The 55,680-nt window shown below is 71.4% G+C and carries 52 protein-coding genes and 2 pseudogenes (2 of these 54 only partly in view); 28 read left to right on the top strand and 26 right to left on the bottom strand.

Features of this window, described 5'->3' with window-relative positions; translation table 11 throughout:
- The 5 genes in view from MOV08_RS07495 to MOV08_RS07475 are tightly spaced (at most 13 nt apart) and all read left to right on the top strand, a layout consistent with a single transcriptional unit that may run on beyond the window.
- Positions 1-1,691: the 3' portion of an ABC transporter substrate-binding protein gene (locus MOV08_RS07495; RefSeq protein ID WP_275306781.1), read on the top strand. Its footprint begins 52 nt before the window's first position; only the last 1,691 of its 1,743 coding nucleotides appear in the window; its start codon lies off the left edge, out of view; its stop codon occupies positions 1,689-1,691.
- 13 nt (positions 1,692-1,704) lie between these two features.
- Complete coding sequence (locus MOV08_RS07490; protein WP_275306780.1) at positions 1,705-2,631, top strand: ABC transporter permease; 927 nt, start codon at positions 1,705-1,707, stop codon at positions 2,629-2,631.
- Complete coding sequence (locus MOV08_RS07485) at positions 2,628-3,614, top strand: ABC transporter permease (protein ID WP_275306779.1); 987 nt, start codon at positions 2,628-2,630, stop codon at positions 3,612-3,614. The genes MOV08_RS07490 and MOV08_RS07485 overlap by 4 nt, the downstream gene beginning before the upstream one ends.
- Positions 3,614-4,618 carry an ABC transporter ATP-binding protein gene (locus MOV08_RS07480; protein ID WP_275306778.1) on the top strand — a complete coding sequence of 335 codons (1,005 nt, stop codon included), beginning with the start codon at positions 3,614-3,616 and terminating at the stop codon, positions 4,616-4,618. Before MOV08_RS07485 ends, MOV08_RS07480 begins: the two co-directional genes overlap by 1 nt.
- Positions 4,615-5,631 carry an ABC transporter ATP-binding protein gene (locus MOV08_RS07475; protein WP_275306777.1) on the top strand — a complete coding sequence of 339 codons (1,017 nt, stop codon included), beginning with the start codon at positions 4,615-4,617 and terminating at the stop codon, positions 5,629-5,631. The genes MOV08_RS07480 and MOV08_RS07475 overlap by 4 nt, the downstream gene beginning before the upstream one ends.
- Before the next feature lie 65 nt (positions 5,632-5,696).
- Here MOV08_RS07475 and MOV08_RS07470 read toward each other — a convergent pair whose 3' ends face one another.
- Positions 5,697-5,858, bottom strand: a complete 162-nt coding sequence (locus MOV08_RS07470) for a hypothetical protein (RefSeq protein ID WP_275306776.1) — start codon at positions 5,856-5,858, stop codon at positions 5,697-5,699.
- Positions 5,859-6,129: 271 nt separating this feature from the next.
- Between MOV08_RS07470 and MOV08_RS07465 the strand changes: the two genes are divergently transcribed.
- Positions 6,130-6,780 carry a LysR substrate-binding domain-containing protein gene (locus tag MOV08_RS07465; RefSeq protein ID WP_338057382.1) on the top strand — a complete coding sequence of 217 codons (651 nt, stop codon included), beginning with the start codon at positions 6,130-6,132 and terminating at the stop codon, positions 6,778-6,780.
- A 72-nt stretch (positions 6,781-6,852) separates the two neighbouring features.
- On the opposite strand, the gene MOV08_RS07460 is transcribed toward MOV08_RS07465, so the two are convergent.
- From MOV08_RS07460 to MOV08_RS07450, 3 genes are all read right to left on the bottom strand, one after another.
- Entirely contained in the window at positions 6,853-7,491 is a 639-nt protein-coding gene (locus MOV08_RS07460) for a hypothetical protein (protein ID WP_275306775.1), read from the bottom strand.
- 78 nt (positions 7,492-7,569) lie between these two features.
- On the bottom strand, positions 7,570-9,165 hold the full coding sequence (locus MOV08_RS07455) for an NADH-quinone oxidoreductase subunit NuoF family protein (RefSeq protein WP_275306774.1): 1,596 nt from the start codon (positions 9,163-9,165) through the stop codon (positions 7,570-7,572).
- Positions 9,162-9,812: a hypothetical protein gene (locus MOV08_RS07450; RefSeq protein ID WP_275306773.1), complete on the bottom strand. Its 651-nt coding sequence runs from the start codon at positions 9,810-9,812 to the stop codon at positions 9,162-9,164. The genes MOV08_RS07455 and MOV08_RS07450 overlap by 4 nt, the downstream gene beginning before the upstream one ends.
- A 373-nt stretch (positions 9,813-10,185) precedes the next feature.
- Between MOV08_RS07450 and MOV08_RS07445 the strand changes: the two genes are divergently transcribed.
- Positions 10,186-11,241 carry a PucR family transcriptional regulator gene (locus MOV08_RS07445; protein ID WP_275306772.1) on the top strand — a complete coding sequence of 352 codons (1,056 nt, stop codon included), beginning with the start codon at positions 10,186-10,188 and terminating at the stop codon, positions 11,239-11,241.
- Positions 11,242-11,318: 77 nt separating this feature from the next.
- Here the strand turns inward: MOV08_RS07445 and MOV08_RS07440 are convergent, their stop codons facing one another.
- Positions 11,319-12,743, bottom strand: a complete 1,425-nt coding sequence (locus MOV08_RS07440) for a DUF1996 domain-containing protein (RefSeq protein ID WP_275311715.1) — start codon at positions 12,741-12,743, stop codon at positions 11,319-11,321.
- Between the two features lie 248 nt (positions 12,744-12,991).
- The gene (locus MOV08_RS07435) at positions 12,992-13,645 is read right to left on the bottom strand and encodes a DUF4142 domain-containing protein (RefSeq protein WP_275306771.1); all 654 of its coding nucleotides are present in this window, start codon (positions 13,643-13,645) and stop codon (positions 12,992-12,994) included.
- A gap of 134 nt (positions 13,646-13,779) precedes the next feature.
- On the opposite strand from MOV08_RS07435, the pseudogene MOV08_RS07430 reads away from it, so the two are divergent.
- The 3 genes and pseudogenes from MOV08_RS07430 to MOV08_RS07420 all read left to right on the top strand — a co-directional run.
- Positions 13,780-13,950: pseudogene (locus MOV08_RS07430) on the top strand (DUF6412 domain-containing protein); the annotation flags it as partial.
- Positions 13,951-14,928: 978 nt separating this feature from the next.
- The gene (locus MOV08_RS07425) at positions 14,929-16,266 is read left to right on the top strand and encodes a helix-turn-helix domain-containing protein (protein ID WP_275306770.1); all 1,338 of its coding nucleotides are present in this window, start codon (positions 14,929-14,931) and stop codon (positions 16,264-16,266) included.
- A 122-nt stretch (positions 16,267-16,388) separates the two neighbouring features.
- Positions 16,389-16,934, top strand: coding sequence for a PadR family transcriptional regulator (locus MOV08_RS07420; RefSeq protein ID WP_039630497.1), 546 nt, complete (start codon positions 16,389-16,391; stop codon positions 16,932-16,934).
- Positions 16,935-17,014: 80 nt separating this feature from the next.
- Here the strand turns inward: MOV08_RS07420 and carB are convergent.
- Together carB and MOV08_RS44150 are read right to left on the bottom strand one after the other, a co-directional pair.
- Positions 17,015-19,244 (bottom strand): annotated as a pseudogene (gene carB, locus MOV08_RS07415) (carbamoyl-phosphate synthase large subunit); the annotation flags it as partial.
- Positions 19,184-19,609 carry a hypothetical protein gene (locus MOV08_RS44150; protein ID WP_420834136.1) on the bottom strand — a complete coding sequence of 142 codons (426 nt, stop codon included), beginning with the start codon at positions 19,607-19,609 and terminating at the stop codon, positions 19,184-19,186. The pseudogene carB and the gene MOV08_RS44150, both read right to left, overlap by 61 nt.
- Here MOV08_RS44150 and MOV08_RS07410 point away from each other — a divergent pair.
- The 3 genes from MOV08_RS07410 (at position 19,521) to MOV08_RS07400 (ending at position 23,696) form a co-directional block, all read left to right on the top strand.
- Positions 19,521-20,561, top strand: a complete 1,041-nt coding sequence (locus tag MOV08_RS07410; protein WP_420834135.1) for an LLM class flavin-dependent oxidoreductase — start codon at positions 19,521-19,523, stop codon at positions 20,559-20,561. The genes MOV08_RS44150 and MOV08_RS07410 overlap by 89 nt on opposite strands.
- A 320-nt stretch (positions 20,562-20,881) precedes the next feature.
- Complete coding sequence (locus MOV08_RS07405) at positions 20,882-22,360, top strand: MFS transporter (protein ID WP_275306768.1); 1,479 nt, start codon at positions 20,882-20,884, stop codon at positions 22,358-22,360.
- 544 nt (positions 22,361-22,904) lie between these two features.
- Positions 22,905-23,696, top strand: a complete 792-nt coding sequence (locus tag MOV08_RS07400; RefSeq protein ID WP_039630493.1) for a Pr6Pr family membrane protein — start codon at positions 22,905-22,907, stop codon at positions 23,694-23,696.
- A gap of 232 nt (positions 23,697-23,928) precedes the next feature.
- On the opposite strand, the gene MOV08_RS07395 is transcribed toward MOV08_RS07400, so the two are convergent.
- The 7 genes from MOV08_RS07395 to MOV08_RS07365 all read right to left on the bottom strand — a co-directional run bounded on the left by MOV08_RS07395 (position 23,929) and on the right by MOV08_RS07365 (position 27,821).
- Entirely contained in the window at positions 23,929-24,648 is a 720-nt protein-coding gene (locus tag MOV08_RS07395; protein WP_275306767.1) for a VWA domain-containing protein, read from the bottom strand.
- Positions 24,649-24,847: 199 nt separating this feature from the next.
- The gene (locus MOV08_RS07390) at positions 24,848-24,997 is read right to left on the bottom strand and encodes a hypothetical protein (protein WP_275306766.1); all 150 of its coding nucleotides are present in this window, start codon (positions 24,995-24,997) and stop codon (positions 24,848-24,850) included.
- Between the two features lie 11 nt (positions 24,998-25,008).
- On the bottom strand, positions 25,009-25,335 hold the full coding sequence (locus MOV08_RS07385; protein WP_275306765.1) for a hypothetical protein: 327 nt from the start codon (positions 25,333-25,335) through the stop codon (positions 25,009-25,011).
- A 94-nt stretch (positions 25,336-25,429) separates the two neighbouring features.
- Positions 25,430-26,143, bottom strand: a complete 714-nt coding sequence (locus tag MOV08_RS07380) for a hypothetical protein (protein WP_052286581.1) — start codon at positions 26,141-26,143, stop codon at positions 25,430-25,432.
- A 209-nt stretch (positions 26,144-26,352) separates the two neighbouring features.
- Positions 26,353-26,784, bottom strand: a complete 432-nt coding sequence (locus tag MOV08_RS07375) for a PPOX class F420-dependent oxidoreductase (protein ID WP_039630487.1) — start codon at positions 26,782-26,784, stop codon at positions 26,353-26,355.
- 82 nt (positions 26,785-26,866) lie between these two features.
- Complete coding sequence (locus MOV08_RS07370; RefSeq protein ID WP_039630485.1) at positions 26,867-27,271, bottom strand: thiol-disulfide oxidoreductase DCC family protein; 405 nt, start codon at positions 27,269-27,271, stop codon at positions 26,867-26,869.
- Positions 27,272-27,434: 163 nt separating this feature from the next.
- On the bottom strand, positions 27,435-27,821 hold the full coding sequence (locus MOV08_RS07365) for a DUF5997 family protein (protein ID WP_275306764.1): 387 nt from the start codon (positions 27,819-27,821) through the stop codon (positions 27,435-27,437).
- Positions 27,822-27,878: 57 nt separating this feature from the next.
- Between MOV08_RS07365 and MOV08_RS07360 the strand changes: the two genes are divergently transcribed.
- On the top strand, positions 27,879-28,676 hold the full coding sequence (locus MOV08_RS07360) for a LysR family substrate-binding domain-containing protein (RefSeq protein ID WP_275306763.1): 798 nt from the start codon (positions 27,879-27,881) through the stop codon (positions 28,674-28,676).
- A gap of 241 nt (positions 28,677-28,917) precedes the next feature.
- On the opposite strand, the gene MOV08_RS07355 is transcribed toward MOV08_RS07360, so the two are convergent.
- From MOV08_RS07355 to MOV08_RS07340, 4 genes are all read right to left on the bottom strand, one after another.
- Positions 28,918-29,916 (bottom strand): chitinase, encoded by a 999-nt coding sequence (locus MOV08_RS07355; RefSeq protein ID WP_275311714.1) that lies wholly within the window; start codon positions 29,914-29,916, stop codon positions 28,918-28,920.
- Positions 29,917-30,117: 201 nt separating this feature from the next.
- Positions 30,118-30,747, bottom strand: coding sequence for a TetR/AcrR family transcriptional regulator (locus MOV08_RS07350; RefSeq protein WP_275306762.1), 630 nt, complete (start codon positions 30,745-30,747; stop codon positions 30,118-30,120).
- Between the two features lie 302 nt (positions 30,748-31,049).
- Positions 31,050-31,595, bottom strand: a complete 546-nt coding sequence (locus MOV08_RS07345) for a GNAT family N-acetyltransferase (RefSeq protein WP_275306761.1) — start codon at positions 31,593-31,595, stop codon at positions 31,050-31,052.
- A 41-nt stretch (positions 31,596-31,636) separates the two neighbouring features.
- On the bottom strand, positions 31,637-31,780 hold the full coding sequence (locus tag MOV08_RS07340; protein WP_275306760.1) for a hypothetical protein: 144 nt from the start codon (positions 31,778-31,780) through the stop codon (positions 31,637-31,639).
- Between the two features lie 39 nt (positions 31,781-31,819).
- On the opposite strand from MOV08_RS07340, the gene MOV08_RS07335 reads away from it, so the two are divergent.
- The 3 genes from MOV08_RS07335 to MOV08_RS07325 all read left to right on the top strand — a co-directional run bounded on the left by MOV08_RS07335 (position 31,820) and on the right by MOV08_RS07325 (position 36,682).
- Positions 31,820-32,428 (top strand): nitroreductase family deazaflavin-dependent oxidoreductase, encoded by a 609-nt coding sequence (locus MOV08_RS07335; RefSeq protein ID WP_275306759.1) that lies wholly within the window; start codon positions 31,820-31,822, stop codon positions 32,426-32,428.
- A 61-nt stretch (positions 32,429-32,489) separates the two neighbouring features.
- Complete coding sequence (locus MOV08_RS07330; RefSeq protein WP_275306758.1) at positions 32,490-32,975, top strand: MerR family transcriptional regulator; 486 nt, start codon at positions 32,490-32,492, stop codon at positions 32,973-32,975.
- 440 nt (positions 32,976-33,415) lie between these two features.
- On the top strand, positions 33,416-36,682 hold the full coding sequence (locus MOV08_RS07325; protein WP_275306757.1) for a CHAT domain-containing protein: 3,267 nt from the start codon (positions 33,416-33,418) through the stop codon (positions 36,680-36,682).
- Positions 36,683-36,790: 108 nt separating this feature from the next.
- Here MOV08_RS07325 and MOV08_RS07320 read toward each other — a convergent pair whose 3' ends face one another.
- Positions 36,791-38,077 (bottom strand): cytochrome P450 family protein, encoded by a 1,287-nt coding sequence (locus tag MOV08_RS07320; protein WP_275306756.1) that lies wholly within the window; start codon positions 38,075-38,077, stop codon positions 36,791-36,793.
- Between the two features lie 84 nt (positions 38,078-38,161).
- Complete coding sequence (locus MOV08_RS07315; RefSeq protein ID WP_275306755.1) at positions 38,162-38,920, bottom strand: TetR/AcrR family transcriptional regulator; 759 nt, start codon at positions 38,918-38,920, stop codon at positions 38,162-38,164.
- 229 nt (positions 38,921-39,149) lie between these two features.
- Between MOV08_RS07315 and MOV08_RS07310 the strand changes: the two genes are divergently transcribed.
- The 3 genes from MOV08_RS07310 to MOV08_RS07300 all read left to right on the top strand — a co-directional run bounded on the left by MOV08_RS07310 (position 39,150) and on the right by MOV08_RS07300 (position 42,068).
- The gene (locus tag MOV08_RS07310) at positions 39,150-39,842 is read left to right on the top strand and encodes an RraA family protein (RefSeq protein WP_275306754.1); all 693 of its coding nucleotides are present in this window, start codon (positions 39,150-39,152) and stop codon (positions 39,840-39,842) included.
- Between the two features lie 472 nt (positions 39,843-40,314).
- The gene (locus tag MOV08_RS07305; RefSeq protein ID WP_078875546.1) at positions 40,315-41,478 is read left to right on the top strand and encodes a PP2C family protein-serine/threonine phosphatase; all 1,164 of its coding nucleotides are present in this window, start codon (positions 40,315-40,317) and stop codon (positions 41,476-41,478) included.
- A gap of 149 nt (positions 41,479-41,627) precedes the next feature.
- Positions 41,628-42,068 carry an SRPBCC family protein gene (locus MOV08_RS07300; RefSeq protein WP_039630468.1) on the top strand — a complete coding sequence of 147 codons (441 nt, stop codon included), beginning with the start codon at positions 41,628-41,630 and terminating at the stop codon, positions 42,066-42,068.
- Positions 42,069-42,316: 248 nt separating this feature from the next.
- Here MOV08_RS07300 and MOV08_RS07295 read toward each other — a convergent pair whose 3' ends face one another.
- Complete coding sequence (locus MOV08_RS07295) at positions 42,317-42,604, bottom strand: hypothetical protein (protein WP_039630467.1); 288 nt, start codon at positions 42,602-42,604, stop codon at positions 42,317-42,319.
- A gap of 252 nt (positions 42,605-42,856) precedes the next feature.
- On the opposite strand from MOV08_RS07295, the gene MOV08_RS07290 reads away from it, so the two are divergent.
- Both MOV08_RS07290 and MOV08_RS07285 read left to right on the top strand, forming a co-directional pair.
- Positions 42,857-43,990, top strand: coding sequence for a site-2 protease family protein (locus MOV08_RS07290; protein WP_275306753.1), 1,134 nt, complete (start codon positions 42,857-42,859; stop codon positions 43,988-43,990).
- A 196-nt stretch (positions 43,991-44,186) separates the two neighbouring features.
- Entirely contained in the window at positions 44,187-44,954 is a 768-nt protein-coding gene (locus tag MOV08_RS07285) for a PP2C family protein-serine/threonine phosphatase (protein WP_275306752.1), read from the top strand.
- Positions 44,955-45,089: 135 nt separating this feature from the next.
- Here MOV08_RS07285 and MOV08_RS07280 read toward each other — a convergent pair whose 3' ends face one another.
- Together MOV08_RS07280 and MOV08_RS07275 are read right to left on the bottom strand one after the other, a co-directional pair.
- A complete protein-coding gene (locus MOV08_RS07280; RefSeq protein ID WP_275306751.1) occupies positions 45,090-46,619 on the bottom strand; it encodes an ABC transporter ATP-binding protein in 1,530 nt (509 codons plus the stop codon).
- 96 nt (positions 46,620-46,715) lie between these two features.
- On the bottom strand, positions 46,716-47,594 hold the full coding sequence (locus MOV08_RS07275; protein WP_275306750.1) for an ABC transporter permease: 879 nt from the start codon (positions 47,592-47,594) through the stop codon (positions 46,716-46,718).
- 239 nt (positions 47,595-47,833) lie between these two features.
- Between MOV08_RS07275 and MOV08_RS07270 the strand changes: the two genes are divergently transcribed.
- On the top strand, positions 47,834-49,054 hold the full coding sequence (locus tag MOV08_RS07270) for an IS110 family RNA-guided transposase (RefSeq protein WP_052286520.1): 1,221 nt from the start codon (positions 47,834-47,836) through the stop codon (positions 49,052-49,054).
- Between the two features lie 17 nt (positions 49,055-49,071).
- Here the strand turns inward: MOV08_RS07270 and MOV08_RS07265 are convergent, their stop codons facing one another.
- Entirely contained in the window at positions 49,072-49,800 is a 729-nt protein-coding gene (locus tag MOV08_RS07265; RefSeq protein WP_275306749.1) for an ABC transporter permease, read from the bottom strand.
- A gap of 261 nt (positions 49,801-50,061) precedes the next feature.
- On the bottom strand, positions 50,062-51,582 hold the full coding sequence (locus MOV08_RS07260; protein ID WP_275306748.1) for an ABC transporter substrate-binding protein: 1,521 nt from the start codon (positions 51,580-51,582) through the stop codon (positions 50,062-50,064).
- A gap of 300 nt (positions 51,583-51,882) precedes the next feature.
- Here MOV08_RS07260 and MOV08_RS07255 point away from each other — a divergent pair, with 300 nt between their 5' ends.
- The 5 genes in view from MOV08_RS07255 to MOV08_RS07240 are tightly spaced (at most 33 nt apart) and all read left to right on the top strand, a layout consistent with a single transcriptional unit that may run on beyond the window.
- On the top strand, positions 51,883-52,875 hold the full coding sequence (locus tag MOV08_RS07255) for a TauD/TfdA family dioxygenase (protein ID WP_275306747.1): 993 nt from the start codon (positions 51,883-51,885) through the stop codon (positions 52,873-52,875).
- Complete coding sequence (locus tag MOV08_RS07250; RefSeq protein ID WP_275306746.1) at positions 52,872-53,918, top strand: ornithine cyclodeaminase family protein; 1,047 nt, start codon at positions 52,872-52,874, stop codon at positions 53,916-53,918. Before MOV08_RS07255 ends, MOV08_RS07250 begins: the two co-directional genes overlap by 4 nt.
- Entirely contained in the window at positions 53,915-54,442 is a 528-nt protein-coding gene (locus MOV08_RS43810; protein ID WP_338057143.1) for a type III PLP-dependent enzyme domain-containing protein, read from the top strand. The genes MOV08_RS07250 and MOV08_RS43810 overlap by 4 nt, the downstream gene beginning before the upstream one ends.
- Positions 54,439-55,305, top strand: coding sequence for a type III PLP-dependent enzyme domain-containing protein (locus MOV08_RS43805; protein WP_338057142.1), 867 nt, complete (start codon positions 54,439-54,441; stop codon positions 55,303-55,305). Before MOV08_RS43810 ends, MOV08_RS43805 begins: the two co-directional genes overlap by 4 nt.
- A gap of 33 nt (positions 55,306-55,338) precedes the next feature.
- Positions 55,339-55,680, top strand: partial view of a pyridoxal-phosphate dependent enzyme gene (locus MOV08_RS07240; RefSeq protein ID WP_275306745.1) — the 5' end (the start) only. 438 nt of this gene lie beyond the right edge of the window; the window shows 342 of its 780 coding nt (coding positions 1-342); it begins with the start codon at positions 55,339-55,341; its stop codon lies beyond the right edge, outside the window.

The raw sequence follows: 55,680 nt of genomic DNA, 5'->3' as shown, positions 1-55,680 counted from the left end.
TCCTCGGCACGGCCGGCTGCTCCGGCGGCCGGCAGACGGACGGAGGTCACGGAAAGAACCTCGCAACGGCCAACAACGGCCGGGTAGTTGGCGGGACGCCACAGAAGGGCGGGACCCTCACCATCCTGTCCGACCAGGACTTCGCCCACCTCGACCCGGCCCGCAACTGGGTGGTCAGCGAGATGGATTTCGGAACCCGGCTGCTCTACCGCACCCTGGTGTCGTACAAGGCGTCCCCCGGAACCGCCGGCAGCCAGCTGGTCCCCGACCTCGCGACCGACCTCGGCACGTCCTCGGACGGCGCCAGGACGTGGACCTTCCACCTCAAAGCAGGGATCAGGTACGAGGACGGGACACCGGTCACCGCCCAGGACATCAAGTACAACGTGGAGCGGTCCTTCTCCCCGGACCTGCCCGGCGGCGCCGACTACGCGGCCCGCTACCTCAAGGACGCCGAGGGCTATCAGGGCCCGGCCAACGGCAAGCACCTGGACTCCATCAGGACGCCGGACGACAGGACCATCGTCTTCGAACTGCGCAAACCCTTCGCCGAGTTCCCCAACGCGACGGTGATGCCCACCTTCGCCCCGGTCCCCAAGGCACAGGACACCGGGCCCCGGTACGACAACCGGCCGTTCTCCTCGGGCCCGTACAAGATCGAGACGTACCAGCGCAACAAGAAGCTGGTCCTGGTCCGCAATCCCCACTGGGATCCCGGGACGGACGCGATACGCAAGGCGTACCCGGACAAGCTGGTCATGGTCATGGGGCTCAGAGCCAACCAGATCGACGACCGGATGGTCGCCAGCCAGGGCGCGGACGCCTCCACCGTGCCGTGGTTCGCGCTCCGACCGGAGAGCGCGGGCAAGGTCCTGCCCAGAGCCGATGTGCGCGAGCGGCTGCTGGCCGAGTCGATGAACTGCACCGACATGGTGCAGATGCACACCGGGCGGGCCCCTTTCAACGACGTGAAGGTCCGTCAGGCCGTGCAGTACGCCCTCGACAAGGAGGCTGTGGTCACCGCCTCCGGCGGTCCCGCCTTCAACGACGCGTCCACCGCGTACATGCCCGCCGCGCTCTTCGGCGGCAAACAGCCCGACACCCTGAGGATCCCCACCACCGGGGACGCGGACAAGGCCAGGCAGTTGCTGAAAGAGGCCGGCAGGGCGAACGGTTTCACCACCACGATGACGGTCTCCAACGGTGACAAGGGGCGGGCCGAGGCGATCCAACAGGCGCTCGCCAAGGCCGGCATCAAGGTCACCATAGAGACGGTCGACCCGTCCGCGTTCTACGCCACCATCGGCGACACCACCCACCGCACCGACATGGTCTACACCGGCTGGTGTCCCGACTACCCGTCCGGCTCCACCTTCCTGCCCTTCGTCTTCGACGGCCGCTACATCAAGGACAAGGGCAACTCGGGCAACCACTCCCTCTTCCGTGACGCTCCGACCATGAGGCGGATGGACGAGATCGCCGCCATGACCGACGCCGGGAAGGCGACCGCGGCCTGGCGGAAGCTGGACGGCGAGATCCTCGCCAAGGCCCCGGCGGTACCCGTCCTGGTACGGCGCTGGCCGCTGGTGGTGGGGACCAACGTCGCGGGCGCATACGGGCAGACCTCCTTCGGCGGCCAGCTCGACTACGCCTCGGTCGGCCTCAAGGACCCCGCCAAGAGCGAAGGCTGAAGGAGGCACCGTCATGGCCCTCACCTCCACCGTCGCCCCGGCGGGCAGCGGCCCCTGGCAGCGCGCCCGGCAGCAGCTGGGCCGACGCGCCTCCGTGAAGATCTCCCTCGTCGTGATCGCACTCTTCGCGATCATGGCGGTGGCCGCCCCGCTGCTGAGCACGCTGGGCGGCTGGTCGCCCGAGGAGTTCGACAAGACCGCGGTCGACCCCTACCTGGGCGGGCAGCCCATCGGCCCGCTCGGCGGAATCTCCGCCGACCACTGGCTCGGGGTCGAACCCGTCACCGGACGCGACCTGTTCGCCCGGGTCGTGCACGGCGCCCAGGTCTCCCTGCTCATCGCCTTCACCGCCACCGCGATCGTCGTCGTCGCCGGCACGGCGGCCGGTATCGCGGCCGGCTACTTCGGCGGCCGCACCGACGCGGTGCTCTCCCGGCTGATGGACCTCACCATGTCCTTCCCGTCCCTCATCTTCATGATCGCGATGATGTCGGTGGCACGGGACGTCAACCGGATCGCGCTGATGACCGCCGTGATCGGACTCTTCGGCTGGCCCGGTATCGCCCGTGTGGTACGCGGCCAGACGCTCTCGCTCAAGCACCGCGAGTACGTCGACGCCGCCCGCGTCGGCGGCTCCGGCCCCTGGCGGATCCTCACCCGCGACATCCTCCCGGGCGTCGCCGGACCGGTCATCGCCTACACCACCCTGATCATCCCGGGGATGATCGCCACCGAGGCGGCGCTGAGCTATCTGGGCGTCGGCGTCCGCCCGCCCACTCCCTCCTGGGGCCAGATGATTGCCGAGAGCGTCGCCTTCTACGACACCGATCCCACGTGCTTCGTCATCCCCAGCACCTGCCTCTTCCTCACCGTGCTCGCGTTCACGCTGCTCGGCGACGCGCTGCGGGACGTCCTGGACCCGAGGGGAAGCCGCACATGATCTACTACGCCGGGCGCCGGCTGCTCAGTGTGATCGGCGTCCTGATCGCCGTCGCCGCCATCACCTTCGTCATCTTCTACGTCCTGCCGTCCGACCCGGCGGCCGCGGCCTGCGGCAAGTCGTGCAGCACCGAACGACTTGCGGCGATCCGTGCGCACATGGGTCTCGACCAGCCGCTGTGGCGGCAGTTCGCCGACTTCGTCACCGGCATCTTCACCGGCCGCACCATGGGCAGCGGCCAGTACACCCTGCACTGCAACTTCCCCTGCCTGGGTTACTCCTACGAGAACAGCGAGGGCGTCTGGGACCTCATGATGGACCGTCTTCCGGTCTCCGCCTCACTGGCGTTCGGCGCCGCCGTGATCTGGCTCGTCCTCGGGCTGTCCGCGGGGGTCGTCGCGGCCCTGCGCAAGGACACCCTCACCGATCGCGCGCTCATGGTCGGTTCCGTCGCCGCCGCCTCGCTGCCGGTCTACTTCACCTCGATGATGCTGATCTACGGGGTGATCCGGCTCGCCGGCCTGCTGCCCTACCCGAGTTACGTGCCCTTCGGCGACGACCCGCTGCACTGGGCGTCGAACCTGATACTGCCCTGGCTGGCCCTGGCCATCCTGTACGCGGCGATGTACGCGCGGCAGAGCCGCAGTTCGATGATCGAGACGATGGCGGAACCCTACATCCGCACCGCCCGCGCCAAGGGCCTGCCGTACCGGACCGTCGTGGTCAAACACGGCCTACGGGCCGGCATGACCCCCATCCTGACCCTCTTCGGCATGGACCTGGGCGGGCTCCTCGCCGGCGCGGTGATCACCGAGTCGCTCTTCGGGCTCCCCGGCATCGGGCGGCTCTTCTACGGTGCGCTCTCCAGCGGCGACCAGCCGGTGATCCTCGGAGTGACGCTGCTGGCGGCCACCTTCATCGTCCTCGCCAACCTGGCCGTCGACCTGCTGTACGCCGTCGTGGACCCGCGAGTGAGGTACTGATGAACACCCCCGACACCCTCCTGCGCGTACAGGACCTGACAGTCACCTTCGCCACCCCGCGCGGTTCGGTACGGGCCGTGGACGGCCTCGGCTTCGCGGTACGGCGGGGAGAGACCCTCGGTATCGTCGGCGAGTCCGGCTCCGGCAAGTCCGTCACCTCCCTGGCCGTGATGGGACTGCACACCGGCGCCTCGGTCAGCGGCTCGGTCATGCTGGACGGCCGGGAACTGACCGGCCTGGCGGAGCGCGAACTGAACCGGCTGCGCGGCCGGAAGATGGCGATGATCTTCCAGGACCCGCTGTCCAGCCTCCACCCGTACTACACCGTGGGCGAGCAGATAGCCGAACACCACCGCGTGCACTACGGCAGCGGCCGGCGAGCCGCCCGTGCGCGTGCCGTGGAAGCCCTCGCCGAGGTCGGCATTCCCGAGCCGCGGCGCCGGGCGCGCGACCACCCGCACCAGTTCTCCGGCGGCATGCGCCAGCGCGTGATGATCGCCATGGCCCTGGCCTGCGAACCCGACCTGCTCATCGCGGACGAACCGACCACTGCCCTGGACGTCACCGTCCAGGCACAGATCCTGGAGCTCATCGCCCGGATCCAGGAGGAGCGGCAACTGGCCGTCATCATGATCACGCACGACCTCGGTGTGGTCGCCCGTGTCGCCCACGAGGTCCTGGTGATGTACGGGGGCAGGGCCGTCGAACAGGCCGACGTGGACACCCTCTTCGCCGCACCGGCCCACCCCTACACCCGCGCTCTGCTCGACTCCCTGCCCCGCCTCGACGACGACGGCGACGAACCCCTGCGGGCCATCACCGGCAGCCCGCCCTCCCTGCTCACCCCTCCCCCCGGTTGCGCGTTCGCGCCCCGCTGCTCCCAACTCACTGGCGCCGCGGCCGAGAAGCGCACTCGCTGCGAGAGCGAGCGCCCCGCCCTCGACGGCCCGGCCGGACATCCGGCCGCCTGCCACTTCCCCACGTACGAAGGCGTGAACTCATGACATCCACCGAACCCCTGCTCTCCGTACGGGACTTGAGCATGACCTTCCCCGGACGACGGCGGGCCGCCGCCCCGGTCCGGGCCGTCGACGGCGTCACCTTCGACGTGGCCGCGGGCGAGACACTGGGACTGGTCGGAGAATCCGGGTGCGGCAAGTCCACCACCGGCCGCCTGATCGTCCGACTTCTGGAGCCCACCGCCGGATCGGTCACGTACGACGGCCGGGACATCAGCCACCTGTCACAGCGCGCGCTGAAGCCGCTCCGCAAGGACCTGCAGATGGTCTTCCAGGACCCCCACTCCTCCCTCAACCCGCGCCAGACGGTGGCCCGGATCATCGCCGACCCGCTGCTGGTGCAGGGCACTCCGGCGCCCGAGGCACGTACGCGCGCCGCCGAGCTGATGGAGCTGGTGGGGCTCATCCCCGAACACCTCGACCGCTATCCGCACGAGTTCTCCGGCGGTCAGGCGCAGCGCATCGGCATCGCCCGCGCCCTGGCCACCGGCCCCCGCCTGATCGTCGCCGACGAACCCGTCTCCGCCCTCGACGTCTCCGTCCAGGCCCAGGTCGTCAACCTGATGGAGCGGTTGCAGCACGAACTCGGCCTGGCCTACCTCTTCATTGCCCACGACCTGTCGGTCGTCAAGCGGGTGTGCGACCGGGTCGCCGTGATGTACCTCGGCCGGATCGTCGAGACCGGTCCGAAGGAGCAGGTGTACGCGGCCCCGGCGCACCCCTACACGCGTGCGCTGCTGTCCGCCGTCCCGGTGCCCGACCCGGCCGTCGAGCGAGCGCGCGAACGGGTCTCCCTGCTCGGGGAGCCTTCCCAGAGCTCTCGGCCTCCCGCGCGCAGGGGAGGCCCTGACAGCCCGGCCGTCCGCCCGCCGGGTTGCGCCCTCCGTCCGCGCTGCCCCAAGGCCCAGGGGATCTGCCGCACGGACACTCCCGTACTGCGCGCGGTGGAGCCGGGCGCAGCACGGCAGGTGGCATGCCACTTCCCGGAAGCGGCCTGAAGGGCCCGAACGTGGTGGTGCCCGGCCCACGGACAGTGGAGCCGGGCCCAACCCCCCTTGTCCCACTACGTCTTCGTGACCCGTACGGTCTCTCCGTACCCGTCGGCGCTCAGCACCTCGATGGCAACGCCGGCCGCGGAGTCGGTGAACGTCTCGCCGGCCCAGTACGGGGCGTCGTCCAGCGGGCGGCAGCCCGGCTTCGGCGTGGTGTTCGGCTTGGCGTCCACGACCTGGATCGGCCCCGCACCGGTCCGTACGGAGGAGTCGACCCTGTAGACCAGCGCCGCACCGGTGGAGCACAGACCGGCGTCTGCCTGGACCGCCCGCCGCGACTCGACGACATAGGCGGTGCGGTGGGCGACGTCGCCGACGCCGAGGCGTTCTTCGTCGGCACGACGTAGACCATGTCGTACTGCGAGAAGTCCACATCCGGATCGGCCGCGGTGACCGCGTCCCTGACGTACGCCTCGTGCTGCTCGTGCGTCATCCCGCGCTGGTATCCGTAGTCGGTGGAGTTGCGCGGCATCCCTGACATGCCGCTGCCAGTATTCCCCCGCCGCTCTCCTCGAAGACCTCGCCGCGGACCGGCTGGAAGCGGCGGTCCTCGGCGACCACCCGGACCAGGAGCTGTCGCCGCCTGCGGGCGTGGCACTCCACACGATCGTCACCGAACCGGTCTTCGCCCTCATGGCGGCGGCCCACCCGCTCGCCCTGCGCGAGGAAGTCCCGTTGACCGAACTCCTGGAGGAGGACTGGGGGGTTCCCCGGCCCGACGGCGACCGGACCCGCGAATACTGGGAATCGACCTGCTCGCGGAGGGACCGCGTTCCCTCCGCCCCGTACGAGGCGGAGGGACGACAGCTGATCGAGATCGTGCGGGCGGGCCTGGCAGTCAGCCTCTGCCAGGCCACGTTCATCGAGGTGCCCGGTGTCACGGTCCGTCCGCTGGTCGGGAACCCCTTGTGGTACCGGCACATGCTGGCCTGGCACCACGACGGCCCGCTCGCACCGTACGGCACCGAGATCCTGCGCCGGGTCACCGACGGCTACCTGTCCACGTGCGCCGACAGCCCCGTGTACGCGCGCTGGCGGGCACAGAACCCACAGGCCGCGACACCGGCAGGCCGGTCGCCTTCAGCACAGTCGTAGGGGGAGCCGCCCGAACGAGGCATGGTCGCAGAGGCTTGCCGCGGGACGGGGTGCCGGCACCGGGCGGTCCGGTCAGCCCGCCGGTGACGGGGTGGCGACCGGGCTCTCCGTACCGTTCGCGGTCGTCGTGACCTTCTTGCCGTCCTGCGAGACCGCGAACCACAGGCCCATCCTGCCCTGGCCGTTGACGTCGCCGGGCTGTTCGTCCCCGGTGAACCAGTAGACCGGCCAGCAGCCGACGGCCAGCTGGCGGGTGCCATCGGGGCGGACGACAGTGGAGACGAGCCGCGGGGCGACACCGTTGAGCCGGGCGCGGTCGGCGGGCTCGGCGGGTTTCCAGGTGTCCAGGCAGGGGCCGGTGCAGCCGAACTTCATCGGCCAGGCGCTGTCCTTGTTGAAGCGGTAGAGGGTACGGCCCATGCGGTCGACGAGGATCTTGCCGAGGCGGGGGTGCGCGAAGACTCCGACGTCGCCGGGTTGTTGGGTGCCCGCCTGCGTGGTGTCCGGGGCGCTGTAGCCGCCGCCCTTCGTGCTGCCGTAGCCGGTGCCGTAGTCGGGGGAGCCCTGGCCGGCGGGCTGCACGGGGTCGGTACCGGCGGCGGTGTGCCCGCTGCCGCAGCCGGTGGTAAGGGCGAGCGCGGCCGTGAGGGCGGCGACGGCGAGGACGGCGTGGCGCCGGCCGGAGCGTGCGGCGGACGTCGCTATGGGCATGGGGTTCCTCCTTGGGTGAGGGGGGCGGTTCGATGGGCCCGCCGACCGCTCGGGTGCTGATCTCGGCGGAGCGTGCGGTCAAGGCCCTTGCGGGGACGGTCGGTCGCTGCGCTGGATCCGTAGCGCCAGGGCCGGGCAGCGGCGTACTGCCAGCTGGGCGCGGCGCCGCATGCGGGCCGGCAGCGGTCTGCCGGCCGTCTCGGGGTAGCCGTCCGGGCCGAGCCGGATCATGGCCGGTACCACCTCGGCGCACAGGCCGTGGCCGCGGCACAGCGTCCAGTCGACCAGCAGCCGTTCGGCCGGTGGCGGTGGTGGGGGCGGTGAAGAGGGCGATGGTGGGTACCGGGGCGGGGCGGGGAGCGGCGGCCGGTGCCCGGTGACCGGGAGTGCACCGGTCACCGGGCGGCCGCACCCGAACCCGTGCGCATGGCGGGCGAACTCCTCGGGGAAGGCGGCGAGGGCCGACGCCACGAAGCGCGCGGTACCGTCCGGGTGGCCGCAGGCGCCGCGGCCGCGCACGGTCCGCAGCCGGGCGTGCACGGCGTCCAGGGCGGTATCGCCGCCGCCCCGTACGGCGCGGTCGAGCTGCTCGGCGAGCGCGGGCAGCCCCAGGACGCAGGGCCCGCACTGCCCGGCGGACTCGGCGGCCATCCAGCGCGCGACCCGAACGGTTTCGCCCGCCGGACAGGTGCCGTGCGGCAGTGGCAGCACCGCGCCGGCACCCGGCGTCGCGCCGTGGACGGCCAGCGCGTCCTTGGAGAGCGCCGCGGACCGCGCGTCGGCGGGGGAGAGCCAGGTTCCGTGGTAGCCGCCGAGGAGGACGCCCTGCCCGGCGTCCGTTCCGCAGTGCGCGAGGACTTGGGCCAGGGGTGTCCCGCAGGGGGCCTCCACGACCTGGCGGCCGGCGACGGTCAGCAGCAGGGTGCCGGGCTCGCCGGGCAGGCCGGCGGTGCGGTAGCCGAGGGCGCCCATCCGGGCGGCCAGGGCGAGTTGGGCGTAGGTCTCGGCGTTGGACAAGAGGGTGGGCAGCCCGTTCAGGCCGCGTTCGCTGGAGCGGATCCGGCGGCCGGAGGGAAGTCCGGGGCCGCCGGACAGACCGCTGGTGAGCGCGGTGCCCTCACCGGTGACGAACCGCTCGGGCAGCCGGATGACCCGTAACGGCGCGCCGACCGGGCCGCGTTCGGCGATCGCGCGGCGGACCGCGTCCGCCACGTCCGGGCGGGTCACTCCGACCGCGGTCCGCTGTGCGCCGAGCGCGTCGGCGCACAGCTGCGCGCCGTCCAGCACCAGATGCGGTACGCGCAGCAGCAACGCGGTGTCCTTGAGGCAACTTGGCTCGCCCTCACAGCCGTTGACGGCCACCGCCGCCCTGCCGTCGGAGCGGCGGATGCCGTCCAGGACGGCGGCCAGCTTCCGGGCGAACGGGAAGCCGGCGCCGCCCCGGCCGCGCAGCGCGGTGTCCTCGGCCAGCGCCACCAGCTCCTGAGCGGACAGCCGGGGCAGTGCGCCGTGCAGCGTCAGATGTGCGACACGGTCGAGCCGGGGCAGTTCGTCGAGTCCGGCGAGGAGCCGCGGGGGCCCGAGGGAGGTCAGGGTGGGGACCGGGCCGGGGCCGGGAACGTCGCCGGAGGTCCGGGCAGCCCGCAGGGGGTGGGTGGCGGCCGGGGGCGTCATCGTGGCTCACCGCCCGGGATGCGGAGCGGGCCGCGCAGCCGCAGGGCGAGCCGTACGGCCACCCCGGCGAGCGCCATGCCGTATCCCGCCACTGCCCAGCCGGCCGCGGCCCGGCCGGACTTGAGGCCGTGGAGCAGGGCCAGCGCCCAGCAGGCGTAGGCGACCGTGTGCAGTGCCCACCACCATCGCGCGGTGGTACGGCCGGCGAAGGCCCCGCGTACCGCGCCGCTCACGGCGACCGTGAGGAACCCGTACGCGGCGAGCGTGCCGCATCCGATGAGCACGGGCTGTGCGCCGTCGGTGAACGGCACTGCGGCGGCCGTCGCCGTGGTGTGCCCCTCGACGGCCTTCACCCAGACGTGCAGGCCCAGGAAGCCCAGGCCCGCGACGCCGGTGGCGCGGTGCACGGCCTGGGCGAGCAGCCGGTGCGGGGTGTGCAGCACCAGCCGGTCGGTGGCGGCCAGCCCCCACAGCACTGTGGCGGAGAGCGAGACCAGTGCCAGTACCCCGGCGTCGTGGTCCAGGAAGCGCACCGTGTTGTCCATCGCGCCGGAGCGCAGGGTGACGGCGAGGAACAGCAGGAGTGCGGCCGGAAGTGCCGGGCGCAGTAAGGCGTTTCGGGCGGAGGGTGGGGGCGGGGCGGGCATCGGGCCTCCCGAGGGCGGGACACGATCGGGACACGATCGGTTGTCATACGCAAATTTCCGGTGATGTATCCCGGCTGCGTCGGTCATTCCTGGGGGCCGGGCCCATTGCCTGGACCGCTCTATGTGTGACCCCTGGTAACACTCAACATTCCGTAACCAGCCGGATACTCGCGGCCGTATTCCGGATGACCAAAAGCATCTCCGAGCGTCCGCCGGATTTCCCGATGTTTAGCGCGCTGTGACAAATTCCTGCACCGGCGTCGCGGACCCCGGGGAGGGTTCCGGATGATGCCGACCCAGGCGCACGAAGGGGCGTCAAGTCCCCGCCCACGCCCCCATCCCAGCCCCCGTCCCCGCCAGGATCGAGGTAGCGATGTGTGATCTCCTGAACCGCCTCTGGGTACATCCCCGGGTCGAGTGGAGTCGGGTCGTCAGAAAGGAACTCCCGGACCTTGCGGAGAAGGTCGTCGCGGAGTTGCAGCGCGGATTTCCCGCATTGTCCGCACTGCTCGGTGATACGCCGGTGGAAGAGGCCCAATGGGCGCTGGAGCAAGCCCTGCTGACCTGCCTCGGGTTCCAGAAAACTTCGCAAAGCAAACGCCCGGCGGTACCGTCCGTCGTCACCCCGATGCCGGTCGCCCGGGCCCGCCAGGACCTCTTCGACGCCCTCGCCGGACGGTGCGAGGCGCCGGAGAGCGGCCTCGGTGAGCTCGCCCGCGCGGCCGGCTGGCCGGTCCCCGAAGCCCTCCGGGCCGTCGTCCTCGCCACCCCCGCCGAGGCCCCCCAGCTGGCCGCCGCCCTCGGGCACGCCCTCATCGGCGGCATCGACGGCTACACCGCCCTCTACGTACCCGACCCGGCCACCCAGACCAGGCCCCGCCTGGAAGCCGCCCTCAGGGGCCGCATCGCCGCCGTGGGCCACGCGGTCCCCGCCGCTGACGCCGCGTCCTCGCTCCGCTGGGCCCGCTATCTGCTCTCCCTCGACCCCGGCACGGGCGGTCCCGAGGTCCGCCCCGCCTTCGTCGATGACAACCTCTCCGCGCTGCTGCTCCTCCAGGACGAGACGCTGGCCGTCGCCCTGACCGCCCGCCGGCTGAGCCCGCTGGCCGAGCTGACGCCACGTCAGAGCGAACGTCTGGAGGTCACCCTGCTGGCCTGGCTGGAAGGCGGCGGCGCCCCCGAGGCGGCCAGGCTCCTCCACGTCCATCCGCAGACCGTCCGCTACCGGCTGCGCCAGATCGAGAAGCTCTTCGGCCCGGCACTGCGCGACCCCCGTGCCCGCTTCGAACTGGAAATGGCCCTCCGCAGCCGCCGTTTGATGGCCCATGTCCGCAACCGGCGCGCCCGCGCCGGGCGCCGGGCCCGCCCCGTGCCCTCCGGCCTCCGGCCCCCGGGCACGGCCGGGGAAGCGCGGGTCAACGGCCTGTGACCGGCGGCCCGGACGGGCGGGTGGCCGCCCCCTCCCGTACGGGAGCCCGGGGAGCGGCAGCCACCTGCCGGGCGCCGTCAGGAGCAGGCGCGCCCGCCGTTGATGCACACCACCGCCCGGTTCATCAGCCCGTCCGGCATCACATCGATGAAGTCGCCGTGGTCCGTCACCGGTTTACGCAGCTGCTCGGGGAAGCTGTCCACCGCGAAGCTGTCGCCCGGCGGCACGTCGTAGGTCAGCCGCTGGACCAGCTGTGGCACCGCCGTGAAGCCCCGGGGGCAGGCGCCGTCCCGGCGGGCGAAGGCCATGTGGTCGCGGTGGTTGGCGCTGTCCGTCCGGCGGCCGTCCCAGCAACCGGGAAAGACGAGGGTACGGACCACTTGCGAACCCCTCGGGCACAGCGGGTACTTGTCCTTGAGCTGCCGGTTCTCGAAACCGGTGCAGCTCCAGGAGGCGGCGGCGTTCTCCGGCCCGTTGGTGAACGCCTTGGCGTCACCGGTGATCACGCGCAGGAAGCGGGGCATCGGCCGTACGGCCCCCGCCTGGCTGCCTCGGAAGGTCAGGGTCACCGAGGCCGGGGTCAGCACCGACCCGTCGTTGCCGTCGTGTCCGGCACCCGGCCGCCGCACGACGGTGCCGTCCAGCCTGCGGAGCACCGGCCAGTAGTAGGTGGACAGATCACCATTGGCGCAGGTGGTGCCGGCGGCGGCCAGCGACCGGTCGGTGGAGAAGGCGTCGGTGGTGGTGTTCCCGACGTAGTCGTGGGTGTGATGGGCGCCGTTGGAGACGCCCGGTGTCACGATGACGTTGTCGGAGTTGAAGTGGCCGTCCTCGTTGCGCCCGCACGCGCTGGTGAAGGTGCCGGTGGCGGCGCCCCGGCCGCTGGGCGCGGTGAACGGCGGCGCGGCGGTGTCGGCGCCCGGCCGGACGGTGGTGATGTCGAGGAAGTCGTCGGGGGAAGGCCCGTCGTGCCGGAGGGGGTTACGGCCTTGGCCCGGCCCCCGGTTCTGCCCGTGGTCCCGGCCCTGGGGCCGGTTTCCGATCCGGTTCCGGCGCTGGCTCTGGTCCTGGTCCTGGTTCTGCTCCTGGCGTTGACCGGCTCCGGTGGGCTTGGTGGTGCAGGCGCTCAATCGCAGCAATTCGTCCGGGCGTTGGGCGCCGCCGCCGGCGATCGCGTCCGCCATCGCGCCGATGGTCTCGCGGCGCTGCCGCGCGAGGGCACCGAGGAGTTGGCCGCTGTCGCCGCCCGCCGTCATCGCGTGGTAGGCGTCCGAGACCTGGCGGTCGAGGGCGGCCAGCCCTCGGGAGACCTGGGGCTGCGCGCTGCGCGGCATCGTCCGCAGCCGCTCGCCGACATCGGGGCAGGAGATGGTGGCGGCGGTCGCGGCGAGGTGCTGAGGGCCCGGTACGGGGGCCGGGTCGGAGTTGTGGGCCAGTGCGGTGCCGGCGATGACCGCGAGCGTGCCGCCGCCCAGGAGCAGGGCGGCCGCGGCGACCGTCATGCGCGTGCTCAACCGCCGACGTTTGTGGCCCTGTTGACGTTGCCGGATGTGAGGGCGTCGCGGGTGGTGCGTCCGTCGGCTCAAGGAGCTCAAGCGGCTCAAGGGACTCAAGGGGTATCACTCCATTTCGTCCGGTGCGCGGAAGGGATGAGACATGGGGAACGGGATGGTGAGGGGAGTGGGGATGGGAAGGGGAATGGGAACGGAGGGCGGGCCGGGGTATAGGGCCGGAGACCGGTCCGGGGCCATCAGCCGCTGTGCTGCGTGCCGTAGTCGGCCAGGCCGGTCTGCTCCAGGACTGTCATGTGGTCCAGGACGATGGTGTTGGCCCGGTTGGCCAGGGAGCGGACAAGGGAGTTACGGGTCTGGTCGCGGACCAGCGCGACCAGACCGAAGACCTTGCCGTGGGACCGGCGCAGCAGCTCCGCGAAGAGCGGGCCGAAGGCGTCGTCCGAGGCGGTGCCGAGCTGGCCGAGCCAGCCCTGCTGCTCCGCGGTGGGCCGGTCGGGCAGGGGGATGCCCAACGTCCGCCCGGCCTCCACCGAACGGCGGTCCAACTCGGTGTGTCCGGCGACGAGATGGTCGCCCGCGGTGCGTACCGCTGGGGTCCTCCCGCGCTCCTGGGCCTGCCGGCCCGCCGGCATCTCCCACAGCCCGGCCAGCCGGACCTTGCGGACGAAGTCCCGGTCCATCGCGGTCAGCGGACCGTAGCGGGTGGCGACGGTGCCCCCGCCGTCGTCGTCGAAGGCCACCGTGTGGGTGGCCGTGGACGCGCTCTCGCCGAAGAGCCGCACGGGCAGCAACAGCGCCGCGAGCGTGGCCAGCAGTGCGCAGACCACCAGGCCGGTGGCGAGGGTCCGCCCGGAGGCGGCGGATTTCCTGATGCCGGGGATCGACCGCATGCCGGGACGCTAAGCGCCGTACGGGCCGCACGGCGCCGGATCCGCGCCCCTGGACAAATACCGGCCGGGACGACGGCCGCTCTGCTATGGCGCCGCGGCGGGCGGGCCGGGGAGCCGGTCGAGGTCCGGACGGTGCGCGGCCGTCCGCGGCGCTGCTCCTGTGCAGCGCCCTCGGCCTGGCCACCACCACCCGCCCGGTCCCACCGGACCGCATGTGCACGGCCATCCGCAACCATGAGCGCCGTACGGCATTCCTGCCGCAACGCGAACCCGACGCCGCCGGCCGCCCGCGAGCACCGGGCTGATGCGCGAGGGTGACCCGCCCGATTCTTGACGTTCTGCTGGCGAGACAGCGGCACGGGAGGTGCTGACGAACCAGGTTTCAGGAATGGGGAGTTGCGGGCGGCAGATGCGGCGTGGGCGGCGGCCCGCTGACCGAGGTGCTTGGCGACCCGTTGCCGCGTTGCGGGCCGTTAGCCTGTCGCTATGTCAGAGCGTGTCATGCCCGCTCGCCCGGACGGCCTGATCACCCTGGGTGTCGCGGACGCTCTGTGGGTCGAGTTGACGGCCACCAGTGCTGTGCCGACGACTTCTGGGGCATTCACCTGCTCTCCTGCCCATGCTCGGCCGGGGTACGTCCTGCTCGGCGGCCATGTGGTGGCGACGGTGAGGGCGAGCGGCGGCCCGTTTGGTGGGGCGCCGCGGCGGGAGTGCAACGAGGAAACGCCGCTGCGTTGGCGCCAGGGCATCACGAGGGAACTGCAGGGTTGGCTGTACCCGCGTTGCGCACGGGCGGTGGAACTGTCGCCTGCCGTTGGAACAAGCGCGAGGCTACGATCGGGGTCGCCTCAACGGAGCCTCGCTGACACCAACATCGACAACCCGCACCGCCGGGTGCGGTTGAGCTTGTTGGGGTGACCGTGATCACCACTGGGAGTGGTCGCGAAATCATCTGACCGTCTCCGCATCTGTCGGCGGCCACATCATTGGCCGGGCCGACGGCTTCCCCGCTCAAACGCGGAGGGGAGTAACCGACGATGTATTCACGGGTGGCGAGATCGGGTCGTAGATCAAGGTCGGAACTGTATTGGGGATTGCGGCAGTTGTCCTGAATGCGGCTGAGTGTATTGCTTCCGATTCCTTTCTGGGGCGGTGTGTGCTGTGCTACACTTTCACCCCAACGCACCCTCAATGAGTCTCCACTTGACCTGGAGAGTGGAGTGTCGAACGGAGAGAATTTCTCGTTCCAGAGGCCGCTATGAGTCGAAGAAATTCTCTGGAGTATGACGACTAACAACTTTGGGCAGAAGCTGAGGTCGCTTCGACTCCAGCGGGGTCTCTCTCAAAACGACCTGGCGGAACCGGGTTTGTCCGCAGGCTACATCAGCTTGCTGGAGAACGGAAAGAGACCTCCGACTTCAGAGGTGATTTTGAGGATCGCCGCGCGGCTGGATGTCTCCCCGGAAGTCCTGTCCAGTGCCCAGGAGGCATCGGCGCAGCCGAGTGATATCGGTAGCATCGAAGTCGATTACGCGACTCAAGTGATCCTGCTGCGAGGCGACTTGGCGTTTGCTGACGGAGACATTTCCGGGGCTTGTGACTCTTTCGAGGCGGCGCTGGAGAATGCCGTTCACTCAGTGGCAGACCAAATGGAAGCAGTCCATAGGTTGGCGCACGCCTGTGAACATCTTGGCGAGCTCGATAGGGCGGCCGAGCTCTATCGACAATGGCTCGATCTCCATCAGCAGCAGCGCACTTCGGGACGGGTTCACACATGGGTCGTCTGCGCAACGGCGCTGACGAGGTGCATGCTGGAACTCGGCCGGCTGGACGAAGCGGTGGCGTTCGGTGTCGAGGCCCTGGCGCAGGCACGGACTCTTGGAGTTCATGGCGTACCTCCTGCCGTTGAGCTGGCGAGCAGTGTGCAGTACGCCCATCATTGCCGTGGCGGTGGCGGCCGAACGGACATCGATTCTGGAGCCGTTGAAGAGGCTGCCGCGGGGTTCCTCTCCCGTGACGTTCAGGTGGCGGCATATTCCCAGGCTGCCCAGGCCGCGGAGGAGAACGGCGATCAGGAGAGTGCCTACGCCCTTCTCGCCGAGGCTCTCCAAACGAAGGTCATGGACACCCGTGCAGTTGCCGGCGACCGCATCGCGGTGACCGCCATGGCGTACATGGCGCACCAGGGCGGGCGGCTTCCGGCGCAGCCGCAGTCGCATGTGCGCCCGGCCATACAACGCCTTCAGGAATTCGGCACGGCAGTCGACGCATCGCTCGGCACAGCGGGATTCGCCAACATCCTGCTGAACAGCGGGGAATCGGAGGAGGCTCACCGCACGGCCGTCGACGCGCTGGCCACCATGCCCGCGGCATACCGGTTGAGCCGCGCACAGACGGCATTGACCGCCGGTCGGGCGCTTCGTGAGCTGGGTCGGTACAAGCAGGCTCGGGACTCCTACGAGAGCGCATCCACGCAGTTGATCGATATGGGACTGGGCTGGCTGGGGGCGAACGCGCTGTTCGAGCTTGCGGAGATGCTGGAACAAGCGGGTGACGCCTCCGGCGCACTGTCGGTCTACCGGACCGCGTCGAAGACGTTGAGAGTCCCCCGCGGTACCTGAACTTCAGGGCGGTATTCGCAGGGGCCGGATCCGCTTCGCGTGGCTCTTCTGTTCCGCCGTACCTCGAACCGGGATAAAATGGTGGCCACCTTGGCCAGGACACTCCCGGACGGAAACATCCCATGCTCGACTTGGCAATTATGGGCTTCCTTGCAGAAGCCCCACTTCATGGCTATGAGCTGCGCCGTTGCGTTGCTCAGCTCACCGGTCACGTGCGCCCAGTCAGTGATGGATCGCTCTATCCGGCGATCAACCGGCTGGAACGCTATGGATTTGTCACGCGTCATGTGGAGAAGGGATCACAGGGGAGCGTGCGGCGGCGGCATACGTTGTCCCTGACGAGCCAAGGCAAGGATCAGCTGCTCGGGCAATTGCGGAACCCGGGCGAGAAGTTCATCACGGATCGAAATCGGTTCAATGTGGTGCTTGCCTTCCTCGGTCTGGTGCCGGACGTAAGGGAGCAGGCCGCGGTTCTGCAACGTCGCCGGGAGTTCCTCGACCAGCCGGCCAGCTACTTCACCCGGGGCGGCAAGCTGGTCCGTGCAGTGGATACACCCGACAGGTACCGGAAGGGCATGCTCCAGGTTTCCCGGGAATCACGACGGGCCGAAATCGCATGGCTGGACAGCACACTTGCCGAACTCTCCGCCGAAGCGAGCGGTGTATGAGCCGTCGTGGCCGAGGGCTCTCCGCAGCCTCTTTCTGTGGCGCAGTGCCACCATCGAGCGCGATTTCCTCGACGCCGACGTCAGTTTGAGTGGTGCCAGTCCTGGAGCGCCCGTACTTCGGGTTCCGTTGCGCTGGCTTCTTCGATACCTCGGACGACTGCCTCGGCGCCCTGGATGGTGGTGACATAGGGGACGCCCCGTGAAACGGCCGCCGTGCGGAGTTCGCTGCCTTCGGCACGCTCGGGGCGGTTGCCATGGGACGTGTCGATGACCAGCGTGATGTCATCCTCCTGAATGCGCCGGGCGTGCTGCTCTTCGCCGTCACCGTCCTGCACCACGGTGATATCCCTCCCGTTGCGGCGCAGGAATGCTGCGGTGCCCTGTGCCGCCAGGATGCGAAAGCCCAGGCTGGCGAGGCGCTCGGCGAGGAGGATGCCGAGGCTCTCGTCCCGGTCGGCCAGTGCGAGCACTACGGAGCCCTTCATCGGCAGCGCCCCGTGCGCCGCGATCTGGCTCTTTGCGTAGGCACGTCCGAGAGTGATGTCGATACCCATGACTTCGCCGGTCGACTTCATTTCCGGGCCGAGCAGGGGATCGATGCCGCGACCTTCGGGGGTGCGAAACCGGTGAAACGGCAGGACGGCTTCCTTGACGGCGACCGCGGAACGGGCGGGCAGCGTCGCGCCGTCTCCGGTGGCCGGGAGGACGCCCTCCTCACGCAGCTCGGCCAGGGGCGCACCGAGCATGATGCGCGAGGCGGCCTTGGCCAGGGGCACGGCCGTGGCTTTGGACACGAACGGCACGGTGCGGGAAGCGCGCGGGTTGGCCTCCAGGACGTACACGACACCGTCCTTGAGGGCGTATTGGACGTTGAGCAGGCCCGTGCACGCCGATGGCGCGGGCGAGGGCTTCGGTGGAGCGGCGGACCGCCTCCACCTCCTGCCTGCCAAGGGTGGGGGGAGGCAGGACGCAGGCGGAGTCGCCGGAGTGCACGCCGGCTCGTTCGATGTGCTCCATGATGCCGCCGAGGTAGACCTCACGGCCGTCACAGAGCGCATCGACGTCGATCTCGATCGCGTTGTCCAGGAAGTGGTCCACCAGCACCGGGTGTTCGGGGGCGATGTCAGTTGCCCGGTTGATGTACCCCTCCAGGGAGGCTTCGTCGTGGACGACTTCCATCCCGCGCCCGCCCAGCACATAGGAGGGGCGCACAAGGACCGGATAACCGATGTCGTCGGCGATGCGCTTCGCCCCAGCGAAGCTGGTGGCGGTGCCGTACGGGGGAGCGGGCAGCCCGGCGGCGGCCAGGACCTCCCCGAACGCACCGCGGTCCTCCGCGAGGTCGATCGCAGTGGGCGGGGTGCCGAGGACCGGTACTCCGGCGTCGGCGAGCCGCCGCGCCAGGCCGAGCGGCGTCTGGCCACCGAGCTGGACGATGACGCCGGCCACGGCGCCCGAGGTCTGTTCGGCGTGCACCACCTCCAGCACGTCCTCGAACGTGAGCGGTTCGATGTACAGGCGGTCCGAGGTGTCGTAGTCGATGGAGACGGTTTCGGGGTTGCAGTTGACCATCACCGTCTCGTAACCGACCTCGTGCAGCGCCATGGCGGCATGCACGCACGAATAGTCGAACTCGATGCCCTGGCCGATGCGGTTGGGCCCGGAGCCGAGGATGATCACCTTGGGCCGCTGCCGCTGTGCGGCGACTTCGCTCTCGGCGGCGGGGTCGGACTCGTAGGCCGAGTAGTGGTACGGAGTCCTGGCCGGGAATTCGGCCGCGCAGGTGTCGACGGTCTTGAACGTCGGTCGCACGCCCAGCAGGTGCCGCAACGACCGCACCCGGTCCTCATCGGCCAACTCGGGCCGCAGCAGCGCGATCTGGCGATCGGAGAGGCCGGCGCCCTTGGCGCGACGCAGCAACGCGGCATCCAGAACCGGTGCGTGGACGACCTCGGCGCGCAGTTCGACCAGGGAGGCGATCTGGTCGAGGAACCACGGGTCGATGCCCGAAGCTTCGTGCACCTGCCGCACGGTGGCGCCCTGCCGCAGGGCCCGTTCCACGGTGTACAGCCGGCCGTCGTGCCCCGTGCGCAGCGCCTGGAGCGTGCTTGCGAGGGTGGTGCCTTCGGGGCCGGGCCTGGTCCACGTCCCCGCGCCCGGGGTCTCCATCGACCGCAGTGCCTTGCCGAGCGCTTCGAGGAAGCTGCGGCCCATCGCCATGGCCTCGCCGACGCTCTTCATCGTGGTGGTCAGGCCCGCATCCGCGGTGGGAAACTTCTCGAAAGCGAACCGCGGCACCTTGACCACCACGGTGGGGCGCTCTCTTCGATTGCCGCATTCGCCAGTTCGCCGGTGCAGTCACGGAGATCGATGTAGACAGACTTCATGTTCCCCCTCAACTCGTTTCCGATTGCCTGTGGATCAGGAACATGTTGCTTCGCGGCCCATCTGACGTCCCGTCGGCATGAGGTCCGGCGGGGGAGCGGTAGCGTGCACGCGCTGCGCGATGAGCGTGCCGTGTGTCCTGGGTCGGCGGCGCCGAAGATATTGCGTCCGACGGCGACGCCGGAGGCCATTGCGTCTGTGATGCCGTCGAGGAGTTTCTCCGTTTCGGTGACCACGCCGCCGCCGGCGGTCACGATGGGGATCGGGCTGGCATGGACGACATCGACCATCGTGTATGTGAAGATGGTCGAGCACTATCTGCACGAGTACGGCGGGTACAGCCCGGACCCGCTCACCTTTCTGGCCGCGGTGGCCGCCCGGACACAGTCGATCCGCCTGATGACCGGAGGTATCCAGGCATCCTTCCATCACCCGGTGCAGATAGCGGCGCAAGCCGCACAGGTCGACGTCCTCAGCCACGGGCGACTCGATGTCGGATTCGCTCGCGCCTTCCTTCCTTACGAATTCGACACCTTCGGTGTGCCGATGGAAGGAAGCCGGCAGCGGTACAGGGAAACGGTCGAGGCCGTCCTTCGGTTGTGGACCGAGAAGGGCGTCTCGGAATCCAGCGAGTTCTTCCAGTACTCCGGTGTCAACTCCCTTCCGTCGGTGGTGCAGACGCCGCATCCGCCCACCTGGGCCGCCGGCCTGATGTCGCCGGAGACGTTTTCCTGGGCGGGCGACCGCGGGCTGAACCTCCTCATGGCGTCTCCGCCGCGTGCTGCGGAATTGCCCAAGGCCCGGGAGAACGTAGAGCTCTACACGTCGTGCTTCCAGGAGGCGGCAAGGGAGACCGGGGGATCACCGCGGGTCGCGATGAGCATCCCGCTGATGATCGGTGAGACGGACACAGACGCGGTGGACAGGGCGCTGCCTCGACTTCGGGCGCACTGGCAGGTGTTCGGCGAGGCAGCCGAGTCTCTGCTGCATACGCATTCGTCGGATTACGCGAAGTACCCGCAGATCGTGAAGAGCATCAAGGAGATGACCGACGACGATCTGATCGAGACGGCGATCGTCGGTTCACCGGAGACGGTCACGGAGCGGATCGTCGAGTTCCGGCGCGCGCTGTCCGTGGACACGTTCTTGTGGCACATCGACTACGGCGGCCAGGCGTTCAACGACATGGCCGGCAACCTCCGGCGCTTCCGCGAGCAGGTGCTGCCGCGTCTCCCCGAGTGACGCAGCGGGTCTCTGCGCCGGCAGGCAGGTGAAGCCGGCGCTCGGGGAGGGACTCGACGGACCTCCTCCAGCGGGTGGCGAACGGGAGTCGTCCGCCCCTTCGCCACCCCGGCGCGGCTTCCTGTACTTCCGCACGCCTGTGCTGTCACGCCGTCAGCTCTCGCTCGGCAACCGCTCACACTACGTCGCTTCGAGGTATAGACTTCGAAACATCGCTTCGAGGTATACGACTCGGAAGCTTCTGATGTCACTCAGTAGTCGACGGCCCGGGGCTCGTCGCGCCCGGGCGATGCTCGACTCGAAACGAGGACGGGAGATTCGTGACAGCAACCACGGGTGTCGAACCGACGGCACGAGCTGGTCATCCGCGGCGGCGCGGAGCTCGTCGCATCGCTTCAGGCGCGGCATTTCTGGTCATGGGAATGGTATCGGTGATGAATCTTGCGATACCGACCATCTCTACCAGTGACCTGCATCCGTCGGCGACTCAGTTGTTATGGGTCGTCGACGGATACACCATCGTCTTCGCCTGCTTATTGGTTCCAGCGGGCGCGCTCGCGGACCGTTATGGGCGTAAAGGTTTTCTGCTCGTCGGCCTGACCGTATACGTCATCGGCTGCCTGGCTTCCGGGCTGGCCCCGACGATCGCCTTGCTCCTTGCCGCGCGTTTCTTCACCGGGCTGGGAGCGGCGTTTGTGTTTTCGACGACACTGTCGATCATCGTGAACATCCATACGGAGCAGGAACGTCCCAAGGCGGTCACGGGGTGGACGGTGGCCGTCCAGGCCGCCGGCATGGTGGCTGCCACAGCCGGCGGGGCTCTGGTGCAGTTCGGTGGCTGGCGCATGATGTTCCTGGTGTTCGCCGTTCTGGCGATAGGCGCCACCCTCTGCGTCGCGGCGTATGTGCCCCGGACGCAGAATGTGGACACGAAGGTGGACCTCGCCGGATCGGCGCTCCTGATCGTCGGTCTGACCAGCCTTCTCTACATGATCATCGAGGGTTCCGAACTGGGCTGGACCTCCCCGACCGTCCTTGCCTCCGGAATCATGGGGATCGCGGTCATCGCGTACTACGCGGTGCGTAGCTGGGGCAAGAGGCATGCACTCCTCGACACGGCGCTCTTCCGCATCCCGAAGCTCCGGGCCGGGACGGTCGGAGTAATGGTCGGCTTCCTGGCGATGTTTGCGCTCTTCTACGTCAATTCCCAGTACCTGCAGTTCGCCAAGGGGTACACACCGCTGGTGGCCGGCCTCGCCACGATTCCCATGCCCCTGTGGAATGCCGTGGTCTCGGCGAAAAGCCTGCGGATTGCCGACCGCATCGGCGCGCGTGCAACCATTGCGTCGGGCCTGGCAATCCTGGTCCTCGGCTTGGCTCTGCTGTCAACATTGACTGCGGCGACGCCGTACGCGGTACTCATCGTCTACCTGCTGCTGATGGCAACGGGAATCGGGCTCACCGCACCACTGCTGTCCAATGCCATCATCGGCTCCCTGCCCGCGAACCGTGTCGGGGCCGGATCGGGTCTCAACAGCCTCATGCGCGAGCTCGGGGCGGCGGTGGGCATTGCCACCATGGGAACGATCATCCAGGCCCACTTCTTCTCCCACATCGCGGGCGGCGAACCGCAGCCGTCCGTCTTCTCCAGATTGCTGACCAGCGGCAACACAGAGATGGTTGACAAGTTCGTCAGCTCAGTGGATCTGGGATACCGGACGATCGGCGTCGTTCTGCTGGTGGTGTCAGTGTTCGTCATCGCCTGGTTCCGGAACGAGAATCCAGCCGAATCCGCATAACCGCTGACCGCGAACGCCGTGTCAGCTTGTGATGCCGGGCGCGCCCGCCTCCACGGAGCGGTGCGCCGCGATGACGTCGTCCGGAGCGAATGCACGGTTCACGACAAGCCGACAGGACCGGCGTCCGGGCCGGAGAAGACACACGTATCGGCCCGGCGGAGCCGCTGCGGCCGATCGTCGTACCGCCGCCGACGGTACTCACGGGGCGACTCGCCGTGGAGACCGCGTCGGCCGGGCACGGCTGCGTGGATGAGGAGCCGGGGGGCTGCGAACTCGGACACCCGTGAGCTGGGCCCGTGGGGCCGGCCAGGCCGCGAGCCGTCCTGCCGGTCGCCTTAACGGAGTTTCGCTGACACCAACATCGACAACCCGCACCGCCGGGTGCGGTTGAGCTTCCTGGGCTAGGGGTGCGGGCCAGGGGGCCGTGGACGGGAAGTCCGGTCGGTTCGAGCGATCCGCGGTGGCGCGGTGGCGAAGGCGTCTCGGCAGGGTCGTCCGCGCTGATCGTGGCCTCGCCCACAGGGCCGGGTCGTACGGTGGACCAATGCCTGATCCGACACCCCCCACTACGCCGGCGGCCGTTGCCGCCCCCGCCGAGTCCACGGCTCGGCCCGGCCTGCCCGACGCGGCGGCCGTCCCCGCACCCTCCTCCGGTGGCCGCCGTCCCGTCGCGGCCGTCTTCCGCGCGCTGGCGGCCCTGACCGGGGTCACCGGGATCGTCCTGGACACGATCGACTCCCATGATCTGGGCCGGCTCTTCAGCTACTTCACGATCCAGTCCAACATCGTGTTGGTCCTCGTCTTCGCCTGGTCCGCGCACCGCGCCTGGACCGGTCGTCCCGCCCTCTCGCCGCGGATCACCGGCGCAGCGTTGCTCTACATCTGCATCACCGGGCTCGTCTTCCACTTCGTCCTGTCGAACGACTCCAGCGGCTTCTCCATGACCAGCCACCGGACCCCCATCGAATCGGTCGCCAGTCAGCTCCTCCACACCGCGACCCCCCTCGCCGCGGTCCTCGACCGGCTCCTCTTCACCGACCCCGGCGCCTTCCTGTTCCGCTACGCCTGGCAGTGGCTCATCTACCCGATCCTCTACCTTCCCTTCGCGCTCATCCGTGGCGCCCTCCTCGCCCCCGGCACCGACGGCCGCTACCCCTATCCCTTCCTCGACGTCGACCTCCACGGCTACGCCGGTATCGCCACCAACGCGGTCGTGTTCGCCCTGGCCTTCTACGCCCTGGCCCTCGCCCTCGTCCTCCTCGATCGCATCCGCCCCCGCCTGCGTGGCCCCGGGAGCCGGATGCCGTCCACCGGGTCCGGCCCGCTGGACGCATGACGCCAACGGACGGACGGCACGGCGGTGTTCATGGTCGGCACCGACTCGGGAAGCCAGCCGGTGCAACGTCGGCGACGGCGCCTTCCGTTTCGGCAGCGACCCGGCCATGGGCGGGTTCGGTGACGACGGCCCGGCGAGGACCGGGGACCGAGCCCCTCGGCGCGCCGAGAGCGCACACCGGGCGCCGCGCGGCCGGTTCTCCGGGCGAACGGTGGGGTGTTGTGAGCACGGCCTAGCGGAGGATCTCCTGGGCGCGAGCGGCCGCCAGCCAGGCGGGGAACTCCCCGAGCAGCCGGTCGAAGAGGTCCGCGTCGGGCAGGGCACTGGGCGTGGTGCCGGCGGGGAAGAAGCCGGCGTTGTCGACGATCCTGCGGCGGGGGACCGGGAGTTCGTCCAGCCGGCGGAGGAAGTCGAACTCCCGGTGCTCGGGGTCGCCGAAGCCGATGAACTGCCAGAACAGCGGCAGCCCGGCGGCCTTGCACAGCCACTTCTCGGCAGCGGTCCGGCTGGTGGGCCCACCGTCGGTCTGGAACACCACCAGCGCCGGCGCCTGCGCCCCGGACGCGAGGTAGTGGTCGAGCACGGCGTCCATCCCGGCCTCGTAGTGGGTGCGCCCCATGTGCCCCAGCTGTTCGTGGTAGGCGGCCACCCGCCCCTGGTAGGCGTCCAGGCTGATCTCGTGCACGCCGTCGACGTCGGTGGAGAAGAACACCAGTGGGACGACCGCGTCGTCGTCGAGATGCGCGGAGACCGCCAGGACCTGTTCGGCCAGGTGCTGCATCGTGCCGTCCTTGTAGTACGGGCGCATCGAGCCCGACCGGTCCAGCACCAGGTACACCGCGGCCCGTTGCCCCTGCAGCCCGTGCTTGCGCAGGCTGATCCCCGCCTGCTTGTAGAGGTTCACCAGCGGCGGCGCGGCCTGCTCCACCTTCTCCAGACTCAGCGGACTCATATCGATCGAGCTCCTTTCCTCCGGGGAGCCTACGCATCCCGATGCCGGAGCCATCGCGGTACGTCGCGCGCAGGGCACAACCGGGCGACGCGACGGATGACGCACGGTCGGCCGCAGCTCCCCGCGCGCCCTGACCGGCTACGTCAGACCAGCTATGTCAGACCGGCTACGTCAGACCGGCTACGTCAGACCGGCTACGTCAGACCGGCCGCTCCTGGTCGGTGCGCCGGTGCACGAACGCGTCCTCGACGGCCCGCTCGACGAGGCGGGCGGTGTTCCGGTCCGCCGGGCGCCCCTTGACCAGCGCACTCAGCCGCTGGGCCGGATCGGTGGTCGGCAGCAGGTCCACCGGACCGCGGCTCAGCCGGCCACCGCGGCCGGCCAGCGGAGTCCGTCGAGCGCGGCGTCCACCACCCGCCAGTCGTACCGGTCGGGTTCGGCTGACCCCCTCTCGGCGAGCGCGACCTCCTGCGCGTGCCGATCCGTCCGATCCTCCGGCCCACCGTCGATGCCCCGCTGGCGGAGGAAGGCGTTCCACTCGTCCTCCACGATGCCGTCCACCAACTCGCGGCAGGCGGGACAGGCGGGACAGGCGGGACAGGCGGGGCAGGCGGGCGCACCGCCGTACGCGTATGCGCCGCACTCCGCACAGCGCCGTAGCGCCGCCCCGACCGCAGGTCCGGCCACGATTCCTCCTCCTCCACCGTCGCCGGCTTCGGCACGTGGCACGACCGGCCCTCCCGCGACCTCCTGACGTGCCGGTTCGTCCGGTCTTCGGCGGCTACTGCCGGGCTCCGGCGGGCGACGGCCCGCAGGGCGGTACGGCCGTGGCCGGTACGGGCGGGCGCGGCAACCGGCGGGCGAGGGGCAGGACGGCGGCGCCGAGGAGGCATCCGTAGCAGGTCACCAGGCCGTGCCCGTTCTCCTGGGCGAGCCACATCGCCAGTCCGGCCGCGGGCACGCACAACGCCATCAGCCGTCCCTTGATGTGGGGGCTGGTCAGCAGCAGGCCCGCCGCGAGGGTGGCGGCCAGGAAGTACGTCGCCCCCGAACTGCCGGCGAAGTTGCGCGGGTCGGTGCTCGGGGCCGTCTCGCCGAACAGGGCGTCGATCCGCTGCGGCAGCAGGATGCCGGCGGCGAACAGCAGCAGCATCAGCGGGCCGCGCCAGAACCACTGCGCCAGCGCGGCGATCACGGCCAGGGTGACGATGTTCCAGATGCCACCGAAGAGCCCGCCGTTCTGCATGAACACCGAGGTCACCACCCGCCACCAGCCGGTCTTGCGGGGATCGCCGTCCAGGGCGTCCATCGCTCCGGACCAGGCCAGTTGGAGCACGACCGCGCCGACGGCCACGGCGGTGAGGGCGATCGCCACCCAGGGAACCGGTCGGCGGCGGACGGTGCCCTCGCCGATCAGCAGGATGCCGCACTTGAACATCAACACCATCAGTGCGGCGGTCGTCAGGTTGAAGACAATGGCGTCCAAGTAGATCATCCCCCGTTGAAAATCCCTGGTCACAGGCCGGCGATCACGATAGGCCAAGAAATCCGCGAAGGGACCGCGGGTGCCGGCCGCGGAGCATGATTTTGCCTGTTCGAGCCCGTTTCAGGGGGATCTTTTGGCGGGGAGCGGGTAGCGGAACCGGTCACAGTGGAGGAACGTCGCGGTGTCGCCACCGTCGAACGGTGGGGCGTCGGACGGCGTCAGCGCAGCTTGGCGCCGTAGACGTGGTCCACCGTCATCGTCATGAGCACCCTGCGGTCGGAGACCATCACCGAGCGGTACTCCTCCCAGTCGGGGTGCTCCCCGGCGGCGAGCCGGTAGTAGCGCACCAGCGCCTCGACCTCGGGGCCGTGCGGCTCCGTCCCCGGGCCGGTGAGCGTCACCGCGCCCTCGGCGGTGGCCCAGGACCCGCCGTCGGCGCTGGTGACCTCCAGCGCGGCTCGTGGGTCCCGGCGCAGATTCGCCGTCTTGGCCCGCCCCTCGGTCATCGAGACATAGAGGACGTCGGCCTCCCGGTCGTAGAAGGGCATGACGGGGGAGAGCTGGGGGCGGCCGTCCGACTTGATCGTCGCGAGCACCCCGAGGCGGCTCTCCGCGAGCAGCGCGCGCGGTTGGAAAGGCGTAGCGGTCATGTCCGGTACAGCCGTGGCGGACGGCCGGCTATTCCCGGCGGGGGCACGACGCCGGATACCGGGTGCCGGGCGGTTCCGGCCTTCAACGGCCCGCGTTCGGGCGGGCGTTGGCCGGCAGGGCGCAGGCCGCGGTGCCGCCGGGCATGCGGTGGCGGTTGTCGGCGATCAGGCGGTAGGCGGCGTGCGCGAACCAGCGCACCGGGGGGAGCGTGAGGACGGCGCCGGCGACGGCCCACGGGCCGCCCGCGTTCAGCAGCACCTTGGCGACGGCCCGGGCGCCGCCGTGGACCGTGCCCGTCGGGGTGATCCACAGCACCTCGTGCTCGGCGCGCTGCTGGGTGACCCCGAGTTCCTCCAGGTCCGCGAACTGCCAGGCGGTGATCCGGCAGCGGGGGCGGATGCGTCGCTCGGCGAAGTGCACGGAGGTGGTGCAGAAGCCGCAGTCACCGTCGTAGACGAGTACGGGTCGGGTCCTCGAAGCCGTCATGTGCCCATCATGTCGGGTCGCCGCGATGCGGGACACACCCGGGGATGCCGTATGCCGAGCGCGAACGGCCGACCGACGGGGGAGGGGACGGACGGTCGACGGGGCGGGGCGGACGACCGACGGGGAGGGAAGGGCCGGCCCCTCGCTCCCCGTGGTGGGGTGCTTACGCCTCGTCCTCGGTGCGCTGCTTCTCCTTCAGGCGGGCCGTCTCCTTGCGGACCTCGGCCTGGGTGGCGCGCTCCTTCTGCAGCCACTCGGGGTTCTCCGTCTTCAGCGCGTCGACCTGCTCCGTGGTCAGGGCGTCGGTGACGCCGGCACGGGCCAGACCGGAGATGGAGACGCCCAGCTTCGCGGCGACCACCGGGCGGGGGTGGGGGCCGTTGCGCCGCAGCTCGCGCAGCCACTCGGGCGGATCCGCCTGGAGCGCGTTGAGCTCGGCGCGCGAGACCGCGCCCTCCTGGAACTCGGAGGGGGTGGCCTGGAGGTACACACCCAGCTTCTTCGCCGCGGTGGCGGGCTTCATCGTCTGGGCGGTCTGGTGCGACTTCATGGCTCCAGGGTATCGAGCGTGCGCACCACCTCTGACCACGGCGGGTAACCTGGCGGGGTGACAGGCTCGGAGACTTCGCCCTCGTTCCGGCTCGCGTATGTACCGGGAGTGACACCCGCCAAGTGGGTGCGGATCTGGAACGAGCGCCTGCCGGACGTACCGCTCACCCTGCACCAGGTGTCGGCCGACGAGGCGGCCGAGGTGCTGCGGAGCGGTGCTGCCGACGCGGGTTTCCTGCGGCTGCCGGTCGATCGCACGGACCTCAGCGCGATCCCGCTCTACACCGAGACGTCGGTGGTCGTGGCGCCGAAGGACCACCTGATCGCCGCGTTCGACGAGGTGTCCGTCGACGATCTCGCCGACGAGATCATGCAGCACCCGCTCGACGACACCCTGGACTGGGAGCGGCCCCCTGGGCGGCCCGCGATCGAGCGCCCGGCCACCACGCCGGACGCCCTCGAACTGGTGGCGGCCGGGGTCGGGCTGCTCATCGTCCCGCAGTCGCTGGCCCGGCTGTACCACCGGCGGGACCTCATCTACCGGACGATCACCGGCACGCCCCAGTCCCAGGTCGCGCTGTCGTGGCGCGAGGACCGGACCACCGATCAGGTGGAGGACTTCATCGGGATCGTCCGCGGACGGACGGTGAACAGCTCCCGGGGTCGCCGCACGGCCGACGAGGCGCAGCAGAAGTCGTCCGGCAAGAAGGACCAGAAGGCTCAGCAGGGGCAGCCGGGCGGCAAGGGCGGCGGGGCGGCGCGGGGCAACGCGCCGGCCGGGCGCGGGCCGCGGCGCGGGGCCGGTGCGGCGGCCAAGGACGCGGGCCGGCGCGGTCGGCCGCGCCGGCGGTCCTAGGGCCTGTCGTCAAACTCCCGCCTGCCGGTCGTCGCCCGTCACGCGCCCCCACCCTCGAACCGGCTTCGCACGGCTCGGTCGGGGGACCCCCTTCGCCGCACCGGGCGATGGCCCCAGTACTCCAGTACAGGGGCCATCGCCCGGCACGCCGAGAGCACGCACCGGACACCGCCCGGCCCGCCCTCCGGGCGAACGACGGGAGTTCGACGACGGGCCCTAGGGCCCGTCGTGCGCCCCGGCCTCAGCGGCCCTGGGCGGACTTGACGTTGTCGCCGAAGGTCCAGCCCTTCGCGCCGTCCCAGTTGAGGGACCAGGTCATCAGGCCCTTCAGGCCGTTGCGGTAGGTGTTCCACGCCTGGGCGACCAGGTCCGGGGACATATAGCCGCCGCCCGCGCCGGGCTGGGCGGGCAGGCCGGGCACCTGCTTGTCGTAGGGGACCTTGACGGTGGTGCCCTGGATGGTCAGGCCCTTGTCCAGGCAGTCGGTCTGCCGGGTGAAGCCCTCGACCGTGCCGGCCTCGTAGGAGTCGCCGGAACACCCGTACATGCTGCCGTTGTAGTACTGCATGTTCAGCCACCAGAGGCGGCCGTTGTCGGCGTACTTCTTGATGATCGGCAGGTACGCGCCCCAGATCGAGCCGTAGGTCACGCTGCCACCGGTGACGTAGGCGGTCTCGGGGGCCATGGTGAGGCCGAAGCCCGCGGGCATCTGGGCGAGGATGCCGTCGATGATGCGGATGAGGTTGGCCTGGGAGGGGGACAGCCGGCTGATGTCCCCGCTGCCGCTGAGGCCGGTCTCGATGTCGATGTCGATGCCGTCGAAGTTGTACTTCTTCAGGAGCGGCACGATCGTCGCGACGAAACGGTCCGCGACCGCGGTGGAGTTGAGGTCGATGCCGGCCGTGGCACCGCCGATGGACATCAGGATCGTCGCGCCGTCGCTCTTGGCCTGGCACATCTCGGCCGGGGTCGGCACCTTCACCGTGGCGTCCATGCCGTCCTCCCAGAGAGCGGTGCCGTCCGAGCGGATCACGGGAAACGCGGCGTTGATGACGTTGTAGCCGTGGGCACGGATCTGAGGGTCGGTGATCGGGGTCCAGCCGAACGGCGGGTGGACGCCGTTGGCCGCGCCGTCCCAGTTCTCCCAGTACCCCTGGAGGACCTTTCCGGTGGGCTTCGCCTTCACGGCGCAGGTGTCGCCGCGCGGCGCGGCGGTGGCGGGTGCCGCGGCGCCCAGCATCGGCAGGAGGCAGACGGCCGCGAGGCCGGCTTTCAGCAGACGCGCTATCCGACCGGTCACGCTGTGCTCCCTTCGCGCCACGACAGGCGTCGGCGGCGGGGAATCGGGGGGTGGTGCGCACACCGTAGATTGGTCCATACCTTTCGTCAATGGGTATGGGGCAGGCGGGAGTTGGGGTGCGGACGGCCCTCTGGCGAGGGGTCAGGAGTCCTTGTGGCGGGTGCGGCGGGCCCGGGAGGCGGCCTTGATCACGAGCGGGAGGTAGGTGCCGGGGAGCTCGTCCGGTGGAAGCTGGTCCGGTTCGACCAGGCTCTGGGCGAGCGAGCCCTCATGGAGGGCGGTGACCAGCCGGGCGAGCGAGTCGAGAGCGACGGTGGGGCGCCGCCCCAGACGGTCGAAGAGGGCCGCCAGTAGCCCGGCGATCTCCGCGCGGAGGCGACGGTCGTGCTCGGCGAGCGTGCGGGCCGTGTCCGGGTGTCGGATGGCGTGCAGGGTGAACTCCGTCGACAGCAGGTACCAGCGGCGCTCGGTCTCGTCCAGCGCGCTGGTGCGGCTGATCAGCGTGCGCAGCGGGTCCTCGGTGTCCTGCATCTCCTCGACCGCCGCGGCGAGCCGCTCGACCACCCGCCGGGCGTGCAGGTCGAAGAGGGCGAAGAACAACTCTTCCTTGGTGCGGTAGTTGGAGTAGAACGCGCCACGGGTGAGGCCGGCGCGCTCGCAGATCTCCTCGATGGACGCGCCGTGGAAGCCGCGGTCGGCGAACGTCTCCCGCGCCGCCTCCAGTAGGCGTGCGGTGGTCTGCGGGCGGCGCTTGGTCGGTCCCTTGGGCAACGCTTTCCTCCACAGGCATTCAGGCGCCGGCGTGACCCCGCTCACGGTACAACACCGTATGGGATACGGATCTGTATCGCATACGGCCTGCATCCGGGGCATTCCGGGTGTCCGTGAGGCTCATCCGCCATGCCCGTGCGGCCGGTGGTCGGTCACATCCGTGAGGCCGGTACGCCACATGCGTGAGGTTGGTGCGTCGCACCCGTGCGGCCCGTGTGCCATCCCCGTAGGACCCGTGCGGCCCATGCGCCCATCCCGTAGGACCCGTGCGTCCGCACCACTCGCGTCGTCCGACCGGGAACCTAGCGGAGCGTCAGCCACTCCTCGCGGGTCAGCGCGTACTCCACATCGCCCTCTTCGTCGCCCTCGACCCGATAGGGCCACTCCTCGAAGTAGGTGCGGACGTAGGAGAGTCCGCACTTCTCCATCACCCGACGGGAACCCGCGTTCACGGACATGGTGTTCGCGGTGATCCGGTCGTGGCCCAGCTCCCCGAAGCCCTTCTCGATGAGGGCGAGGGCTCCTTCGGTGGCGATCCCCTTGCCCCAGGCAGCCCTGCGCAGGCGGTATCCCAGATCGGCCGAGCCCGCCGGGCTGTCCGCCAGCGGGCGGAGGCAGTGCCAGCCGAGGAACTCCCCGGTCGTGCGCAGATGCGTGGCCCAGAAGCCGCCCGGCAGCATCCGTGCGAAGGAGTCGGCGCGGATCTCGTCCCGGGTCATCGGGCGGCCGCCGGTGATGTACCGCATCACCTCCGGGTCGCTGTCGAGTTCCACCACCAGATCGAGGTCGGCCTCGGTGTCGGCGAACGGCCGGAGGGCCAGGCGGTCGGTCGTCAGGAAGGTGTCCATGGGGGGATGTTCGGTGGGGCCCGACGAGTTGTGCCAATCAATTACCGGGGGAGGAGGGGCGGACGGGCCCACCAGGGCGACTTGACCTTGACGCCGACGTGAAGGTCGAGGGTGGTGGCTGTGCGCACCGCGGCGAGCGCGATCGCACGCCGCTCGGACGTCCCACGCACCGCCAGTGCGCTCACACCACCGAACACCTCGGCATCCTGAACAGGACCAGCAACATGGACACGATCAGCAACACCCACACCGCCAGTAGCAGGGCAGCGGCAAGCAGCAGGGCAGTGGCCAACAGCAGGGTGGAGGGGCGTCCCGCCGTCGAGGACACTCCCGTCGTCGAGGACGCCCCCGTCGTCGTCAATGCCCTCGCCGTCCGCGGTCCCGCCCCTCGTGCCAATGGGGACAACACGGGCGGGAACGCCTTCAACCGCCGTGTCATCGCGGAGTTCCGGGCCAACGGGGGTGTCGTCGGCGGCCCGTTCGCGGGGCAGCGTTTGCTGCTCCTGACCACCACGGGGGCCAGGTCGGGCCTGCCGCGCACCACGCCCGCCTGCTACCTGGCCGAAGCCGACGGCCGGCTCGCCGTCTTCCCTTCCAACGGGGGCGCGGCCACCCCGCCCGCCTGGTACCGCAACCTCACGGCGCACCCCGAGGTCACCGTGGAGGTCGGCAACCGCGTCTTCCGGGCCCTCGCCACGGAGGCCGAGGGAGCGATGCGGGACCGTCTGTGGGACCGGCAGGTCGCGGCCGACCCGCAGTTCGCCGCCTTCCAGGAGCGCGCCGGGCAGCCCATCCCGGTGGTCGTCCTCACGCCGCTCGGCGACCTGGCTTGACCTTTACGTCCACGGCAAGGTTTACGCTTCCTCCTGACCGCGGCCACCAGGAGGGAGCACCATGCGCATCGGGGAAATCGCCCGCATCACCGGCGTCACCACCCGGGCGCTGCGCTACTACGAGGAGCAGGGCCTGCTCCGCCCGGAACGCTCCACCAACGGCTATCGCAGCTACGGGGAGAGCGCCGTGCGGGTCGTGGCCAACATCCGGCTCCTGCTGGCCGCCGGCCTGACGACCGACGATCTGCGGCTGCTCGACGGCTGTCTGCGCGACGAGTTGACCGGCGCGCACGCCTGCGTCGACCCCACCCCCAAGATCGACGTCTTCGAGCAGCGGCTCGCCCTGCTCCAGGCCCGCATCAATGATCTGGTCGGGGTCCGCGACCAGCTCCTGGACCGGCTGTCCGACCTCCGCGCCCGGCCGAACCTGCCAGCCCGGACGCAGGACCTGCCAGCCCAGCCGCGGAGCCTGCCCGCGCAGCCGGACCTGCCCGTGCGGCCGGTCTGTCAGGGTGCTCCGGACGCCGAGCCCGCCGTCGCGGCCTGAACCGAGGCGTGAGCCGGATCTCATACCTGGGGTCCAACGTCATACCCAGGGGTGACCGCCCGGCACCGGAAAGCGCGAACCACGGGCCGACGCCGAACACCGGCCTCGCCAGGCACCGTTGGGGCATGAGCGAATTCAACCGAACGACCAAGCCTTACCGCGGCAGCAGCGCCGTCGAGGGCCGGACCCTTCCGCTCGGCTGTCCGCCGCCGTCGCGGTCATCGTGCACCGCCCGATCGGCGCGACGAGTCGGCAGCCGAGGGTGGCCGGACTGGGGCCGTCCCCGCCGTCCACAGGTGTTGTCGCCGCCATGGGCTGCCCTCCCGATGAGGCATATGCTGTGCTGCCTGGAGAGGCCGTCGGGTCCGTACGGGGAAGGATGTCCGTGGGGCCCGCAGGGGCGAGAACCGGTCACTCATACTCGGGCCAACGGGGGCGCGATGCGAGAGCTTTCACGGGATCCGGCGCGGGATCCCTCACGGGACGGTTCACGGGACGGGTTGCTCCTCGCGGTACGGCAGGCCGTTGCCGTCGTCCGCGACAGCGGCGACCTCACCCCGCTGCGGGCGCTGGAGCGACAGGGGGTGGTCACCCGGTTGGTGATCAGCATGGACGACGCCCGGTACGCGGACCTCGCAGCGCTGCACGCCGTCGGCATGGCCCGCTGGCTGCAGTACGTCGCCGGCCCCGAGGGCGCTCACCAGGCCGAATGGGAGGCGTCCTTGGAACCGCTGTCCCGCGTCCACGCCAGGGAGCGGGACGCGGTGCCGCCCGAGGCCGCCGCGGTGCTGGAGGCGGTGCGGTCCGGGCGCCGCCTGAGCGGCCCCCGGGTCCCGCGGGAGGTGCGCCGCCGGGTGCTCGCCGGGCTGCGACAGCGCGAGGAGCTCTCCGAGGACTTCCTCACCGCGATCCGCGGGCTGGATCCGCGCGGCGGCCGACCGGAACGGGACGCGGCGGCCCTCCGGCCCTTCCTGGATCTGACGCCTCGTCACCATGCCGTCCGTGTCAGGGCGTTGCGCCTGCTGTCGGTCACCCTCCAGAGGAGCCACCGCGCCACCGGTGACGCCCACACCCTGGCCGAAGCGGTCCGCCTCGGCCGGGAGTTGCTGTTGCTCATCCCGGCCGGCGGGGCGTGTTGGGCCGACGCGGTAGCCCAGCACGCCCGCGTGGTCGGCGACCACTACCGGCACACCGGCGACCGGCGCGACATCGACGAGGCGGTCGACTGCGGCCGGGAAGCACTGCGCCACACCCCGCCGGACAGCGAGCGGTTGGCGCCCCGGCTCGACGACTTCGGCATGCACCTGGCGTTGCGCTACGACGTCAGCGGCGCCCCGTCGGACCTCAACGCGGCGATCGACGCCAGCCGGGGCGCGGCACGGGCCGTGCCCGGTGGGACATCGGACGCCGTGTCCCACCGGGCCCGGTTGGCCGGCCTGTTGGTGAAGCGCCACCGGGTCAGCGGGGACGGTGCCGCGCTGGACGAGGCGGTGCAACTGGTCCGCGGCGAACCGCAACCGCTGCCCGCACCGGGCCGGGACGGGGTGTGCGTCGCGCACGCGGAGGTGCTGCACGCCCAGTACCGGCGCACCGGGCTGGTGGACGTGCTGGACGACGCCATCGAGCTGTACCGGCAGGCGGCGGACGAGCGACGGGCCCGCCGCGGTAACCTCGCCGACCTCGCGCTCGCCCTCGCCCACTTGGGCAACGCGCTCTACGACCTGTGCGCCGACTCCCCCGAGGGCGACCTCCTCGCCCAGGGCGCATCGCGGCCCCCGGAACCGCCCGCGCTGCGCGAGGCGATCGCGGCCCACCGCGAAGCCGTCGAGGTCAGCGCGGCCGACGACCCACAACGGCCCGGCCATCTCGACAACCTCGCCCGCAGCCTGCGCGAACGGGCCCGCCGGGAAGGGCGCCCGGACGCCCTCGACGAGGCGATCTGCCTGCTGCGCGAGGCCATCGAGACCGCCCACCCCGACCGCGTCTTCCGCTCGGGCATGCTCTCCCATCTCTCCGGGGCCTTGTTGGAACGCCAACGGCACACCGCGGGCCACGAGCCGGAACCCAAGCTCATCCGGGAGGCGTACGCCTTCGCCGAGGCCACCGCCCGGAACGCCGCCGGCCCGCCCGGCGAGCTGATCCGTCTGCACCGCGCGCTGGCGGAGCTGGCGACCGCCACCGGCCGCCGCCAGGAGGCCGCCGCGGCCTACGCACGCGCCGTCGCCCTGCTGCCGCAGGCGGTTCCCCACCCACTGCACGGCAGCGAACCGGAGTCACAACCGGCCCGGCACGGCCAGGGCCTGGCCGCCGACGCCGCGGCCGCGGTCCTCCGGGCGGGCGGCCCCGACGCCCCCGCGCGAGCCCTGGAACTCCTCGAACAGGGCCGCGGCATCCTGCTGACCCGTGCGCTCGGACTCCACGGCGAGGAGGAAGCCCTCCGGGACGCCGCACCGCAGCTGGCCGACCGGCTGACGAAGCTGCGCACCGCCCTGGCCACCGCCCCGGCAGCTGCCCACACCGAGCCGGGCGACCTCCGCCGCCAACTGGCCGAACGGTGGGACGCGGTGGTCGCCGAGGCCCGTCGCCTGCCGGGCCTGGCGGACTTCCTCAAGCCGCCGCGGCTGGCCGCACTGCGCCCGGCGGCCGCCGGTGGCCCGGTGGTGACGGTCAACGCCAGCCCGCTGCGCTGCGACGCGCTGATCCTGACCGGCGGAGGAGTGACCGTCGTGCCGCTGCCCGCGCTCTCGCACAGCGAGGCGGAGACCCGGGCCGCAGGCTTCGCCGAGGCGCTGCGCGCCGCCGAGGCACCCGGCACCCCGCCCGCGGACCGCCGTACGGCCCAGGCGCAGCTCCGCGAAACGCTGGAGTGGCTCTGGGACACCACCGCGGCCCCCGTCCTCACCCACCTCTCCCACACCACTGCCCGCAACGGCACCGCCGCCACGGCCCCCGCCGACCCGCCCCGCATCTGGCTGTCCGCCACCGGCCCCCTGGCCCTGCTCCCGCTGCACGCCGCCGGCCACCACGACGACCCGGACGGCGCACGCTCCCTGCTGGACCGGGCGGTGCCCTCCTACACCCCGACCGTCGCCGCCCTCGCCGCGGCCGTGCGCACGGCCGCCCGCCGGAGCCGGCGCCCCCGGCGCTCCGTGCCCCTGGTCGTGGCGCTGCCCCGCACCCCCGGTTTCGCACCCCTGGCCGGCGCCCTCACCGAGGCCCGGGCCGCCGCCGACCACTACGGGCCCGACACCGTCCTGTTCACCGGTGCGGATGCTCGCCGTGCCCGAGTGCTGACGGCCCTGCTCACCAGCACCCACGTCCACTTCGCGTGCCACGCGGTCGCCGATCCGACCAGCCCCTACGGCAGCCATCTGATCCTCCACGACCAGCCGCTGACCGTCGCCGAGATCTCCCGACTACGTCTCGCCCACGGCGAGTTCTGCTATCTCTCGGCATGCGCCACCGCTCGGTCCGGCCGTCCCCGCGACGAGGCCGTTCAGCTCGGCGGCGCCTTCCACCTCGCGGGGTTCAGCCAGGTCGTCGCGACCCTCTGGCCCGTCGAGGACCCCACCGATGCCGCCCGCCTCTTCCACTCCAGTTCCCGCACCACCCCCGCCCATGCGCTCCACGAGACCGTACGCACCCTCCGCGCCAACGCACCCCTGTTGCCGAGCCGTTGGGCGGGCCATGTCCACATCGGGCCGTAGGTCGTGTGCGCAAGGTCCCGCCTGCCGTTCGTCGCCCGGCGGGCCGGTGGCCGCACTGCTGGGCGGAGCCTCGTCGGGAAGAGGTTCCGCCCGGCTCGGGCGGTTCGGTCAGTTCAGCCCGAGCGGCAGCGCGGTCAGTCGCCAGTTGCCCGGCAGCGGGATCCGCTGGAGGGTGTCCGGCTCCACCGCCAGCGTCAGGTCCGGGTAGTGCGCGAGCAGCTTGCCGAAGGCGACTTCGCCCTCCTGGCGGGCCAGGCTGGCCCCCAGGCAGTAGTGCATGCCGTGGCCGAAGCCGACGTGGTTCTCGGCCCGGCCCGCCGGTTGGCGGGTGACGTCGAGCCGGGCGGGGTCGGCGTAGTGGCGGGGGTCGTGGTTCGCCGCGACCAGCAGGGGCAGCACGGCCTCGCCCTGCGCGATCCGTACCCCGGCCAGCTCGACGTCCTCGACGGCGTACCGCAGTCGCGTCATCTGCACCGGACCGCACCAGCGCATCAGCTCGTGCACGGCGCGGGGGAGCAGCTCCGGATCGGACTTCAGCAGGCGCAGTTGATCGGGGTGGGTGAGCAGCGCGGCCGTGCCGTTGGCGATGAGATGGGCGGTGGTCTCGTGACCGGCGAGGACGAGGGTCAGGACCATGGTGACCATCTCGATGTCGCTGAGCCTGCTGCCGTCGTCGTCATGCACCCGGATCAGTTCGCTCAGCAGATCGTCGGTGAGCGCCGCGCGCCGTTCCCGGATCAGCTCGTGAATGTACTCGATCATCGCCGGGAACGCCTCGCGCAGCGATTCCGGCTGTACGGAGATGAGTTGGGAACCCCATGTGCGCCACTGGGGCCGGTCCGCCTCCGGAATTCCCACCAGTTCGCAGATGACCGTGATGGGCAGCGGATAGGCGAAGTGCTGGATGAGGTCGACGGCGCCGTTCTCCGCGTGGTCGGGGAGCCGGCGCAGCAAGGTATCGGCTATTTCCTCGACCCGGGGCCGCAGATCGGTGATCTTGCGGGCGGTGAACGCCCGGGAGACGAGCCGCCGGAGCCGGGTGTGGTCGGGGGCGTCCATGGTGAGGATGGAGCCGGCCAAATACTCCCGGTAGTGCTCGGGCAGGCCCATCATCTCCAGCATCCGGCTGGTCGGCGATTCCCCGTTCCCGTTTCCGGCGAACTTCGGGTCGTTGGCGAAACGCTGATCGCGCAGCGCTTCGCGGGCCTCCTCGAAGCGGGTGATGAACCACACCGGTGTGTCGTCCACGAACCTGCCGCGGACGACCGGCCCCTGCTCGCGCAGCTCGCCGTATCCGGTGAACGGGTCGGCGAGCAGGGCCGGTTCCATCACGTTCGGCTCGCCGGGGTGTTTGCCGATGTTCTGGTTGAAGGGGGATTCCGCCAATTCCGTCATTTCCGTCTCCTGTGAAATGAGCCTTGGGGTGAAAGGGGGTGCGACGGGCACCGGCCGGGCACCGGCCTGGTGCCGCGCGGGTGTTCAGTCGCGCAATTGCCGACGCATCTCCAGGACGCCGCGCTCCACCACCTGCTCGTACAGCGGGATGATCTCGCGCGCGGCGGCGGCCATCGCCTCGTCCACGGTCGCGCACAGGGGGGCGTCCACATCGACCGCGGCCCCGGCATCCGGTGTACGGAATGCCTCCGGTGGAATCTCCAACGTGCTGCGGATGGTCGTGGCGAGGAGCTCGCCGCGCACCTCCGGAGTGTCCGGCGCGCGGTCGTACAGCATCGCCTCGGCCATGAAGAACCCACCGGTCGTGGCGAGCAGCATGTATTGCTGGTGCCACAGGTCGATGTCGGTGCGCAGCAGCCCGTGTGCCCGCAACACTTCGAGGTAGCGCACCAGGACCTGGTCGTTGAACGCGATGATCTCGGCGAATTCCTTCTTGGCGGCGTCGTTGAGCCGGCCGAGGATGTCGACGTCGTCGGTGTACAGGGCGCGGAGCACCGGCTCCTCCAGGAAGTCCTGGTAGTAGCCGCGCATCATCCGGCTCGGCAGGACTGCCCGGGCATCGGCCCGCATCCGTTCCAACTGCTGCTGCAGGCTGCGCATCTTCGCTTGCAGGACGACGGCCAGCAGCAGCGAGTCCTTGGTCTTCCAGTGCAGGTAGACCGTCCCCTTGCCGACCTTGGCGCGGCGGGCGATCTCGTCGATCGTCACGCGCCGGTAGCCCCATGCGAGCAGGAGCTCTCCGGCGGCCTGCAGGATCCGTTCGCCGCGTTCGGCCTGTTCCACGTGCCTTCCCCTTCCTCGTGCGTGACCAGATTTCGAATCTGGTCATACAGTCAAAGCTAGGTCGGGCGCGGCATGCCGATAAGGCGGTTTCCGGCCACTCGCCTTTTGTGGAGCGGTAGTTGACTGTCCGCATGTGAGGGCCCCGAACGGCCCGGAACCGTGGCATCGTTCGCCGCAGACCGCGCCGACCGCTCCGAGGCGGCGACGGCACCGAACCGAGGAGAATGCCATGCTCAAGACCTTCGCCGAGCTGTCCACACCCCTGGTGGCCGACGCCTGCGTCCGGCTCGGCGTACCGCTGCGCGCCGCCCCGCCCGGCATCGGCACGGTGGTTCCCGGCCAGCGGGTCGCCGGGCGCGCACTTCCCGCCCGCCACTACGGGAGCGTCGACGTCTTCCTGGAGGCGTTCACCGACGTCCGGCCCGGCGACGTGCTGGTCATCGACAACGCCGGCCGCCAGGACGAGGCGTGCGTCGGCGACCTGCTGATCCTCGAGGCGCAGGCCGCGGGAGTGGCCGGCGTGGTCATCTGGGGACTGCACCGGGACACCCCGGAGCTGGTCGGGATCGGCCTCCCGGTGTTCAGCTACGGCCGTTGTGCGCCGGGCCCGGTCCGGCTCGCCGAGCGGGAGCCCGACGCTCTGACAAGCGCTCGCTTCGGGCCCCATCTGGTCACCGCCGACGACCTCGTCCTCGGTGACGACGACGGGGTGCTGTTCGTCCCCGCGGACCGGGCCGCGGACGTACTGGACACCGCACGCGCCATCCGGGAGACCGAGCGCGAGCAGGCCCGCAGGATCCGCGCCGGCGACACCCTGCGCCGGCAGACCGGCTTCGACGACTACCTCGCGCGCCGTGCCGCCGATCCGGAGTACACCTTCCGCCGGCACCTCCGCCGTGTCGGTGGAGCCGTGGAGGAATAGCGCCAGGTCAGGGGAGTGGGACGAGGCGTCGGTCGACCTGGGGCATGAAGCCGGCGCCCTCGTACGATCAGGGGTTGACGTCGAGTTGCCACCCTCGGGTCGATGTCGCCGGGCGCCGGATCGCGGACAGTGAGAGGTGTCCGGCACGGCGGGCGGCCGCGCCGGACACCCCGGTCAACTGTCCGTACAGGGAGGCATCATGATCAGGACCGCAGCAACCGCGACCTCATGGTCCGCCAGGGAGCGTCACGAGGCCCTTCGCCCACGAGAGGTGACATGCCGCCGATGGCCTAATCGTCGGGTTGGCTGTCCATGGGCGTCAGGCTGTGGGCCTTGAGCACGGTCTGACAGGAGTCCGTGGCGGGAGCCCGTGTGAACAGGTCGCGTAAGTGGGACGTTGAGCGGTGGCGCTGAAGACGAGGGTGACGGCGTTGGCGGGTCCGGTCCCTGCGGCGCGGCGGGAGCGGTCACCATGAGGTCGTCGGGCCACGGCCATGCGGCCCAGCGGCTCTCCGGGCTGGTGGACAACGACGGCTTCGAGGCGCCGAGGGTCCCCGCCTGGATGCGCTGGCTGCCCGCGCTCTATGTCCTGGCCGTGCTGCTGGTGGAGTTCGTGACGCCCACACAGTGGGCGGTGAGCTCCCTGCTGATCGCCGTGCCGGTGCTCGCCGCCTTCACCCACGGCCCGGTCGGCGTCGCCGGCGTCACCGTCTTCGCCGTCGGCCTGGAGGGCGTGCTCGCGGGAACCCCGTGCTGCACGGGCCACAATCCACATCAGTTATGGGGGAACCACTATGTCGCGACGTATATCTCCACCATCGTCGTAGGGATCATGGGCGTGGCGCTGGCCTGGTACCGGCAGCGTCAGCAGCGGCACCTGGTACGCGTCAACTCGGTGGCCGAGGCCCTGATGCGGACCCTGCTGCGGCCGGTGCCGCACCGGGTCGGCAAGGTGCTGGCGGCGGGGCTCTACCGCTCGGGCGAGGTCGGCACCATGGTCGGCGGGGACCTCTACGACATCCGTGCCACGCAGGCCGGCGAGCGGGCCATCATCGGTGACGTCCGGGGGAAGGGGCTGCAGGCGGTCCGTACCGTCGCCGACATCCTCGGCAGCTTCCGCGAGGCGGTCTACGACCCCGGCGACCTGCTGGCGGTCGCCTCCCGGATGGAGCGGCGGCTGGCCCGCGAGGCGGCGGAGATCCCCGACGACGAGTTGTTCGTGACCGCGGCCCTGATCGAGTATGACGCCCGGGCCCACCGGGTGACGATCATCAACCACGGTCACATCGAACCGGTGCTGATCTCCGCAGGGGAGGTGATCCCGCTCACCGGTCCGCCCGCTCTTCCGCTGGGGCTGGGCGGGCTGGCCGCGGACTCGCCCGTCTCCTACACACACCGTTTCGCCCACGGTGATGTGCTGCTGCTCTGCACGGACGGTCTGATCGAGGCCCGCGATCAGACCGGTGCGTTCTATCCGCTGTTGGAACGGCTCGGGCAGCGGTTCGGGGGCCGGCCCGCTCCCGGCCCGGCCGATGTCATCGACTTCCTCAACGTCGACCTGCCCCGCCACACCCGCATCCTCCACGACGACGTGGCGATCCTCGCGATCGCACCGTGCGGGCAGGAACCCGCCTAGGACGCGTCCGGACACCAGAGGGCCGGCCGGGGAACGGTCGGGTGGGGAAACGGCCGGGTGGGCCGTGCGCACTCGGGTCGCCGCCGGCCGCCGGGCGGGGGACCCTGGAAGACGTAACGGGGGCCGTTGAGGAAGCTGTGAGGTGTCCGATGAGCACTCTCGAAGAACACATCGACATCGGTGCTCCCCTCGAAACCGCCTGGGATTGCCTTCATCGTGCGGAGATCTATCCCCGGTTCCTGAAGGGCGTCCGGGATGCCCGGTCAGAGGGTGAGCGGCGGGCGCACCTGGACGTTGACGCGGGCGGCCGGGCGCAGGAGTTCGAGGTCGAGATCGTCGACCGGGAGATGGAGAACGTGATGACGTGGCAGACCACGAGCGGCCCCGATCTGGCGGGGACGTTCTCGTTGCTGCCCATCGACCGGGAGCACACCCGGCTCCAGGCCCGGTTCGAGTACGACCCGGGCACGATCAAGGAGACCTTCGGCGGGCCGCAGGGGTTCGCACAGGCGGTCGCGATCGAGCGGGGCGTGCGCAGCGACCTCCAGCAGTTCAAGGAACTGGTGGAAGCGCAGGGCAAGGCCAAGTGAGCGGCCGGTGACAGGGCCGAGCAGGCGCGGGACGAAGGGATGAGGGGAGGCGACCGATAGCGGGAGGTCAGAAGCGGAGCGGGAGGTCAAGCGGAGCGGGAGAGGAGCGCGGGACGGGAGGGGAGACGTCGCGGGAGCGGTGGGAACACGAGGCGAAGGGGGAGCAGCGGGCGGTGAGTTGGCCGCACACGCGATGCGGTGGGCCCACGGCCCGTTGGTGACGGGTGGGGCGGTGACGGGTGCGGGGGTCAGGCGAGGAAGCGTTCCGGCATGGGGCGTTCCACCCCGTCCAGCTCCAGTGAGCAGCGCGGTGCGGTGGGGACGAGCCGCGGCTCCCGGACGCGTATGCGGAAGATCCGGACGGGGTCGTCGGGGAGTTCCCCGGTGAGGAGGTTCAGGCCGGTGCCGTGCTGCTGCTGGTATGCGACGACCTTGCCGTTGACGAGGAGCTCTATCTCGCCGTCCCGCCCGGGGCCGACGTTCACGGTGATCGAGTGGCCACCCTGGTCGAGGTGGAAGTGATGGCTGCGTCCCATGGCCCTCGCCTCCGTCCGCAGGGCGGTACGCGTTCGGTGAAGGCGTTCGCACCTACCGGCGTTCGCACTTCCCGACTTCCAGGTTAGTTCGACGGCAGGGCCGGGACCGGCGGGGACGGTGTCCGGCAGGGAATCCGACGGGGAGGAGTGGCGAGTGACAATGGGGGTGAGTCCGGTGTCGGGCGGTCCGCGGAGCGCGGGGCGTGCGGCCCCGCCAGGAAGAGGCACCGCCCGGGCCGGCGGGAGACGCTGATGAACGGCTCGGTCCGGATCGGACATGTCGTCGGGGTGCCGCTGCGCATGCACTGGAGCGTGCCGCTGCTGGTGGTGCTGTTCGCGTACGGCCTGGGGCGGCAGACGCTGCCGGTGATCACTCCGGGGCGGTCCACCGTCGTCTACGCCCTGGCCGGGGTCGTCGGAGCCGCGTTGCTCACCGGGAGCCTGCTGCTCCACGAGACGGCGCACGCCGCGATCGCGCGGCGGAAGCAGATATCCGTCGAGGACGTCACGCTGTGGGCGCTGGGCGGGATCACGCGGATGGGACGGCCGCAGACCGCGGCCGCGGCCTTCGCGGTGGCCGTCAGCGGCCCCCTCACCAGTCTGCTCATCGGCGGTGTCGCGCTGGGGGCCGGCTTCGGGCTGAGCCAGCTGTCGCTGTGGGAGGTGCCCGCGGTCGTCCTGGTGTGGCTGGGCTGGGCCAATGTGATCCTGGGCGTGTTCAATCTGCTTCCGGCGGTACCCCTGGACGGGGGCCGGGTGGTGCAGGCGCTCCTGTGGTGGCGCACCGGGGACCGGGACCGCGCGGATCTGGTGGCGTCCCGGGGCGGGCAGGTGATGGGCGCGCTGCTGGTGGCGGCCGGCTGGTTCTCCGTTCTGCGCGGGATGCCGAGCGGGCTGTGGCTGGCGTTCATCGGGCTGTTCGTGATGGTCGTCGCCGGGTCGGAGCGGCGGCGGGCGACGCTGCAGTCCGCGCTGCACGGGATACGGGTGGTCGACGCCATGTCCAGCCCCGTGGAGACCGGGGCGGACTGGTTGACCGTCCAGCGCTTCATCGAGGAGGTGGCGGTGCACACCGGGCACTCCGCCGTCCCGCTGCTGGATTTCGAGGGCCGGCCGAGCGGGATGGCGCAGCTGCGCAGGCTCGCCGCGATACCGGTCGCCCAGCGCGAGGAACTCCGGATGCGGGACGTGGCGACGCCGCTGTCCCACTGCGCGGTGGCCGCGCCGGACGAGCTGCTGACCGAGGCGCTGGAGAAGCTGTCGCTGCGGGCCGGGTTGCCGATCCTGGTCGTGGATGCGGGGCATCTGGTGGGGATCATCACCGCCAAGGACGTCTCCCGGCTGATGCAGCGACATACGCTCAGCGGCCGGGCGGGGGCCGGATGAGCCCGCGGGCCAGGGGCCGGGGCGCGTCCGCGCAGTGCGGCCTGCCGTGCGACGCCCGGCACGCCGAGCGCACGCACCGGAGAACGCCCGGCCTGCCCGCCGGGCGCACGACGGGACTGGGCGGACACGACCCGGGGGCGAGGCGGGAGGTGCCGCGGCGGATCCGGCGGGGGAGCGACCGCGAGGAGCGACGGCCATGGAGACGGCGGTGCGGTACATCACGGTGGCGGCGCTCAGCCACACCGGCCTGATCCGGGACCACAACGAGGACAGCCTGGTCGCCGGGCCGTGGACGCTGTGCGGCACGGTGACCGAGAACCCTCAGATGCTGGTGTTCCCGATGGGCAGCCCCCTGGTGGTGGCGGTCGCCGACGGCATCGGCGGGCAACCGGGCGGCGAGGTGGCCAGCGCGCTGACCGTCGCGCACCTGGCGGCCCTCGGCCCCTCACTGGACAGCGAGGAGGCGGTGCGGGAGGCCCTGACCCGCTGCAACCGCGCGGTGTACGCCGCGGCCGAGCGTGATCGGGCGCTGACCGCGATGGGCACCACGGTGGCCGGCACCGTCGTCCTGCCCGACGCGCTGCTGGTCTTCAACGTCGGCGACAGCCGGGTCCTGGAGGCCGACGGGGACGGGCTGCGGCAGGTGAGCGTGGACGACAGCCCGCCGCTGCGGCCGGGGCAGCGGACCACGTCGCTGGTGACCCAGGCGATCGGCGGCGCGGCGCGGTTCAACGCGATCACCCCGCACGTGCGGACCGTGCCGCTCGCCGAGGACCGTCGGTATGTGGTGTGCACGGACGGACTGACCGACCCGGTCCTGGAGGAGGAGATCGCCACGGTGCTGCGGGCGCACGACGGCGGGCGGGCCGTCTTCGAGCTGTGGAAGGCGGCCATCGAGGCGGGCGCACCGGACAACATCACGCTGGCGTTGATCGGCGTCGAGGGCGAGCCGGCTCCTGACTGACGTAGCGGGGTGAGCCGGTCGCTGATCGGGCGGGGAAGTGAGCCGGTCACCGATCGGGCTGGATGGGGGAGCCACCGCCCCGACAGGTGTCGGGGGCTGTTGCGGCCCCGGCCCCCGGCGGGGACGAGTCGGTCGTCAAGGGCCGGGTGCGCGGGCCACCGCCGGGTGTCCGGCGATGCTCTCCGCGGGGCCGGTCCAGAGCACCCGCCCGGACTCCAGGGTGTGCACGGTGTCGGTGTACGCCGCGACGAGCGGGGCGTCGTGGCTGACGACGACGAGCGTCAGACCGCGGTCCGCCCTGATCGCGGTCAGCAGGTCCATCACCGCCACGGCGGTGTCCGGGTCGAGCGCCGAGGTGATCTCGTCGCAGAGCAGCACGTCCGGTTCGGGGGCCAGGGCGCGGGCGATGGCCACCCGTTGGCGTTGGCCGCCGGAGAGCTCGTGCGGATAGCGGCCGGCGAAGTCGGCGGGCAGCCCGACCCGTTCGAGGAGTTCGGCCACCCGGCCGGGGATCTCCGGCCCGGCGGCCCGGCGGTGGAGGCGCAGCGGGCGGGTCAGCGTCGCGCCGACGGTGCGGGCCGGGTTGAGCGCGCCGAGCGGGTTCTGCGGTACGAGTTGGATGCGGCGGCGGTCCTCGCGCGAGCGTCTGCGGACGAGGACCGGCAGCGCCCGTCCGTCGAGGGTCAGCGCCCCCGCGTCCGGACGCTGGAGCCCGGCCAGGACGCGCAGCAGGGTCGTCTTGCCGGAGCCGGAGGGCCCGCACACCCCTGTGGAACTGCCGGGCGCGGCGGCGAAATCGACGTCGGTGAGGGCGGGGTGCGCGGTGCCCCGCCGCCGGTGGATGACACGGAGACGGCGCGCGCCGAGGCCGGTGGCGGCGGGGAGCCGCACCGGGGTGGTGGGAGCGCGCGGTCGGTCGCGGGCCGGATGCGCCGCGACGCTCTCCCGTGCCCGCTCCACGGCGGGGGCCGCTGCCGGGGGCGGGCCCGTCAGATCGACCACGTCGTCGGCGTACCGGTCGACGAGTTCGGGGTCGTGGCAGGCGAGGACGATCGCCAGGTGCCGGTTGCCGGCCAGGTCGCGCAGCAACGCACCGATCTCGTCGCGGAGGGCGGGGTCGAGGCCCGCGGTGGGTTCGTCCAGGAGCAGCACCTCGGGCTCGCGGGCGAGCGCCCGGGCGAGCGCGACGCGGCGCTGCTGGCCGCCCGACAGGGCACCGGGGCGGCGGTCGGGCAGCCCGTCGTCGAGCGGCAGCCGGCATTCGGCGAGCAGCTCCCGCACGGCCCGGGGACCGGGGTCGGCGGCGACCTCGGCGACCAGCCGCCGGACCCGCATCCGTGGGTTGAGCGCCGAGCCCGGGTCCTGGCCGACGTAGCCGACGCGGCGCCGGCGCAACTCCCGCAAGGGGGACGGCGGGAGGGTCAGCACGTCGTGTCCGAGGACCTCGACCGTGCCGGAGGTGACCTGCGCGCCGTCGGGCAGGGCGCCGAGCAGCGCGCGCAGCAGGGTGGTCTTGCCGGAGCCGGAGGGGCCGGTGAGCGCGGTGATCCGGCCGGGTCGCAGGGTGAGGTGGGCGCCGGCGAGCAGCACGGGCCCGTCGACGAGGCGGATCTCCAGATCGGTGACGCGGACCAGGGGCGGTGGGACGGGCTGTTCGTCGGTCATGGTCGGGCCGGGTTCCTCCGTGCGAGTCCTACGGATGGCGAGGGGAAGGGAGGGCGGCTTACCGTCTGCTCCATGGGGAGGGGAGGCGAGGGCGGCTCACCGTCTGTTCACCGCCCGGCGTCCTGCCCCGCGTCCCGCCCGGGGTCCCGACCGGCGTCCCGCCTTCGGCGCCACGGTGTCCGCCGCGAGGTTGACGCTGATGGCCAGCAGGCCGATGGCGAGCGCGGGAGCGACCACGGACCAGGGGTCGAGCAGGATGCCGGAGGCGTTCTCGCGGATCATCAACGCCCAGTCGGCGGTGGGGGGTTGGGGTCCGAGCTGGAGGAATCCGGCCATCGAGATGACGTACACCGCCTCGACGAACCGCAGTCCGAACAGGGCCAGGACGGTGGCCCGCAGATTGGGCAGGATCTCCCGCAGCGCCAGGTGGAACAGCCGCTCGCCGCCTGCCGCGGCCGCCTCGACGAAGCCGGAGGCGGCCAGCGGCGCGGCGGCGCCGGCGACGATCCGCACCGCGTACGGCGTGCCCAGGGCGATCGCCGCGACCGTCACCGCGGGCCGTCCGCCCCCGGGCCAGGCCAGCGACAGCAGCATGATGCCCAGCACCGGCGGCAGCAGGATCGCGATGTCGGCGACCGCCTCGATCACCCGCCCCAGCGCGGGGCTGAGCGCGGCCAGGCACCCCAGCAGGGTGGCCAGCGCGGTGACCACCACCGCCACGGCCAGCGCGCTGCCGATCAGCGCGCTGCCGCCGTGCAGCAGCCGGCTCAGGACGTCCCGGCCCAACTGGTCGCCGCCGAGCGGCGCGCCGTCGCCGGGGGGCGCGTACGGGGCGGTGACCGGCTGGTCGGCGGGGTGCGGCGCGAGCAGCGGGCCGAGCAGGGCGAGGGCGGTCAGCAGCAGCGCCGGGGCCACCCGGGGCAGGGCGCGGGGCCCGCGGAGCCGGGTGCGGTCGAGGACGGCGGTGGTGCTCATTAGAGGACCATCCCTTCTGCAGCCCTCATGGGTAGGGTTGTGACCTCTCGGTCCCGGCGGGGTACGGCCAGTGGTGCGAGCCGTTGGACGGCCAGCATGAGTTCCGCCGGCCCTGCCGGGCCCGAGGCCGTCTGATCGGCTTCAGGGACAGGCCCCGCAGAGGGCCGATTAATGAGCTCCCGGCAGACGTCCTCACCACCGAGCAGGTGCTCCGCGCACGACACTGGAGTACTTCTTTCGTGTTCATCGGATGGGACTGGGCGACCGAGACCCACGACGTGACCGTCATGGACCACCTCGGCGCCCGCGTGGACCGGTGGGAACTGGCACACACCGAGGAAGGCATCACCAAGACGCTGGCCCGCCTGGCCCGATACGGGGCTCCGGCGGATCTTCCGGTGGCCATCGAGACCACCCGCGGCCTGGTCGTCGACCGGCTGCTGGCCGCCGGTCACCCGGTGGTGCCGGTGCACCCGAACGCCTTCCACGCGATGCGGCCGCGCTGGGGTGCCGCCAAGGCCAAGACGGACGCGGGCGACAGCATGAAACTCGCCGACTACCTGCGCACCGACGGGCACTTCCTGCCCCGCCTGGAGCCCACCGACCAGGCCACGCTGGACCTGCAGGCGCTCACCCGCCAGCGCGCCGACCACATCGAGGCCAAGGTCGCCGCCGTCAACCAGCTCGCCGCGTCGCTGGACGCCCACTGGCCCGGCGGAAAGGCCGTCTTCTACGAACTCGACAGCGACATCGCCCTGGCCTTCCTGGAGCGTTACCCCACCCCGGCCGCCGCCTCCAAGCTCACCGCCGGACGGCTTCAAGCCTGGTGCAAACGCCATGGCTACTCCGGCAACAAGCCCGGCAGCTTCCTCATCGAGCGTCTGCGTTCGGCACCCTCGGCTGCGTCCCGGCTCAGCCCGGCCGCCGTCGAACAGCTCATCCGCATCCAGGTCCAGCTCGTCCAGGGCACCCGTGCCACCCTCCGCGCGCTGGACAAGGCCATCACCGAGGCCGTCAAGGCCCACCCCTACGCACCGCTGTTCGCGACCATGCCGCGGATCGGCAAAATCAACCTCGCCCAGATCATCGGCGAACTCGGCCCGATCCTCGAACGCTCCCAGACCTGCGAGCAGTTCATCGCCGAAGCCGGAGTCGTCCCGGTCACGAAAGCCTCCGGCAAGTCCCGCACCGTCGCCTTCCGCTACGCGACCAACCGCCGCGCACGCCTGGCCGTCACGACGTTCGCCGACAACAGCAGACACGGCAGCGACTGGGCTGCGAAGATCTACACCGACGCCAGGACCCGCAAGAAGCGACACCCCCACGCCATCCGCATCCTGGCCCGCGCCTGGCTCCGCGTGATCTGGGCCTGCTGGCGCGACGGAGCCTGCTACGACCCCGCCACTCACCAAGCCAACGGGAAGATCAACACGAGTGCCGACACACCCGTCGCGGCATAGAGGTTGACTCAGGAAACTCATGACCGGTCTCCCAGGGTGCGGTACCGGATCAGGTCGGCGAGGAACAGCACCAGGCTGACCGCGGCGCCGGCGCAGGCGACCACGCCGGCGATGACGGGGGTGTCCCGGTCGGCGAGGGCCCCGGCCAGCACCGCGCCGATTCCCGGGTAGTTGAACAGCGTCTCGACCACGACGGCGCCGCCCAGCAGCATGCCGGTGGAGGTGGCGGCGCCGATGGCGATGGTGGGCAGGGCGCCCGGCAGCGCGTGCCGCAGCAGCACCTGGCGGCGTGGCAGACCGTCCAGGTGGGCGGCGGCCACCTGCGGGGTGCGCTCCTGGTCGGCCAGGGCGGCCCGGACGATCCGGGTGTTCCAGCCGGTCTGCGGGACGGCCAGGGCGAGGACGGGCATCACCAGCATCGTCCAGTCGGCGGGGGCGCCGCCGCCGTCGGTGAGGGTGACCGCGGGCAACCAGCCCGTCCACAGGGACAACACCAGCAACAGGCCGACCGCGACGATGAATTCGGGCAGGGCGAAGGTGGCGGTGGACCCCAGGCCGATCGCCCGGTCCAGCCGTCCGCCGGGCCGGGCCGCCGCCCAACAGCCGAGCACCAGTGCCGCCGCCATCGTCAGGGCGAAGGCGGCGCCGCCGAGCAGCAGGGTGTTGGGGAACGGCGCGGCGAGCAGATCGGTCACCTTCTGGCCGCGGGCGGAGGTGCCCAGGTCGCCGGTGGGCAGTCCGGTCATCCAGTGCTGGAAGCGCTCCCACAACGGCCGGTCCAGGCCCAGCAGATGGCGGCGGGCGGCGACGCCGGCGGCGCCCTCGCCGCGCTCGGAGGTGGCCGACGCGGCGTCCCCGGAGTTGTACCGCGGCGAACACCACGGCCAGGAGGACGGCCAGCATCAGCACCCGTTTGCCGAGCAGCATCCCGATCCGCGCGGCGGCCCGTCCGGCACCGGTGCCCCGAGGCGGGCCGGGCCGCGCGGTGCGGCCGTCGGGCGGGGCGCTCACCGCGCCAGCCACACGTGCTCCAGCTGCACCCGCCCGTAGCCGGGCAGCTGGGGCAGGTTGCGGACCTTGCGGGCCGCCAGGTCGATGCCGTCCGCCATGCCCCACAGCAGGTAGCCGGACCGGTCGTGCTCGATCTGCTGGAGTGCGCGCAGGGCGCTGCGGCGCCGTGCGGCGTCGGCGGTGCCCAGGACCTTGGCGCAGGCGGCGTCGAACCGCGGGTCGGACCAGCCGGCCTCGTTCTGCCCGGCGCCGGTGGTCATGGTCTTCGAGGCGAAGAAGACCACCGAGTCGTTGGTGCCCCAGTAGTTGGTGTAGAGGTCGCCCTTGAGCCAGGTCCTGGCGTAGAAGGTCCCGGACTCCTGCTTGGTGACCTTGATCTTCAGGCCGGCCTCGCGGGCCTGGGTGGCGAAGAGCGTGGCGGACTCGGCGAGCCCGGCGATGTCCTCGGTGGTGATCAGCTCGTAGGTCCGCGACAGGTCGAAGTGCGCCTCGCCCAGCAGTTGCCGGGCGCGCGCGAGGTCGCGGTGGCGCTGCGGGACGGCCTTGGCGTAGTCGGGGTCGCCGGTGCCGAGGATGTCGTTGGCGACCGTGCCGTAGCCGGAGAGCACCTGCTTGACCATGGCCTCGCGGTCGACGACCAGCTTGACCGCCTCGCGGACCTTGGGGTCGGCGAACGGGCCGTCGGCGGCGCGCATCGCGATCGGCATCGCCATGTCGTTCGGGCGGCGGAGGACCTGGATGTCCTGGCGGCCGGCGGCGGTGCGGGCGGCCACCGCACCGGCGTTGGAGGCGAGGTCGATCTGCCCGGCGAGCATGGCGTTGGCCATGGCCTGCGGGCTCTCGAACATGGTCACCTCGATGGCGTCGAGGTGGACCTCGCCGCCGTGCCAGTGGTCGTTGCGGACCAGGCGGGCGTTGCCGCCGCGGTACCGGTCGAGCTTGAACGGGCCGGTCCCGGGGGCCTGGGCCAGCTCCCTCTCGGGGGTGTCCTTCTTCAGGACGAAGGTGGTCAGGCGGGTGAGCAGCGGGAGTTCGGCGTTGGGGCGGTCGGAGACGAGGACGACGGTGCCCTTGCCCTCGGCGGTGATGCGGTGCGCCTGGATGCCGGGGAGCCGGGCGGCGCCGGCCGGGGTGTTGCGCAGTCGACGCAGCGACCGGACGGCGTCCTCGGCGGTGACCGGCGTCCCGTCGTGGAACGTCGCGCCCTCGGCGAGCCTGAACCGCCAGGTCCGCAGATCCTCGGACGCCTGCCAGGAAGTCGCCAGCCGGCCCACGGTGTTGTCCTTGCGGCCGGGTGCGGTGAGGGTGTCGTAGACCAGCGCGATGATGAGGTAGTCGCTCTCGTTGCCCTGGGTTCCGTGGGGGTCGCGGGTGATCGCGGAGGCCCGGCCGAGGGCGCCCACGCGGAGGGTGCCGCCCTTGCGGGGCGGGCCGTCGGGGCCGTCGCCGTCGGAGCCCGCGCCCGGTCCGCCACCGCACCCGGCGAGGAGTGTCGCGGCACCCAACCCGCCACCCATACACAGCAGTTGACGCCTGTTCAGGTTCACCTTCGCGCCCTCGTTCCCGCGGTGTCCAAGGAGGAGGATCCGCGAGCGGATCCACCGTGACTAAGGTTTGCCTACCCTAAGGTCGGGTAGGCGTGCAAGGGGTCGCGCGGGCCTCGGTGTGAATCAAAACTAAGGTTTGCCTAACCTAATCCATCTGTGTAGTTTCGGCGGCACCCGCTCACCGCGACCGGCCTCCGTACGTGGCTCAACTCCCTTACGAGGAAGTCGAGTTGTGGTTTGACGACGCCTCCAGGAACGGATGACCTCGCCATGAGCACGGGTTCCGCCCCCGTTCGTCTGCTCGACGACGCATCGCTCACCGAACTCCGCCACGCGGCCGAGGAGATCCTCGCCGCCGCCGGCACCTCGGCCACCTCGCCCGCGCTGCTCGCCGCCGTGGCGCGTTCCGCCGCCGCCCTCGGCGCCCCGATCCGCCACGCCTGCCGCCCCGTCGACACCGACGACGGCCTGTTCGTGCTCCGCGCCCTGGCCGTCGACGACACCGGGATAGGCTCCACGCCCGGCAGTTGGGCCACCGCCGGCGACCGCGCCGCCGTCCACGACATCGCGCTCCTGCTGCTCGCCACCGTCATGGGCAACCCCCTCGCCTGGGAAGGCCAGCAGGACGGCCGCTTCGTGCACAACATCGTCCCCTCGTCCGGCCACGAACGGGCCCAGACCGGCGCCAGCAGCAGCGTCCTGCTCAGCCCGCACACCGAGGACGCCTTCCACCCCGGCCGCGCCCACCTGCTGATGCTCGGGTGCATGCGCAACCACGACGCCGTCGCCACCACCGCCGCCAGCATCTGTAAGGTCCGGCTCGGCGACGAGGACCTGGCCGTCCTCGCCCGCCCCGAGGTCCCGATCCTCCCCGACGACGCCTACGCCGAGGCCCGGGGCTTCGACGGCCGCCCCCCGAACGTCCCCACCCTGTGGGAGTCCGAGGACGGCCGCACCCTCCGCTTCGACCCCGCCTACACCCCCCTCGACGAGGCCACCCCGGAGTACCGGGCCGCCTACCGCCGCCTGTCGGAGCAACTCGCCGCCGTCTCCACCGCGGTCAGCCTCGCACCCGGTGAGGTCCTGATCGTCGACAACGACCTCGTCGTCCACGGCCGGGTGCCCTTCCGGGCCCGCTACGACGGCACCGACCGCTGGCTCAAACGCGCCTTGGTCCGGGTACCAGGCCGCCGCACCCGCCCGCCCGCCGAGGCCACCGAGCACGGCTACGGACAGGCGGCCATCGAGGCGCACGCCGCATGAACCACCAGCAGCCTCTCCCGGAGGACCTCGTGACCGACCGCAGCACCTCGGTCCACGACATACCCGGCCGCACCCTGCGCGCCCTGTCCACCAGCGACCTCGCCGGCATCGACATCACCCTCGCCGACGTCGTCGAGACCGTCGAGCAGGCGTACCGCACCCTGGCCGCCGGCGCGTCCGATAACCCCCGCAAGCTCACCGTCAGGCCCGCCGACGGGCACTCCGTCGGCTACGCGATGCTCGGCCGCGACGGCTCCCGCGAGGTCGTCGCCGTCAAGACCTCCTACAAGCACGGCCTCGACAAGGACCGCGGCGACCAGCACTACTACACCGCGCTGACCCTCTACGACGACATCAGCGGGCTGCCCCTCGCGATGATGGACTGCGGCCGGATCGGCGCCCTGCGCACCCCGGCCGTCTCCGCGCTGCTGGCCCGCGCCTGCGCCCGGCCCGGCGCGCGCACCGCCCTCGTCATCGGCACCGGCACCCAGGGCCGGCTGGCCCTGCCGTTCCTGCTCACCACCCTCCCGGACCTGGACCGGCTGCTGCTGGCGGGCAGTCACCCCGACGGCATCGCCGCGGTCCGCACGGAACTGCACCGCCACTTCCCGGACCGCGACGTGGAACTCGTGACCGATCTGCGGGCCGCCGCCACCCAGGCCGACATCGTCGTCGCCACCGCCGGCGGCCACACCGCCGCCGCGGTCGAGGTCGACTGGCTCGCCCCGGGCGCGCTGGCCGTCCTCGTCGGGCACGGCCTGGCCCCCTCGACCCTGCACCGCGCCGACCGGGTCATCGCCACCAGCGAGGCCCAAATGCAGGTCACCGGCACCGACATGGCCGACGCCGAAGGCCATCTCCGCCCGGTGGACGCCGAGTTGCCGCGGATCGTCGCGGGCGCCGCGGTCGGTCGCCGCACCGCCGACGAGCGGATCTTCGGCTACAACAGCGGACTGGTCGTCACCGACATCGCCCTCGGCCACCGCTTCGCCCAACTCGCCCTCGCCCAGGGCCGGGGGACGCGGGTACCGCTGTGGCAGTGACCGGCGACCGCGCCCCCTCCGCGGTCCCCTTCCTCCCCGCCCTCCCGGACCCCGGCACCGACGCCGTCCTGGACAGCGGGCTGCTGCCCGAGCTCTCCCACGCCTTCGGCGGGCCCTTCCACTTCCTGCTGCCCGACCGCTTCGACGCCAATGTCGCCGCCTTCCGCACGGCCCTGGCCGAGGCCGGCGTGGACGGCCGGATCCACTACGCCAAGAAGGCCAACAAGGCCGCCGTCTGGATCGAGCGGTGTGCCGCCACCGGCACCGGCGTGGACGTCGCCGGCCTCGGCGAACTCCGCGAGGCCCTCGGCAACGGCGTCCGCGGCGAGCGGATCGTGGTCACCGGCCCCGCCAAGAGCGACGAGCTGCTGCGGGTCGCGGTCCTCCAGGCATGCCTGGTCGCCGTGGACTCCCTCGACGAACTGGACCGGTTGCTGCACCACGCCCCGCCGGGCGCCCCGCGCGCTCCCCGCATCCTGCCCGGCTGCTGCCCCCGCAGCAGCCGGGCAGCCGCTTCGGCATGACCGGCGCCGAGCTGGACACCGCCCTCGCCCGCTGCGTCGCGGCCGGTGACGCGGTCCGGATGGAGGGCTTCAGCTTCCACCTCTCCGGCTACGCCGTACCGCCGCGGGTCGAGCTCGCCGCCGCCCTCCTCGACCGCTGCCTGGCCGCCCGCACCATGGGCCTCCAGGCCGACCGCATCAGCATCGGCGGCGGTTTCGCCGTCGACTACTGCGCCCCCGCCGACTGGTACGCCTTCCTCGCCGCGCAGCGGCCCGGCCACTACCACGCGGACCGGACCTTCGACCCGGCCGGGTTCTACCCGTACCACTCACCGGTCGCCGGGGCCGACGCCCTGCGCGCCGTCCTCGCCGGCACCACCGCCACCGGCATGGACCGCGCACCGCGGACCCTGGCCGACCGGCTGCGGGACACCGGCACCCTCCTGCTGCTGGAGCCCGGGCGGGCGCTGCTGGCCGGCGCCGGCGCCTCCGTCTTCCGGATCCAGGGCGTCAAGGACCGGGCCGGCTACGCCATCGTGACCGTGGACGGCACCAGCCTGAGCCTGTCCGAGCAGTGGTTCAACAGCGAGTTCCTGCCGCAACCGGTCCTGGTCGGCCCGGACGGCCGGGCGACCGGCGACGCCGCCCACCCCACCTGCGTCGGCGGCGCCAGCTGCCTGGAGTCGGACCTGCTCACCTGGCGCAAGGTCCCCTTCCCCCGGCGACCCCAACCGGGCGACCTGCTGGTCTACCCCAACACGGCCGGCTACCAGATGGACTCCAACGAATCCCCCTTCCACGAACTGCCGTTGCCCCCCAAGGTCGTCCTCGACCGCACGGACGGGCGCCCGCGCTGGCGGCTGGACCGCCGCCCCGCCCCCTGACCCGACCGCCCTCCCGCCCCAGGAGCCCGCCCCATGAACGAGGCACTGAGCCGCCCCGCCGTGGTCTCCCGCGTGTCCGAACTCGTCGGCTGCACCCCGCTCCTCGAACTGTGCCGCACCATGCGCGCCCTGGGCACCGAACTCGTCTACGTCGACGACGGCAGCGAGGACCTCGCCACCGCCGCCCGCGAGGAGCTGGCCGAGGAACTGGCCCGCGGCCGCGACAACACCGTCTTCACCGAACAGCACAACAACCCCAGCAACGGCGTCGGTTACCACCCCGTCGCGCACGAGCTGCACCAGGCGCTGGACGGCCGGCTCGACCTCCTCATCGGGGCCGTCGGCACCGGCGGCGCGCTCTGCGGCACCGCCGGC

The sequence above is a fragment of the Streptomyces yunnanensis genome (genome assembly GCF_029011865.1).
Lineage (GTDB): Bacteria > Actinomycetota > Actinomycetes > Streptomycetales > Streptomycetaceae > Streptomyces > Streptomyces yunnanensis.
Note: the sequence above shows the minus strand (reverse complement) of the source record. Positions and strands in the feature narration are given on the sequence as shown.

Bases quoted from the DNA above. Each gene is read 5' to 3' on its own strand.
- MOV08_RS07490 (WP_275306780.1), top strand. From the start codon at position 1,705: ATGGCCCTCACCTCCACCGTCGCCCCGGCGGGCAGCGGCCCCTGGCAG.
- MOV08_RS07485 (WP_275306779.1), top strand. From the start codon at position 2,628: ATGATCTACTACGCCGGGCGCCGGCTGCTCAGTGTGATCGGCGTCCTG.
- MOV08_RS07480 (WP_275306778.1), top strand. From the start codon at position 3,614: ATGAACACCCCCGACACCCTCCTGCGCGTACAGGACCTGACAGTCACC.
- MOV08_RS07475 (WP_275306777.1), top strand. From the start codon at position 4,615: ATGACATCCACCGAACCCCTGCTCTCCGTACGGGACTTGAGCATGACC.
- MOV08_RS07460 (WP_275306775.1), bottom strand. From the start codon at position 7,491: ATGCCCATAGCGACGTCCGCCGCACGCTCCGGCCGGCGCCACGCCGTC.
- MOV08_RS07455 (WP_275306774.1), bottom strand. From the start codon at position 9,165: ATGACGCCCCCGGCCGCCACCCACCCCCTGCGGGCTGCCCGGACCTCC.
- MOV08_RS07450 (WP_275306773.1), bottom strand. From the start codon at position 9,812: ATGCCCGCCCCGCCCCCACCCTCCGCCCGAAACGCCTTACTGCGCCCG.
- MOV08_RS07445 (WP_275306772.1), top strand. From the start codon at position 10,186: ATGTGTGATCTCCTGAACCGCCTCTGGGTACATCCCCGGGTCGAGTGG.
- MOV08_RS07440 (WP_275311715.1), bottom strand. From the start codon at position 12,743: ATGACGGTCGCCGCGGCCGCCCTGCTCCTGGGCGGCGGCACGCTCGCG.
- MOV08_RS07435 (WP_275306771.1), bottom strand. From the start codon at position 13,645: ATGCGGTCGATCCCCGGCATCAGGAAATCCGCCGCCTCCGGGCGGACC.
- MOV08_RS07425 (WP_275306770.1), top strand. From the start codon at position 14,929: ATGACGACTAACAACTTTGGGCAGAAGCTGAGGTCGCTTCGACTCCAG.
- MOV08_RS07420 (WP_039630497.1), top strand. From the start codon at position 16,389: ATGCTCGACTTGGCAATTATGGGCTTCCTTGCAGAAGCCCCACTTCAT.
- MOV08_RS07410 (WP_420834135.1), top strand. From the start codon at position 19,521: ATGCCGTCGAGGAGTTTCTCCGTTTCGGTGACCACGCCGCCGCCGGCG.
- MOV08_RS44150 (WP_420834136.1), bottom strand. From the start codon at position 19,609: ATGGTCGATGTCGTCCATGCCAGCCCGATCCCCATCGTGACCGCCGGC.
- MOV08_RS07400 (WP_039630493.1), top strand. From the start codon at position 22,905: ATGCCTGATCCGACACCCCCCACTACGCCGGCGGCCGTTGCCGCCCCC.
- MOV08_RS07395 (WP_275306767.1), bottom strand. From the start codon at position 24,648: ATGAGTCCGCTGAGTCTGGAGAAGGTGGAGCAGGCCGCGCCGCCGCTG.
- MOV08_RS07380 (WP_052286581.1), bottom strand. From the start codon at position 26,143: ATGATCTACTTGGACGCCATTGTCTTCAACCTGACGACCGCCGCACTG.
- MOV08_RS07375 (WP_039630487.1), bottom strand. From the start codon at position 26,784: ATGACCGCTACGCCTTTCCAACCGCGCGCGCTGCTCGCGGAGAGCCGC.
- MOV08_RS07370 (WP_039630485.1), bottom strand. From the start codon at position 27,271: ATGACGGCTTCGAGGACCCGACCCGTACTCGTCTACGACGGTGACTGC.
- MOV08_RS07365 (WP_275306764.1), bottom strand. From the start codon at position 27,821: ATGAAGTCGCACCAGACCGCCCAGACGATGAAGCCCGCCACCGCGGCG.
- MOV08_RS07355 (WP_275311714.1), bottom strand. From the start codon at position 29,916: ATGCTGGGCGCCGCGGCACCCGCCACCGCCGCGCCGCGCGGCGACACC.
- MOV08_RS07345 (WP_275306761.1), bottom strand. From the start codon at position 31,595: ATGGACACCTTCCTGACGACCGACCGCCTGGCCCTCCGGCCGTTCGCC.
- MOV08_RS07335 (WP_275306759.1), top strand. From the start codon at position 31,820: ATGGACACGATCAGCAACACCCACACCGCCAGTAGCAGGGCAGCGGCA.
- MOV08_RS07330 (WP_275306758.1), top strand. From the start codon at position 32,490: ATGCGCATCGGGGAAATCGCCCGCATCACCGGCGTCACCACCCGGGCG.
- MOV08_RS07325 (WP_275306757.1), top strand. From the start codon at position 33,416: ATGCGAGAGCTTTCACGGGATCCGGCGCGGGATCCCTCACGGGACGGT.
- MOV08_RS07320 (WP_275306756.1), bottom strand. From the start codon at position 38,077: ATGACGGAATTGGCGGAATCCCCCTTCAACCAGAACATCGGCAAACAC.
- MOV08_RS07310 (WP_275306754.1), top strand. From the start codon at position 39,150: ATGCTCAAGACCTTCGCCGAGCTGTCCACACCCCTGGTGGCCGACGCC.
- MOV08_RS07305 (WP_078875546.1), top strand. From the start codon at position 40,315: ATGAGGTCGTCGGGCCACGGCCATGCGGCCCAGCGGCTCTCCGGGCTG.
- MOV08_RS07300 (WP_039630468.1), top strand. From the start codon at position 41,628: ATGAGCACTCTCGAAGAACACATCGACATCGGTGCTCCCCTCGAAACC.
- MOV08_RS07295 (WP_039630467.1), bottom strand. From the start codon at position 42,604: ATGGGACGCAGCCATCACTTCCACCTCGACCAGGGTGGCCACTCGATC.
- MOV08_RS07290 (WP_275306753.1), top strand. From the start codon at position 42,857: ATGAACGGCTCGGTCCGGATCGGACATGTCGTCGGGGTGCCGCTGCGC.
- MOV08_RS07285 (WP_275306752.1), top strand. From the start codon at position 44,187: ATGGAGACGGCGGTGCGGTACATCACGGTGGCGGCGCTCAGCCACACC.
- MOV08_RS07280 (WP_275306751.1), bottom strand. From the start codon at position 46,619: ATGACCGACGAACAGCCCGTCCCACCGCCCCTGGTCCGCGTCACCGAT.
- MOV08_RS07275 (WP_275306750.1), bottom strand. From the start codon at position 47,594: ATGAGCACCACCGCCGTCCTCGACCGCACCCGGCTCCGCGGGCCCCGC.
- MOV08_RS07265 (WP_275306749.1), bottom strand. From the start codon at position 49,800: ATGACCGGACTGCCCACCGGCGACCTGGGCACCTCCGCCCGCGGCCAG.
- MOV08_RS07260 (WP_275306748.1), bottom strand. From the start codon at position 51,582: ATGGGTGGCGGGTTGGGTGCCGCGACACTCCTCGCCGGGTGCGGTGGC.
- MOV08_RS07255 (WP_275306747.1), top strand. From the start codon at position 51,883: ATGAGCACGGGTTCCGCCCCCGTTCGTCTGCTCGACGACGCATCGCTC.
- MOV08_RS07250 (WP_275306746.1), top strand. From the start codon at position 52,872: ATGAACCACCAGCAGCCTCTCCCGGAGGACCTCGTGACCGACCGCAGC.
- MOV08_RS43805 (WP_338057142.1), top strand. From the start codon at position 54,439: ATGACCGGCGCCGAGCTGGACACCGCCCTCGCCCGCTGCGTCGCGGCC.